The organism is Mesorhizobium sp. B2-4-2 (genome assembly GCF_006442845.1).
Classification (GTDB): domain Bacteria; phylum Pseudomonadota; class Alphaproteobacteria; order Rhizobiales; family Rhizobiaceae; genus Mesorhizobium.
Map to the genome: position 1 here is coordinate 228690 of NZ_VFVM01000008.1, position 53502 is coordinate 282191.

Below are 53502 nucleotides of genomic sequence, written 5' to 3' on the forward strand. Positions count from 1 at the left end.
GCCGTTCATGAACGGTACGACTGTCTATATGAGCAAGAGGCTCGCTGGATAGACCGCAATCGGAGTTCGACAATGGCTGCCAAAATCAGGCTGAAGCAACTGCCCGGGCTGTACGCGATTTCGCGGCTCGAGCCTGGAGCGAGCGTTCCCGGTTGGGCGGACGGGCCAGGCTTCGTCAGCATCACCAGAACCGAGGATGAACTTTCGATCGTCTGTCTGCAGGATCGCGTTCCAGATGGCGTCAAGCGGGATGACGAGTGGGTCGCCTTCAAGCTCCAAGGACCTTTCGCTTTCGATGAAACCGGCATCGTGTTGTCGGTCATCAGGCCACTGTCGGAAAACGAGCTGGGCATTTTCGTGGTGTCGACTTTCGACGGCGATCACCTGCTGGTGAAAGCCGCCGATCGGGTCGCGGCGACACGGCTTCTGGGCGAAGCCGGGCATACTCTGCTTTAACTCGTTCTATTCCAGCTATCGCCCGCCCGGCTGGTTCAACCGCTCGCGGCTCGCTCACCAGTTCGGGGTTGCGTTTGACAGTGCCGGTCGCGCATCGTTATTTCTAGCCAGATATCACGCCGGACGGCTGTGCGGCGCCCCTCAGGAGAAATCATGTCACACAATCAGCAGTTCTACATCGATGGCGCGTGGGTCGATCCTGTCGTGCCCAACACGATCGATGTCATCGATCCGTCGAACGAAGATGCCTTCGCGCAGATTTCGCTGGGCTCCAAGGCCGACGTCGACAAGGCGGTGGCCGCCGCGAAGCGCGCCTTCGGCACATTCGGCTTCACCTCGGTCGAGGAACGGCTCGACATCCTCAACGGCGTCATCGAGGTCTACAAGAAGCGCAGCCCGGACCTGGCGCTCGCCGTGTCGCGCGAGATGGGCGCGCCGCGCCGGATGGCGCTCGACAGCCAGGTCGGCATCGGGCTCGCGCATCTGGCCAAGATGGCGGAAGTGCTGAAGAGCTTCCAGTTCCGGCAGGTCAAGGGCTCCTCGCTGATCGTCAAGGAGCCGATCGGCATCGTCGGCCTGATCACGCCATGGAACTGGCCGCTGAACCAGATCACCTGCAAGGTGGGTCCGGCACTCGCCGCCGGTTGCACCATGGTGCTGAAGCCATCCGAGATCGCGCCGCTCGACGCCATCATCTTCGCCGAGATCTTCGACGAGGCCGGCGTGCCGAAGGGCGTGTTCAACCTCGTCAATGGCGACGGCCCCGGCGTCGGCCAGGCGCTGTCCAGCCATCCCGATATCGACATGATGTCGTTCACCGGCTCCACCCGGGCCGGCATATTGGTGGCCAAGGCCGCCGCCGACACCGTCAAGCGCGTGCACCAGGAACTTGGCGGCAAGTCGGCCAACATCCTGTTCCCGGATGTCGACCTCGCCACCGCCGTGACCAAGGGCGTCGCCGGCTGCTTCAGCAACAGCGGCCAGTCCTGCAACGCGCCAACCCGTATGTTCGTGCCACGCGACCGTCATGACGAGGCGACTTCCTACGCCAAGGCGGCGGCGGAAAAGTTCGTGGTCGGCCCGGCCGACGCTCCCGGCACCAAGCTCGGCCCTGTCGTCAGCCAGGCCCAGTTCGACAAGATCCAGGACATGATCCAGAGCGGCATCGACGAGGGCGCCACGCTGGTCACGGGCGGCCCCGGCCGTCCGGCCGAACTCAACCGTGGCTACTATGTCAGGCCGACCGTGTTCGCCGATGTCACCCACGACATGCGCATCGCGCGCGAGGAGATTTTCGGGCCGGTGCTGGCCATCATGCCCTACGACACGGTCGAGCAGGCGGTCGAGCAGGCCAACGACACCGTCTACGGCCTTGCCTCCTATATCCAGACCAAGGATATCCAGAAGGCGCGCGACGTCGCGGCGCGCATGCGCTCCGGCAACGTCTACATCAACTATCCCCAATGGGACGCCGGCCTGCCCTTCGGCGGCTACAAGCAATCCGGCAACGGCCGCGAATACGCCGAATACGGGCTGGAGGATTTTCTGGAGATCAAGGGTATCGCGGGGTATGAGGCGGCGGAGTAGGCGGACAAGAGCCGCCCTCACAGAACGTGGGTTCCTCGGCCCCGCAAAGCGGGGGAGAGGTGGCGGCGAAGCGGTCGGAGAGGGGGCTGCGGCGCTGGAAGGTTTTCACGGCATATCCACGCCGCGCCATTCCCCCGCTCCGTCTCGGCTTCGCCGAGCCACCTCTCCCCCACCTTTGTGGGGGCGAGGAACCCTGGTCTGTTATGCCGCGCCACCTTTTTAGGTGGCCGCTCTGGTCCTGTTTCCTTGCCAATTGGCAAATACATACTATATGTCTGCCAATAGCGGGAGCAGAAAATGCAGCTTCAGTCCATCGTCACCACGCCGGCCGCGGTCGGCAGCGCCATCTCGGATGAAGAGGCGGGCGCCCTGGCGCGCACCACGGTCAATCTGTTCAAGGCGTGGGGCCTCACCGACCTCGAGGCCTGCATCCTGCTCGGCGGCATGTCGGCGCGCACCTGGGCGCGCTGGAAGGAAGGCGGCATCGGCCGGATCGACCGTGACCTGCGCACCCGCATGGCGCATCTGATGGGCATCCACAAGGGTTTGCGCTATCTCTTCACCGAGCCGGCGCGCGGCTATGCCTGGATCCGCAAGCCCAATGCCACGTTCGGCGGCCAATCGGCGCTCGACCTGATGCTGCGCGGCGAAATCTCCGACCTTGCCGCGATGCGCGAATGGCTCGACGCGGAGCGTGGTGGATGGTGAGTGGGCTCGCGGTCCGGCGCCGCGTCCACTGGCCCCAGACCTTCCGCATCATCCGCTCCATCCATCCGCCTATCGACCTCTTCGAGGACATTGCCGACCCGCGCGATTGGGAAGCGCTGGCCGCCGTCGAGGAGAAGACCAATCCGCGCATCCGGCTGGAACTCGGCGACCTCGGCAAGGTTCCTGCCGAAAGGCGGGTGTCCGGACCCGGCGCAAGTTTCGTGATGGCGCCCTTCGTGCATTGCTCGACCTTGCGGCCCGGGCGGTTTTCCGATGGCAGCTACGGCATCTACTATGCCGGCGACAGCGAGGAGGTGGCGCTGGCCGAAACCATCCACCACCACCAGAATTTTATGCGCGCCACCAAGGAGGAGCCGGGCTGGACCGCGGATTTCCGCGTGCTGATCGGCAGCGTCGATCGCGACCTCGATGACGTCAACGCGGTGCCCGGCGCGCTCGACCCGGACGACTACACCGCCTCGCAGGCCGAAGGCCGCGCCTTGCGTGCGGCCGGCAGCGACGGGCTGGTGTGGAACAGCGTGCGCATGCCAAGCGGGCAGTGCATCGGCATCTTCTGGCCGGATGCAATCACCGTTCCCGTCCAGGGGAGGCACTACAGCTACCACTGGGACGGCCGCCGCGTGGATTTCGTGCGCCAGCACGATACAGGCAAGGTGCTGGCGGTCACTTGAAGGCGGCGGCGCCGGTCAGTGCCGCAGGATCTTGCTCAGGAAGGCGCGGCTGCGATCGGTCCTGGGGTGCGAGAAGAACTCGTCGGGCGTGCCGCTTTCGACGATGGCGCCGGCATCCATGAACACCACGCGCTGGGCGACCTTGCGGGCAAAGCCCATCTCATGCGTCACCACCATCATGGTCATGCCTTCCTCGGCAACCGCGACCATGACGTCGAGCACTTCCGAAATCATCTCGGGGTCGAGCGCGGATGTCGGCTCGTCGAACAGCATGATCTTGGGGCGCATGCCGAGACAGCGGGCGATCGCCACGCGCTGCTGCTGTCCGCCTGAAAGCTGCGCAGGATAGGCGTTGACCTTGTCGGCAAGCCCAACCTTGGCCAGCAGTTCGCGGCCGGCCTGCTCGGCCTCGGCGCGCGGGATCTTGCGGACATGGATCGGCGCCAGCGTGACGTTTTCGAGCGCGGTCTTGTGCGGGTAGAGGTTGAAGGACTGGAAGACGAAGCCGATCTCGGTGCGCAGCTTCGTCATGTTGGTGGCGGGGTCGCCGAGCCGCTGGCCGTCGACGACAAGGTCGCCGTCCTTGATCGTCTCCAGCCCGTTGATGCAGCGGATAAGCGTGCTCTTGCCCGACCCGCTCGGGCCGCAGACGACGACCACTTCGCGCGGCTCGACGCTGAGCGTGATGTCCCTCAGCACGTTGAGCGGGCCGAACCATTTGTTGACGCCGCGAAAATCGATCATGCCCGTTTTGGTCATGTGGTCAGAACCTTTGGGTTCGATGTCATATCTGCACCTCGCCATGGGCGGCACCCATGCGCCGTTCGAGCCGGCGGGCGAGCATGATCAGCGGATAGCAGACGATGAAATAGCCGACGCCGACGAGGAAGAACACCAGCAGGCCGTTCGGCACGCGCTGCACCACCAGCCAGCCGACGCGGGTGAGGTCGGTCAGGCCGATCGCCGACACGACCGAAGAATCCTTGATCAGCAGCACATATTGCCCGACCAGCGGCGGCAGCACGATGCGCATCGCCTGCGGTAGCACCACCTGGCGCATGCGCTGCCAGCGCGACAGGCCGGACGCCAGTGCCGCCTCGACCTGGCCCGTCGGAACCGAACGGATGCCGGCGGCGACGATCTCGCAGATGAAGCAGGCGGCGAGGTTGGTCAGCGCGATGATGCCGGCGGTGAAGGCGTCGAGCTCGATGCCCAGCTCCGGCAAGATGAAGAAGATCAGGAATATCTGCACCAGGAACGGGGTGCCCCGGATGAGGTCTACCCAGGCACCGATCACGCCGGCGATCAACCGGTTGCCGCCAGTCCGCAAGATGCCGAGGCCGAAGCCGAGCAGGGTGCCCAGCACCAGGCTGATCAGCGACAGCACCACGGTCATGCCGAGGCCGCGCAGCGCCAGCGGATAGCTGCCCGCAAGGCTTTGCAACTGTTGCCAGATCATATGCGCGCTCCCGCCGAGCCGAGCCAGCGGCCGGAGAGAACCGCCAGCCCTTTGAGGCCGTAATAGAGCAGGAGGTAGAAGGCGGCGATGGTGAGAAATCCTTCCGCCGGCATGAAACGGTCGGAGGCGAGCAACTGACCGGCGCGCGTCAGCTCGGCAACCGAGATCAGCGACAGGAGCGCCGAATCCTTGACCAGCACGATCGCTTGTCCCAGCAGCGGCGGGATCGTCACCTTGAACGCCTGCGGCAAGACCACCAGGCGCATGCGCTGGACATAGGTCATGCCCGAAGCAACACTGGCCTCAACCTGGCCGCGCGGGATCGACAGGATGCCGGCGCGAATGATTTCAGCGACATAGGCGCCGCTGTTCAGTGACAACGCGAGGATGCCGACGACGAGTTCGGGCAGCACGAAACCGAGGCGCGGCAGGCCGAAATAGAGAAAATAGAGCTGCGCCAGCAAGGGCGTGGCGCGTACGGCGTCGATATAGGCCTTGGCCGGCACCCGAAACAGCCAGCCGCGCTGCAGGTTCATCGCGCACAACAGGATGCCGACCGCGAGCGCGCCGAAAAAGGACAGCGCCGACAGCCACACGGTCGTGACCAGGCCCTGCCCGAACAGGGGCAGGTATTCGACGATGGTGCGGAAGCTGAAATTCTCGAGCATGGCCGTGAATGGTGATTAGGGAGTAGTGAGTAGTGAGCAGTGAGTAGTGAGGCGGATCCGGAATTCCCTATTCACTACTCACTAATTCGCTACTCACTAATCCCTAATTCCCTAATCCCCAATCAGTGATCTTTCTTCCAGTCTTCCGAATTGACCCAGTAGTCGAGGTTCTTCTGCAGGCGGCCGTCGATGGTGACCTGGTTGAGGAACAGGTTCATCCAGATCAGGAGATCCGGCTCGTCATAGCGGGTGGCGAAGGCAAGCGGCTCCTTCGAGAGGAGGTCCGGCATGATTGTGAAGGTCCCGGCCGGATAAGCCGTCGACTGGCCCTTGACCGCCGAGACGTCGTTGACGCCGCAATCGGCCTGGCCGTTGTTGACGGCGTCGAGCAGCAGCGGACCGCCGCCCTTGTAGCTCTTGATGTCGGCATCGGGGAAGGCTGCCTTGGCTTCCTTCTCGCCGGTGGCGCCGAGCAGCACGGCGATCTTGGTGCCCTTGGCCTTGCAGTCGTCGGCGGTCTTGAACTTGCCGTCGGCCTTGGTGAAGACGGTGCTGCCCGTATACATGTAAGGCGTGGTGAAGGCGACCTTCATGCCGCGTGCCAGCGTCGGCGTCATGTCGGCGACCAGAAGGTCGGCCTTGCCCGAAAGCAGCGCCGGGATCAGGCCGTCCCAGTCGAAGTCGAGGAAGGTGATCTTGACGCCCATTTCCTTGGCCATCAGTTCGGCCAATTCCACCGAGCTGCCGGTGCGTTCGCCATTGGCGCCGACCAGCGAGAAGGGCGGTCCCTGCGTCTGCACGGCGACACGCAGTTCGCCGCGCTTGGTGATGTCGTCGAGCGATCCGGCGCTGGCGGCGGCGGTGAGGCCGGCCAGTGCGAGGCCGGCGATGAAAAGCTTGGCAATGTTCATTGGTTTCATTGGGCATTCCTCCTTTTGTCGTCTTGTTGTCCACCCTACAGGGTGCTTTTTGAGCGGCGGCGCCGTTGCCGGCGGCGGCCACCGTTCGAAAATCCGTTTCCTCAGTGCCGGGCCGCCGTTTCGGCGACCGCGATGCCGCGCCTGGGCAACGCGCCGAAGAAAGGCGCGTCCGGCACATGCAGCAGCGGGTTGAGCAGGCCGAGGCCTCCGAGAACCGCTATCCTCATGCCGGCTCCTTGCGAATGCTGTCGTCCGACCAGCAGCCTTCCGGCAGGCTGACCCATTTGTTGCAGGACGCCATGACGACGAAGGTCTCGCTGCGCACGACCTCGCCCGGCTCGCCGGCGCCCGGGATCAACTCGCTGGTGACGCGGTAGAGATCGGCGACGTCGCCGGCCACCGTCACGTCGACGATGATGTCGAAGCGCCCGGTGACGACCGAGGCCGAGTTGACGAAGGGCAGTTCGGAAATGCGCTGCGCCAACTCGCGGGCGCGGCCGCGCCCTTGCGCGTTGATGCCGACGATGGCCGAGATCAGTTCGGGCCGCTCCGTCAGGTTCAAGAGCCCGACGATCTTGAGCAGGTTGCGGTCGAGCAGGTTGCGCAGCCGCGTGCGCACCGTCGGCACCGAGATCGCCAGAATCTCGGCGAGGCGGTTGATGCCCGGCTGTGCGTCCTGCGACAGCTGTTTGACCAGCCGCCGATCGGTCAGATCGAGATGTTCCCGCAAGTCCCCCGTCTTTCATAAAACGAAAAAAGCTAGGCGATTTTTTTGCCTATGTGCAAACAAGCTATTTCATGGATTCCTTAAAGGCAAGGCATGATTCCACGCGAATTCAGCATGTGGCGGCGGCTTCACACCAGCGCGGCCACCAGCAGCTTGGCTTGCGGCGTCAACGTGTCGAAGCGGCGGGCGCAGAGATTGAGCTGGCGGGTTCCCCAGTCGTCCGTCAGCCGCAGGCTGCGCAGGCTGGGCGCCGAGCGGCGCACGATGCTTTCCGGCACGATGGCGACGCCCGCGCCCTGGGCCACCAGCCTGCAGACATTATCGAGGCCGGGCACGCGGATGCGAAAATGCAGATGACCGCCAAGGCGCGCGGCCTGGCGGGAGATGTGCTCCTGCAAGGGATGGCCGGCGCTCAGGCCGACAAAGGTTTCACCGAGAATGTCGGCGAGGCCGGTCGCGCGGCCTTCGAGGCCGGGGCGGTTGCGCGCGGCGATCACCACCAGCCTATCGACGAAGAACGATTTCTGCTCGAGATGCGAAAGGCCGGCCCAGGTCGCGGCAATGCCAAGATCGGCGGCGCCGCTGGCCACCGCCTCGGCGATCTCGTGGCTGGGGCGCTCATCGAGCTCTATGTCGATGCCGGGATGCGCGACCAGAAAGGCCGGCAGCTTGTCGCGCAGAAGCTCGCTGGTGGCGGCCGTGTTGGCGAGCAGGCGGACCCGCGCGCGCAGTCCGGTGGCATAGGCGCCGAGCTCGCCGGCCATCGCCTCGAGCTGGTTCTGCACCGCGCGCGCGTGGTGCAGCAGTGCCTGGCCGGCGGCGGTCGGCACCACGCCGCGCCGGCGGCGCTCCAGCAGCGGCGCGCCGAGCCTGTCCTCCATGCCCTTGATGCGGGCGCTGGCCGAGGCCAGCGCGAGGCCCGCGAGCTCGGCGCCATGGGTGATGCTGCCGCGCTCGGCAACCAGCAGGAACAGTCGGAGATCGACGAGGTCGAAGTGCATTTTTTTCCTCCCGCAAGACAGCCCGGGCGATGGCCGCTATCACGCGATCGATGGCGCAGCGGGCCGACCGGCTTGCGGCACCAGCCTTCGCCTCAGCCGAAGGCTGGTGCCGCGATTTCCACATTGTGGGTGACGGCGAATTTCGTCAAACAGTTTCGGTGGAGGTCCATGATGAGAAAACCAGCATCGAACCGGCAAGGGCTCGGCATCGCTGAAAGCGCGGCGATGCTGCTGGCGGTTGCCGTCGCCCTTCTGGCCGTGGCGCGCTTGGATTCCGGCATGCCAGGATGCGCCATGACATCCGCCCCTGTCAGCAGCGCCGCCGCCGGACCGGGGCCGGCAGCGGGGATCGACGCCGCCGACATGCTGCTCCATGATTGAGCCGCTGAGCGCCGCCGCCGTTGCCTGGATCTGCGCCGTCTTCCTTGCCGCCGGCTTCGTCAAGGGCGTGGTCGGGATGGGCCTGCCGACAGTGGCGATGGGCCTGCTGGCGGTGACCATGGCGCCGGCCGAAGCGGCCACGCTTCTGCTGATCCCGTCGCTGGTTACCAACCTGTGGCAATTGTCCACCGGTCCTTCGTTCGGCGGGCTCGTCAGGCGGCTATGGACGATGATGGCCGGCGTGGTGATCGGCACCGTTACTGGCGCCGGCCTGCTCACCGGCGCGCATACGGCGGCCGCGTCCGGCGCGCTCGGCGTGGCACTGATGCTCTATGCCGTTCTCGGTCTCGCCAAGGCCGGCTTTTCGATGCCGCCACGCCACGAGGCCTTGCTATCGCCGCTGGTCGGGGTGGCAACTGGCCTGGTCACCGGCGCCACCGGCGTCTTCGTCATTCCGGCGGTGCCCTACCTGCAATCGCTGCGGCTGGGCAGGGAAGAGCTGATCCAGGCGCTCGGCCTGTCCTTCACCGTGTCGACGGCGGCGCTGGCCATCGGGCTGTTCAGGGCCGGCGCCCTGGCCTCGCCGACGGCCGGGCTGGCGGGTTCGATCGCGGCGCTGGCGCCTGCGCTCGCCGGCATGGCTGTCGGCCAGGCGCTGCGCCGGCGCATGAGCGTCGAGACTTTTCGCAAAGTGTTCTTCGCCGGGCTCTTGGCGCTGGGATTTTATCTGGTGGCCGAGGCGGCGTTCTGAGTGCCGCTTGCAGAGCGCCGACTGGCCGGACCCGGCCTACCGCACCACCAGGACCGGGATTTCGCTGTAGGATACGACTTCCGCCGTCTGGCTTCCCAGAAGCAGCCTGCCCAATCCGCGGCGGCCGTGCGAGGCCATGACAATCAGGTCGCAGCGTTCGGTCTGCGACAGTTCCAGGATCGCCTCGGCGGGCCTTCTGTCCTCGATGTGCACGACCTTGGCCGACACGCCCAGCCCCTCGGCGGAAGCCTTGCATTTGTCGAGCACTTCCTTGCCGTATTTGCGGGCTTCTTCCTCATAGGCGGCCAGCCCATCGCCCGCGGCGTAGCCGGCCATGGCGCCGCCCCAGGCGAAGATCGGGAATTGTTCCGAGACGGTGACGAAGGTCACGGCGGCGCCGAGGCCCTTTGCCAGCCCGAGGCCGTGGGCAACGCCCTTGTCGGCCAGTTCCGACCCGTCGGTGGCGATGAGCAGATGTTTGTACATGATGATCGTGACCTATCGTGCTTGGTGAACTATGGACCACACATAGTTATGCCCGGCGCCCAGTCATTGTGCCAATGCGGCGGGGATCAGGGCCAGGGAATGTGGTGGGCATCGCGTGGACCGCGCCCAAACGAGCGTTCCACCCCCGGACTTTCGCGCCAGCTGGATTCCCCTTCGCCGCATCGTCCTTTAAGGTGCGGCAACTTCGAAAGGCCCACCATGAGCAGTGCGTTTCCTCAAATCCATCTGGTCCGACATGGCGAGACGGCGTGGAGCCTTTCGGGCCAGCACACCGGCCGCACCGACATGCCGCTGACGGCGGCCGGCGAGGCCGCCGCGCGGGGTGTGGCGGATCGGCTGAAAGGCCTGCCGTTTTCGGCCGTGTGGTCGAGCCCTTCGCAGCGCGCCTACAACACCAGCGTGCTTGCCGGATTCGGGGCGCAAAGCATCAAGATGGACGACCTGCAGGAATGGAACTACGGCGCCTATGAGGGGCGTACCACCAGGGAAATCCTGGCCGAACGGCCGGGCTGGAACGTCTTTCGCGATGGCTGCCCGCAAGGCGAAACGGCGGCCGATGTGGGCGCCCGCGCCGACAGGATCATCGATGGCCTGCGCGAGGCCAACGCCGACACGCTGATCTTTTCCAGCGCGCACTTCCTGCGCGTGCTCACCGCCCGCTGGCTCGGCTTGCCGCCGCAGGACGGCGCGCTGTTCGTGCTCGATACGGCCAGCATCAGCGTGCTCGGCTACGAGCATGACCTCGGCGAGCCGGTGATGCGCAAGTGGAACGGGAAGTAGGCGGCCTAGCTGTCGAACTTCCGGATCGCCTCGGCGGTTACCGGCGTGAAGAAATTCACCAGATTGCAGTCGGGGTCGCGGAACAGCAGCGAGCGGTTGCCCCAAGGCATGGTGGTAGGCTCCTGGACAATTGCGCCCTTGATGGTTTCCGCCAGCCTGGCAAATTCGGCATCGACGTCGCCGACTCGGAATTCGATGATGGCCGTGCGGTTGTCGGCTGGGCGGGCGATGTCGCTGCCGAACAGCATCAGGGTGCGCGTGCTGCCGATCGCCAACGTGCAGGCCGGCGTCGCCAGTTCGGCGAAGTCCTCCGTGTACATCGTCACCGGCATGCCGGTGATCTCGCCATAGAAGCGCAGGAGGCGCTGGACATCGGACGTGATGATGCGGACAGAGACGAAATTCATCGCATTGGCTCCCTGATCGTCGAAGCCGCGGCTGGGCTCCCGGCCTTCTATATGCCGGGGCTCCTGACAGCTTTCCGTCAGGAGACGGAAGTGCCGGTGGGATTTCAGATCTGCCGAGCGACAGTGCCGACCCTGCGCCTATTCATCCCGCCAGCAGCGCCAATTCGTCGGGCGTCAAATGCCTCGCAGTACCCTTGGCGAGGTCGCCGAGCGGCAAGCGGCCAATGGCGACGCGGATCAGGCGCTTGACCTCAATGCCGTGGGCGGCGAGCAGGCGCCGGATGTGGCGGTTGCGGCCCTCGTCGAGCACGATCTCCAGCCAGGCGGTGCGGCCGCCGCTGCGCAGCAGCTCGATCGAGTTGGCGCTCAAGGTCTCGCCGTCGATACGCGCGCCGGCGCGCAACGCTTCCAGCACCGCCGCGTCGGGCACCGTGGCGATCTGAACATGATAGGTCTTGGGCAGGTGCGAGGCCGGGTCCATCAGCCGGTTGGCGAAGCGGGTGTCGTTGGTCATCAGCAGCAGGCCTTCGCTCGCCTTGTCCAGCCGGCCGACCGGCGAGACGAAAGGCAGGTCAAGCCCTTCGAGACAGGCATAGACGGTGTCGCGCTCGAGCGGGTCGTCGCGGGTCGTGACCAGCCCGCGCGGCTTGTTGAGCATGAGATAGACCTTGCGCTCGGCAACGATTTTTTCGCCGTCGACGGCGATGCGGTCGCGATTCATATCGACGCGCAGGGAAGCATCGCGCGCGACCTTGCCACCGACGCGCACGCGGCCCTCGGCGATCAGCCGCTCGGCCTGCGTGCGCGAGCACAGGCCGAGCTTCGACAGCGCGCGGTTGAGGCTGACGCCGGGTCGTGGTGGTCGTGGAGCCATGCTGCTTCGGATCGATCCGTTGTACCGGACCAGATGCCATGGCCGGCGACGGCCGCGCAAGCCGCCGCCGAGGTCGGGACCTTGCCGGACAGCGGTGCCGCCCGGCAAGCGCTAGTCGCGCCGGCTCAGGCCGCTTGCTCGGTCTCGCCCGCGATCCCGTTCAGCACGGCAAGCGCGTCGGCCGGCAGCTCCAGCTCCGCCGCCGCCAGATTCTGCCGCAGATGCGCGACGGACGAGGTGCCGGGGATGAGCAGGATGTTGGGCGCGCGGTGCAGCAGCCAGGCGAGCGCCACCTGCATGGGCGTCGCGCCGAGTTTTTGCGCGACATCGGCCAGCGTGCTGGATTGCAGCGGCGTGAAGCCGCCGAGCGGGAAGAACGGCACATAGGCGATGCCGGCCACGGCAAGCTCGTCGATCAGTGCGTCATCCTCGCGATGCGCGATGTTGTACTGGTTCTGCACGCAGACGATGTCGACGATGCCGCGCCCCTGCGCGATCTGGGTTGATGTGACATTGCTCAAGCCGATATGGCGCACCAGACCCTGACGCTGCAGTTCGGCGAGCGTATTCAGTTGGGGTTCGAGCGAGCCTTCGGCCGGGCCGTGTATGCCGTGCATGGAGCGCAGGTTGACGACCTCGATCGTGTCCAGTCCCAGATTGCGGAGATTGTCGTGCACGGCCTGCGTCAGTTCCTGCGGCGACATTGCGGGAATCCACGATGCATCGGCGCCGCGCCGGGCACTGACCTTGGTGACGATGGTGAGGTTGGCGGGGTAGGGGTGCAGCGCCTCGCGGATGATCAGGTTGGTGACGTGCGGACCGTAGAAATCGCTGGTGTCGATATGGTCGATGCCGCTCGCCACCGCCTCGCGCAGCACGGCGAGTGCACCGTCATGGTCTTTCGGCGGGCCGAACACGCCGGGTCCGGCCAGTTGCATGGCGCCGTAGCCCATGCGCTTCACGGTGCGGTCGCCGAGCTTGAAGGTTCCGGCCTTGCTGATGTCAGTCATGGTCTCAATCTCCTTTGGATCGGCCAGATGTAGACAATGCACGCTTGCGCGATAATATGGCGCAATCGGCACAGGCTGTGCGGAAAGGCGAACAATGGCAGATCTGGGCGACCTCCAGGCATTCATGGCGGTGGCGCGCGCCGGCGGCTTTCGCGAGGCGGCCAGGGTCAGCAGCGTCAGCGCCTCCAGCCTCAGCGAAACGGTGCGGCGGCTGGAGGCGGGGCTCGGCGTGCGGCTCCTCAACCGCACCACGCGCAGCGTCGCTCCGACCGAGGCCGGCGCGCGCCTGCTGGAGCGGCTGGGCCCCGCGCTCGGCGAGGTCGAGGCGGCACTCGATGTCGTCAACGGCTTTCGCGACCGCCCGGCCGGCACACTGCGGCTCAACGTGCCTGTCGTGGCGGCGAAACTGGTGCTGCCGCGCCTTCTGCCGCCCTTTCTTGCCGCCTATCCCGACATCAGGCTGGAGGTGACCGCCGAGGACAGTTTCGTCGACATACTGGCGAGCGGCTGCGATGCCGGCATCCGCTATGACGAGCGGCTGGAGCAGGACATGATCGCCGTACCGATCGGCCCGCGCCGGCAGCGCTTCGCCACCGCTGCCGCAACGGCCTATCTCGACCGGCGTGGCCGGCCCGACCATCCGCGCGACCTCCTCGATCACGCATGCCTGCGCGGCCGCTTCGCCAGCGGCCTGACGCCGCCCTGGGAGTTCGAGCGCGACGGCGAGATAGTGAGCGTCGAGCCGACCGGGCCGCTGCTGGTCAGCACCGGCACCGCTATGGCGCTTGCGCTCGATGTGGCGGTCGCCGGCGGCGGCATCGTCTCGCTGTTCGAGGACTGGCTGCGCCCCTATTTCGACGATGGCCGGCTCGAGCCGGTGCTGGAGCCCTGGTGGCAGGAGTTTTCCGGCCCGTTCCTCTATTACCCCGGCCGCCGCCTCATCCCGGCGCCGCTGCGGGCATTCATCGACTTTGTCGGCGGGATGCGGTGGTGAGGCGCCGCGATGACGGTTTCATGGGACGCATCGTCGGATGCAACCCGCTGCGCATTTCTGGAATGTTCCAGGAACGAGCAGGGATCATCGCGGCGGGTCCAATGACACCTTGGCGCGCTTCGCCAGCTCGCGAATCCGCTCCGCGACCGCGCTGTCGACCGGATTGTAGACGGTCAGGCTCAGATCCGGGCGGCCGTCGACCGCGAATCCCGAATATTCCAGCTCGATGTCGCCGAGCACGGGGTGCTTCAGTCGCTTGGTTCCGTCGCCATGGCTGAGCACGTCGTTCTCGCGCCACAGGGCGGCGAATTCGGGGCTGGCGCTGCACAGTTCGTCGACGAGTTCGCGTACCTCGGACACCGCGCCGGCACGCGCCGCGTCGGCGCGGAAGGCGCCCACCACGAAACGGGCGAGGTTTTCCCAGTCGTGCTGCTTTTCGCGGATGGCCGGGCTGCGGAACATGAAGCGCAAAATGTTGCGCTGGTCTGCGGGCAGGGCGCTGTAATCGGTCAGCACGACCTGGGCGGCGCGGTTCCAGGCAACGACATCCCAGGTAGCGGTCCTGACCAAGGCGGGGCTCGCTTCAAGCGTGTCGAGGAGGCGCTGCAGCCGGGGGCTGATGCCTTCCGCGCCGATATAGCGGACCTCGGGCGGGCGTCCGAGCCCGAGCATGAAAAGGTGCTCGCGCTCGGCCTCGGTCAGCATCAGCCCCTTGGCGATGCGGTTCAGCACATCGGCCGAAGGCGCGCCGCCACGACCCTGCTCCAGCCATGTGTACCAGGTCGGGCTGATGTTGGCACGCTGGGCCACTTCCTCCCGGCGCAGCCCCGGCGTGCGCCGGCGCCCTGAAAATCCGAACGAGGCCGGATCGAGCCGGGTGCGCCGGTCTCTCAGAAACGCCGCGAGCGAACCGGCGGAATTGGTGGGCATCCTGTTAGCCATTATACCACGATAAGATCACTACTTTAATGGAATAATAGACCGGCGATACTGCGCAGGCAATCGTGCAGGAGAATTCGCATGCGTATCTTTTTGACCGGCGCGACCGGTTTCATCGGCTCGGCGCTCGTTGCCGAGCTCATCAAGGCGGGCCATCAGGTGGTCGGCGTCACTCGCTCCGAAGCGGGGGCCGAAGCGCTGGCGGCGGCGGGCGCCGAAGTGCATCGGGGAACGCTCGAGGATCCAGAGGGCCTGCGCGACGGCGCGGCGAAGGCGGAAGCGGTGATCCACACGGCGTTCGACCATGATTTTTCGCGGTTTGCCGAGAATTGCGAGAAGGATAGCCGGGTCATCGCGGCACTTGGCCAGGCATTGGCCGGATCCGACCGGCCGCTGGTGATCACCTCCGGCGTCGGCGTGGGCAGCCCCGGACATGGCGAGCTTGCCAGCGAGGACGTCTTCAACGCCAGCCATCCCAATCCGCGCATCGCCTCGGAGCTCGCCGGCAATGCCTTGCTGGAAGCCGGCGTCAACGTCTCGGTGGTGCGGCTGCCGCAGGTTCACAACCCGGTCAGGCAAGGGCTCATCACGCCGCTCATCGAAATCGTGCGCCAGAAAGGCGTTTCGGCCTATGTCGGCGAGGGCCGTAACCGCTATGCGGCGGGCCATCTCCTGGACGCGGCGCGCCTCTACCGGCTGGCGGTGGAAAAGCGGCAGCCCGGCGCGCGCTATCACGCGGTCGGCGAGGAGGGCGTCGAAGTGCGCGCGATCGCCGAGGTGATCGGGCGGGGCCTCAACGTGCCGGTGGTTTCGATCGCACCGGAACAGGCGGCGGAGCATTTCGGCTGGATGGCGATGTTCGCCCCGATGGATCTGCCGGCCTCCAGCGCGCTGACCCAGGCGCGGCTCGGCTGGCAGCCGACCGGCCCGACGCTGATCGCCGATCTCGAGGCCATGCGGTACGACGCATGATGCGCCGATAAAGCGTCGCCAGCCGACGGCGTAGCGCAAATGGACGAGCCCGTGGGCGAGGGCTTCGCAGCTTTTGAGCGACAGTTGCATCTTGCCCGCGAGGCCGGTTTCGCCGAATTCGACGAAACCCTGGTTCGCCGCCCGCCCATCAAGAGCGGGAGCAACGAGAAGGCTGAGCTCATCGACAAGGCCGGCCGCGAAGAAGGAGCCGTTGATGCCGGCGCCGCCCTCGAGCAGCAGCCGGCGAATGGCGAATTCGCGGTTGAGAACTTCGAGCATCCGGCCGAGATCCATGTCAGCCGTTTCCGCCACGATATAGGACACGCCGTCGGCAGCGAGCTCGGCCAGGTGGCTGTCGGCGACATCGTGCCCAAGCAGCACCACGACATGGTCGCCGCCAATGTCGGGTTTGGAAAAGTGGAGCTTGCCCGATGGATCGAGCGCCACCGCGTAGCTTCCCGTACCGGTTTGCGCGACATGATAGGGTCGGTCGACCTTGCCCGCATCGGCCGGCGGGTGCGCGCCGGCCTTGCTCATCTCGGCCATGGTGACGCGGCCGACGATCCAGCCGTCGCCCGCAAAATCATTATGGATATACTCGTAGAGGCTCGACCATTCGGCCCGGGTTCCGTCCGGGCTGGCCGTGTAGCGGCTCGGGTGGAGACTGCCGTCCAGCGACGCGATCATATGGCAGATGATGTGCGGTTTCATGCGGGTGTCTCCAGGGAATGGGCTCAGGCGCGGTTCAAACTAGGGCCAGCGCCGGAGAATGGAAGCTGGGCACCCGGCTCATCCAAATTCCGACCATTGCCGACTGGGCCTGTTATATCGATGTTGCACAAATGGTTGAGCCTGGGCTAGCATCCGTTTGCTGGTGCCGACGGGAGGCAGTTTTTGCAACGGCGATCAGCTGGAGCGGCATGCGTTAGCAAACGCAAGGAGGATGCTCCAACACTTTGAACCGACGCATGATCCTTCCTGAAACCGTCCCGGTTTCCGGGGCCGTGCGTTCTTGTGGAGGAGGATCCCATGAACAGACGTGAATTCCTGATGACGTCCGTGGCCGCGGGCGCGATGGTGCTTGCCGCGCCCTCGGTATTTGCGCAGGACAAGCTCACCATTCTCGGCTCGGTGCCCAGTCTCGGCTTTCCGTTCTTCGTGCACATGCTGAACGAGATCAAGGCGGAAGCCGCCACGCAAGGCGTCAACCTGACCGAGAGCGATGGCCAGAACTCGGCCACCAAGCAGACCGCCGACATCGAGGCGGCCCTGGTGCAGAAGGTCAACGCCATCGTGATCTCGCCGCTCGACGTCAACGCGCTGGCGCCGGCCATCGAGGAAGCGGTCAAGGCCGGCGTTCCCGTGGTGACGATCGACCGCCGCGTCGACGGCGTCGAGGGCATCCTCGCCCATGTCGGCGCCGACAACGTCAAGGGCGGCGAGGCGGAAGCGCAGGCCGTGGTGGCGGCGTTCCCCAACGGCGCGAAACTGTTCCACCTCCAGGGCCAACCCGGCGCCGGGCCGGCGATCGACCGCAACAAGGGCGTGCACAATGTGCTCGATCCCTTGAAGGACAAGTACCAGATCGTCTTCGAGCAGACCGCCAATTTCGCCCGCGCCGAGGCGCTGTCGGTGACGGAAGCCGGCCTTGCCGCCAACGGCAAGCCGGACGCGATCGTCTGTGCCAATGACGACATGGCGCTGGGCGCGCTCGAAGCCTGCGCGGCGCGCAACTTCACCGACGTCAAGATCTACGGCTTCGATGCGCTGCCGGAAGCGCTGGTCGCGGTCCGCGACGGCAAGCTCGCCGGCACGGTCGAACAGTTCCCCGGCCAGCAGTCGCGCACCGCCGTGCAGATCGCCGTCGCCTACGCCAGGGACAAGACGGAGCCGAAGGAGAAGCTGGTGCTGTTGACGCCGATCGTCATCGGCAAGGACAATCTCGACAAGGCCGAGAGGCTGAACGAGACGAAGTGAGCGCATGGAGAGGTCGGCGGGGCAGCACCCCCCTCTGGCCTGCCGGCGATCTCCCCCTCAAGGGGGGAGATTGGCAGTGTCGATGTCCGCATTCTCATTGCGGCGTTGAAAATTGGCGAATGCGGAACAGACAGCCAATCTCCCCCCTTGCGGGGGAGATGTCCGGCAGGACAGAGGGGGGTGTTCACGCGCCGACGGGTCCGGAAACTGCATCGAGGGAAGCACCCATTCCATGGCTGAAGCCGCACCCGTCCTGCTCGCCGTCGAGGGCGTCACCAAGCATTTCGCCGGCGTCACCGCGCTTCGCGATGTCTCGCTCGACATCAGGCCCGGCGAAATTCTCGGCCTGCTGGGCGAGAACGGCGCCGGCAAGTCGACGCTGCTCAAGATCCTGTCGGGCGTCATGCCGCCGTCGGGCGGGCGCATCAGCTTCGACGGCGCCGACTACCGGCCGTCGAGCCCGCAGGATGCCAAGCGGCTAGGTATCGTCACCATCTACCAGGAGCTCAGCCTGATCCCGACGCTGACGGTGGCGGAGAACATCTTCATCGGCCGCGCCCCGACCGGTCCGCTCGGCCTCGTCTCCTGGCGCAAGATGGAGCAGGACTCCCGCACCATCATCGCCCGCGTCGGCCTCACGATCGATCCGATGACGCCGGTCTCGGCGCTTTCGGTGGCCGAGCAGCAGCTCGTCGAGATTGCACGGGCGCTGTCGCTGAAGAGCCGGCTGATCATCATGGACGAGCCGACATCAGCGCTGACCGAGACAGAGGTGCAGCGGCTGCTGTCGATCATGGACAGGCTGCGCAAGGACCATGTCGCCATCATGTTCGTCACCCATCGGCTGGAGGAGGCCGCCGCCATCTGCGACCGCATGACGGTGCTCCGGGACGGCAGGTTGGCCGGCAATCTCGACCGCGAAGGCGGGCCGATCCGATTGCCGCGCATCATCGAGAAAATGGTCGGCCGCGCGGCGTCCGAGCTCTATGCGCGGCCGGCGCAGCGCACGGTGGCCGGCGACGTCGTGCTGTCGGTGCGCGGGTTGCGCACGGTGCGCGATCCCGAAGCGCCGCACGCCATCGTGCTCGACGGCGTCGATATCGACCTGAAGGCCGGCGAGATCCTGGGTGTCGCCGGCCTCGTCGGCTCGGGTCGCACGGAGCTGGCGCGCGCCATCTTCGGCGCCGACCGGATCGCGGGCGGCACGATCACGCTCGACGGCAGGCCCATCGCGCCGGCCTCGCCGGCGGATGCCATAGCGCTCGGCATCGGCCTGGTGCCTGAGGATCGCAAGCATCAGGCGATCTTCGCCGCGCTCGGCATCCTGCCGAATTTCTCCGTCGCCTCGCTCGGGCGGTTCAGCAATGGCTTCGGCTTCATGGCCGAGCGGCGCGAGCGCGATGCGCTGGCGGGGTTCCGGAAAATGCTATCGATCCGCATGGCGTCGGCCGAGCAGGCGATCGAGGGCCTGTCAGGCGGCAACCAGCAGAAGGTGATCCTGGCGCGCTGGCTGGCGCGCGACCCCAAGGTGCTGATCGTCGACGAGCCGACGCGCGGCGTCGATGTCGGCGCCAAGGCCGAGGTGCACCAGATCCTGGTGCAATTGGCAGCGCGCGGCATAGCGGTGATGATGATTTCGTCCGAGCTGCCCGAAGTGCTGGCTGTGTCCGACCGGATCGTGACCATGCGCAAGGGACGCATCACCGGGCAGATGCCGGGCATCGAGGCAAGCGAGGAAAAACTGATGGAACTGATGGCGCTCGACCAGCCGGGAGCGGTTGAGGAGGAGGCACGATGAGCGTGGCCGAGGAACAGAGCCGGCGTGGCGGCATCAGCATTGCGCGGCTCTTGATGAATTTCGGGCCGCTGCTATTCCTGGCGGCGCTGGTGGTCGTCTTCACCGTGCTGAAGCCGAGCTTCATCGATCCGATCAATCTGTTCAACATCACCCGCCAGATATCGATCACCGGGCTGATCGCGCTCGGCATGACCTTCGTCATCCTCACCGCCGGCATCGATCTTTCGGTCGGCTCGCTGCTCGCCTTCTGCGGCATGGTGGCGGCCGTGGTCGCCAAGGGCGGCACCGCCAACACGCTGTCGCTGTCGACGTCGGGAACGCAGGGCTATGGCTGGTTCGCGGCGCTGCTCGCTGCCGTGGTGGTGGGGGCGGTGGCCGGCGGTGTTCAGGGCTTTGCCATCACCAGGCTGAAAGTGCCGCCCTTCGTCGTCACGCTTGGCGGGCTCACCGTGTTTCGCGGCCTGACGCTGACCATCTCCAATGGCGGCCCGATCTCGGGCTTCGACGCTTCTATGCGCTGGTTCGGCACCGGGCTGATCGGCCCCGTGCCGGTGCCGGCGATCATCTTCGCGGCGGCCGCCATCCTGTGCCACATCGTGCTGCGCTACACGCGCTATGGACGCGCCGTCTACGCCGTCGGCGGCAATGCCGAGGCCGCACGGCTGTCGGGCTTGCGCGTCGACCGCATCCTGGTCTCGGTCTATGTCATCGTCGGCTTCTTCGCCGGGCTCGCCGCCTTCGTGCTGTCGGCCAGGCTGAATTCGTCCGAAGCGGTGGCCGGCATCGGCTACGAGCTGACGGTCATTTCGGCCGTCGTCATCGGCGGTACCTCGCTGTTCGGCGGCATCGGCTCGGTGGGCGGCACCGTGGTGGGCGCCGCCCTGATCGGCGTGCTGCAGAACGGGCTCCAGTTCAACAACGTCTCGTCCTACACGCAAAGCATCGTCATCGGCCTGATCCTGATCCTGGCGGTGGCGTTCGATCGCTGGCTGAAGTCGCGGGTGAGGCGCTAATTCCTTCTCCCTTGTCGTCGGAGAAGGGGAAATCGCCGCTCTGCCATAGGCAGGAGAGCTCGCTACCTTTCTTGCAAAACAACCCCCCTTTGCTAGAAGGATTTCGGGCGGGTGGCATTCTGAGAGAACCTCATGTTTGCCGATATCATCAGACCGATCAGCTTGAGTTTTTCGCTGCTGCGGCGGTTCTGGCCGCAGCTCGTCGTGCTGGTGCTGGCCGGTGTTCTGGCCGGCGATCTCTTGCTGCAACTGGCGGCCAAGGTGGCGCTCGCAAATCATTTCGCCGGGCTCGCCATGCTGACGCTGGTGGCACTGGCGCAACTGGTGGTGACGGTGGCGATGTTCCATGTGCTGCGTCCCGGCTTGCCCCATGTGCTGGCCGCGCAGCGTGGCGCGGAAAAGGCCACGGTCGCCGAGGGGCAGGGAACCGCGGACCGGCGCGGTTCGCGGCTGGTGCGCATGATCACCATCGCGCTGTTACCCTTCTTCGCCTATTACGCGGCCTGGGGGTTCCTCGGCGACATCGTGCGGCAATATTCGCGCGAAACGCTCGACCGGGCCGGCTTCGGCCAGAGCGCCAATGTTCTGGACGTGCTGGATTCGCGCTGGCTGCTGGTCTCGGTGGCGGTGTCCTGGCTGGTGCGCCGGCTGGCCAAGTTCATGCAGGCGAAAACGGGCGCCGCCTCGTTCTGGCAGATCGTGGTGGTGATCTGCGAGACCAACTGGATCTTCGTCGGCCTCTACGTCATCAGCCGCTGGAAGGACAGCGCGCTGCAATGGCTGATGAGCCGCAATTTCTGGTCGGTTCTGCAGGCGTCGGCCGACGGGCTGGCGAGCCCGGTGCCGGCGGCGACGGCCGCGCCGATGGTGCCGGTCGAGATCACCTCGATCGCGCCCTCGACGATCGCCGTCAACCTGTTCTTCTACATGCTCTTGCCGCTGATCTGGCTGGTGATGGCGGCGCTGATCTATGGCTATGATGTGCGCGACGACACGGCACTGATGCGCGTGCACGGCCGGCTGGAACGCGTCGGCAAGCGCTATGCCGGCCTGCCGAAATTCCTGCGCGATTTCGTCGAGCATTTCGTCGCCGGCTACCGCTCGCGCTATCTGCCGATCGCCAATGGCGTGCGGCTGACGGTGAGTTCCAGCCTCGTATTGCTGTGTACGCTGATCGTCGGCTATCGCCTGCTCGACTGGGGCGCGGCCTGGCTGTGGCTCGGCGCGACGCGGCTGATCGGCCCGCACGAGCTCGACGTCTGGCAGATCCTGTCGCATGGCGTGACGCTGTTGTTCGGCAGCCCGTTCCAGGATTCCTCCACCGGCATCCTGGTCGAGCCGCTGCGCATCTGCTTCCTCGCCGCCGTCCTGGAGACGGCGTTCTCGCTATCGAAGGGGGGCGGTCGTTCCCGGTAGCGACGGGAATGACCGTAGCGTATCCTTGTCGCGCCTTGCCATGTACGTGTGATGGGGCGAAAGTGCGATCTTTCCTGGTCTCGTAAACAGACCGCCTGTTTGCACTCGCAAGATCGAAGAGAATGGCATGACTTACTTCTTCCGCCGTCGAAGTGAGGCAATGACCTTCGGCCTGCCTGTGGTCTGCTGCGCGCTGGCGTTGATATTGCAATCGAACATAGAGCCGATCGAAGATCGGACGGCGATTGTGGTGATCGTTGCCGGCATATCGATCATCCTTACCTTGGCAACCGTCTTTGCCGTGGTGCGACATGCGGAGGCGATAGCCCGACGTGTCGGACAGCCGTACGGCACCCTAGTTCTTACCTTGGCTGTAACGACCATCGAAGTGTCGATTATCGTTTCGATGATGCGGCATGGCGCCAACAATCCGACCTTGGCGCGAGAGTCCGTGTTCTCCACGGTCATGATCGTTTGCACCGGCATCGTGGGGCTGTGCCTGACACTTGGCGGGTGGCGGCACCGCCACCAGGACATCCGAAGGCAAGGCACAAGTTCCTTTCTTTCGGTGCTGACCGCGATCACGGTGCTGACGATGGTGCTCCCGAACTATACGCTTGCCACCAGCCCCGGGACATTTTCTCCCACGCAACTGGCTTTCGTCGCGCTGCTGTCGCTCTTGCTCTACGGCAGTTTCGTTTTCGCCCAGAGCTACAGCCAGAAAGAGGACTTCCTGGAGGTGCAGCTGCGTGAAAGCGCTCCGGAAAGCCATTCTCCGCAGGTCCACGGCGTGCCAACGCATTTCGTCTTCCTGCTTCTGGGACTGGTCGGGATCGTCCTGCTGACGGAACGGGTCGCGGCTGGCGTTGAAGATGGCCTTACCTACCTGCAGATCCCGCAATCGGATGCGATCGTCGGCGCGATGATTGCGTTTGTCGTGCTGCTCCCCGAGGCGATCTCCGCCATCAAGGCATCGTGGGGGAATGAGCTCCAGCGCGCATTGAACGTCGCTTTGGGCTCGGCGTGCGCGACCATCGGACTGACGATCCCGGCAGTGGCGGCGGCCAGCCTCATCACCGGAAAGTCGCTCAACCTCGGTCTCGGTCCGAGCGACGTGATTTTGCTGGTTCTGGCCCTTGCGGTGAGTGTCGTAAGTTTCAGTACCGGACGCACGACGGTTCTCACCGGACTTGCTCACCTCGTCGTCTTTGTTGCTTACGTCCTGTTGATCGCCGTGCCGTGACTCCGGACTGCCGGCGCTGTCGCTACTTCGGCGGCCGTTGAAACCGCAGGTACCACGGCCGCCCGCTTCCCAGCCCAATGGCGGGACGGATGGTCTTGATGGCATCCTCCGGCACGATGAAGGTGTCGCCGATGGTGATGACGTCGCCTGTCTTGGCGCCGGAGAAGATCGCCGAGGTGCAGTTCATCACGCCGTCCGGCAGTCTGACGCCCGAAATCATGTCGGGGAGCCAGCGGCGGCCGGCGGCATCGGTCAGCATCAGCCTGCAGCCCAGCCATTGCTTCTGCAAGTCGGGATCGCCGACGGTGACGGAGAAGGTGGCGATGACGGCGAAGGCCTGATCGGGCAAGCGGCCGGCCTTGCCGCCGCGCAGGTCCGCCAGCTTCCAGTCGCTGCCGCCGAAGTGCGCGGACTGGCCAAAGTCGACATCCCTGGCGATGAGGTCTTCGCCGCCCAGCCATTCGCGCAAGCTGTCATGGCTGGTTTCTGCCAGCGCCAGCGGCAGCAGGATGACAAGCGCCGCCAGGCTGCGCCTGCGCCATTTTTTCTCGACCTGCCGCTCGGCGGCCGGCCCCATGTCGGTCGCGACGGCGCTCATGGCTTGCCCTGCGGTGTCTGGCCCGGAGAAGTCTGGCCCGGTGGTGCATCCAGATCGTATTGCGGCAGGATGCCGGCCGGTTCTCCATCGGCGCCGGCAGACAACCCGTCGAAGCTGATGCGGGCCTGCGCGTCGAGCGCGCCGAATTGGCGTTCCGAGACCAGCAGCCTGGCGCCGCCGATCTGGTCGGGCGGTACTTCGAAGACGAACAGGCCGCTTTTTTGCAAGCCGGGATCGACGCCGTGCGGCGGCATGTCCTGGCGATAGCCCAGCCGCTCCGTCTGGCGGTAGCGCAGACCGGTCGGACCTTGCCAGGTGCCGTCCGCGACCGTGATGGAGGCGTCGGTCGCGGTGAGGCTGGTCGTCACCACCGCCCACACGCCGCTCGTCGTCAAAAGCTTTTGCTGCCCGAACTGGTTGGTCTTCAGCGCGCGGGCAAAGACAACCTCGTCAAGCCGCACGTCAAAGCTGCGTGCCCGCACCGTGTCGTGCATGGCGCCGTCGACCGGGATGGGCGCGGTGAGGTCGGCATAATGCGGCTTGGAAAGCTGCATACCGTAGCTCAGCGCCACGGTGGCGGCGAGAATCGCGAGATTGCCGAGGACCCGCATCCTCATGAGCCGGCTCCCGGCGTGTCCGTTGCCGGCATATCGGCGAGCGGCAAGGTCACGGTGCCGAGACGGTAGGGATTGTACCAGCCGGGCGTGCCGTAGAGATTGTCGCGCGGCTTGAAGATCTCCGCGGTGACGCCGAAGGCGAGCGTCGGCGGCACGGCGGCGTCGCCGGCCAGCGGCCAGACATAGGCCAGGCGCTCGGTCATGCCGGGGTGCAGTTCCGGCGCCAGGGTCGAATCGCGTATCAGGGCGATCATCGGCATCGAGTCCGGCAGGGTGATTCCCTCCGGCTTGAAGACAGCGAAGTAGGCCTTGTTGGATTCGGCCGTGCGGTTGGTCATGTCGGCCTCCAGCACCAGTGCCTTCTGGCCCGGTTTCAGCGGCACGCCATGGATGTCGGCATGGCTGACATAGGCACGCACCGGTTTGATGCGCCAGCGGCCGGCATCGATGGCGGCATCGGACGGCAGTTGCGGCGGAGGGTGAGCGGGCAGGGCGCCAAAGGCGCCCATGAGGCCGGCCGCCAACAGCGCGGCGATGGTTCCCGCGCCTGCCGTCATCCAGGCCTGGACTCTTGAACGGGCAGTCTTGAACATTCCCTGATATGCACGTCGAACGATCAGCCACCCGCAGGCAATCTAGGAAGAAAACGCGCGGATGGGAACCCGCAAATGGCGGCATTGCCCAGTCCTTCTCGTGGCTGCGTCTCTCTCGTGGCGCAGTGTGGTCGCCGACGGCTTAGCGAGCCCGCCTATGCCGCCTGCAAGGCCCAAATGCGGTGGCCGTAGCGGCGAAAGAAGCGCGCCAGCAGGCGTTGTTGCCTCGCCCTGGCGAGGTCCGCCAGGCGCCGTTCCTGGCGCCAGCGCGGCATGTTGCGCCAGAAGGAGATGAAGCGGGCGGCGTCCTCGATGGCTTCCTGTGCCGATAGCGCCGGGCCGATCGCCGCCAGGAAAAGTGCTTCCGATTGTTTCAGCGCGTCGACGACCGCCTTGCGCCTGAAATGGCCGAGGCGCGCCTGGCGGATGCCGTGTTCGCGGATTCTCGCGAAAGCCTCGATGAGGGCGTGACTGTCGCCGTCATAGCCGCAGGCATGAGCGAAATCGGCGGCAAGGGCGTCCATCGTCTCTCCCGGGGTGCTGCACGCGCGCCGACTCGGCTTTGCAAGTCATATAGAAGCATAACTCAAAAATTGGCGAAAGAGAAACTTTTGCGGAGCCCTGAAAGATGCGACTCGACTCTCGTTTCAAAACACAGGAATATGCGAACAAACAAGGAACAAAAAGGCGAGCCGCGATGGCATTGACGGGCAAGGGATCAGTGATTGCGGATGTCGTTTCGATATCGGTCGAATGCGCCGATTGCGGCCGCAACAGGTGGTGGAAGCCCGATCAGCTGCGGCGCTTCGGCGTGACTGGCAATACGCCGCTGGCAGCGCTTTCGGGCCGGCTGGTCTGCTCGGCCTGCCGCGCCGACGGGCTGCCGGGCACGGCGATCCAGATCCGGGCGGCGTTTATCAACGAGCGCCAGCGCGTGCGCAGCGAGGCGCTGATGCTGAGCGAGCGCGAGATGCCGCTGGAGGGATCGGGGCGGGCGTGAGGTGGCATCGACGCTGGGTTTTGCCTGCTCTCCTTGTGGGAGGAAGAATTGCCCCGTCGCCCTCAATAGCCCAGCAATTCCTTCAACGGAATGACCCGCCAGACCTGCTTGATGGCGTAGCGGTTGAAGGTCAACGTCTTCGGCGGATTGTACTGTTCGACCACCAGTTCGGCGGCGGTGCGCTTGACCAATTTCTTGATGAAGGCCTTGCCGTTGCGTTCGTTCTCTTCCGGGAAGGTTTCGATCACCACGTGATCGCCCGGGACGGCATCGCGGCCGCCGCAATAGATCAGGTCTCCGGGCTCGTAACGGGGTACCATGGAATCCGAGAGTACATGCAGCGCGAACACCTTGGCCAGGTTGCGGATGCCGGGTGGGCGCTGGACGTAGCCGGCGGGCTCGCCGTTGAAGGTGAAATCGCCGTCGTCGCCGCCAACGGCGGCGCCCAGCACCTGGATGTCCATCGGCCCGGCGGGGGGCGGCCCGGCGTCGGTGACGATCTCGGCGTCGTTGACCGGTCCGGCATCGTCGAGGAAAACCACCTCGCCCTTGCCGAGCGCCACCGGGTCGACACGCAGAAAGGCGGCAGTCTTCAGGAGGTTTTCCGTCTTGGGCAGGTTGCGACCGGTTTCCCAATTGCCGACGGCGGCGACGTCGGTGTCGTTGTGCTCGGCGATGTGGCGCATGACCAGGCCGCGCTGCTTGCGCGCCTGGCGGATTGCCGCCCCGACCTTGATCGACAGTTGCGTTTTCACCATGGCGCCCATGTGACCAACAAGCGCTGCTTTCGTCCATGAAAGAATGGCTTGCATAAGTTTTTGAGTTATGCTTATATCCGTTCATGCAAAAGCTCAACCCCTTCCGAGTCGAAAGCGCCCTCAGGCCAGCTTCACGCGAGCCGGCCAGCGCTCATTCCCTTTCGCCCCGGCTGTCCTCCTCCCCGGCCAGGGCGAAGCGTGAGGCTGATTGCCCCGATGCATCAGCCGCACGTCCGGTCCGCCCGTCACCGGCGGCCGGAACGGCCGGAGCCGCCGCTCCCCGCGGCTCCGGCCCCCAATTCAGCGCGGTGCGGATCCGCTCCCTGATCCGGACCGAGGACGGCACCGTGATCCTGCTCGACAGGCTGACGGGCAGGGCGGTTTTCGCACCCGACCGGGTGACGGCAGAGGCGCGGCTGGCGCGCCTCGCCGCGCTGGGCGGCCGGCCGGGCTGAGGCCGCCAATCCAACGGCCGACAGGCCGGATCCAACCCAACAATGCCCACCGCCTGCGGCGGGCCGACACCGATACTCGCCGGCGGCGTCGCGCGCTGCCGCGGCCGCGCAATGGACGGAGACCAGATATGGCACTTTACGGCGACAAGGAATTGCAGGCGATCGCCGGCTGGCTGACGGACGGACTTTCCGCCTCGCGCATCGCGGCTCGGTTCAGCGCGTCGCGAGGCAGCCCGGTGTCGCGCGACGCCATCATCGGCATCGTTCCCCGTAACGCCATGCTGAGTTCGATCGGTTTTGCCAACAGCAAGCGCATCGCGGCAGCCGAGAGGGCGAATGACAAGGCCGCCGACCGCGCCGCCAAGGCCGGACGCAAGCGCGTGCCGAAGGGTGAAGGTGCGGAACGCCTCGCAGCACGCGAGGCCGGCGTGCTGATGGCGGACGGGCAAGCCTACCGCCTGGAGGTGCCGGTGCCGCAGCGAAGCCCGATCGGCCGCCAGCCGCATGGCGTGGCAATGCGCTTCGTCGACTGCCTGTTCGGCCGCTGCCGCGCTCCGCTCGACCTGGCGCTGGAGCAAAATCCGGAAAACGACGCGCCCGGCGGCCGGCCGGGCGTCCACATGCTGTGCTGCGGCATGCGCACAAGGGCGATGAAAAGCTACTGCACCTATCATCAGGCGCGCTTCCGCCGGCGTGTCTGCGAGGCGGGGTGAGCTTCCTCCCGTTCTGGAGAGAAGCTAACGGCAGGCGGGCGGCGCCGGGTGCAGGATTGGGAACGGCATGAATTCGGGAGGGAGATTGGGTCAGATGCAAGGTATCGAAGCGGTGGCACCGCCCCTCATTGCCCTGCCGGGCATTTCTCCCCGTAAAACGGGGAGAAAGAGACTAGCTGCAACGCTGGCTTTTCTTTTGCAGTGTTGGCGATCTGGCGAGAACGGCGGCCACGCAACGCTTTTATTTTGGCAGATCGTGGCCCTGCTTTGGCATCCGCACGCTTATTGCATCAGGCATCGCTGGCCGGCCGTCATCGCCGGCCAATATACGGGTAACCCGGGCGAAGCCGGTGAACGCTTTCATCGCGTCGGCGTGCGAAATCTGCGCCGCGATGGCTGCGCTGCACGCGTTGAGCGCACTGCGGTAGACATGACCACGCCGTTCAATCGGCCAGCGCTGCAGGAAGTCGGCTGCCTCAGCGACGCCGTCGATCACCTCGACATGCCCGTCCAGGCATACTTTGAGCGGAGATCCTGTTTTCATGGTACCCACGGCGGTTACCTTGGCGTTGCGCGCGGCTCGGAAGCCAGCCCCTATCAACGTGCAAGGCGGCGGCGCGGTTGCATCACGTTTTCAGCCACCTCACGGGCCCGCGGCGGCGTCGAGCCATTCATGGGCGCGGCTACGCGGCTTAGCCACCAGCAGCCCCTGCTGCCCGGCCGCCTTGGTGAAAGCCTCGAAGGCGACGCGCTGGCGGCAGCTGCCGTCGATGGCGAGCCTGACCAGCCTTGCCGCATCCAGATAGGCGGTGGCCGTCTTGTCAGGCCATTGCCGGCGAAGCGCGGTCGCCGCCTGGGCGATGGAGCCCACCAGCATGGTCTTGTTGTCGCAGAAGCGCAAGGTCACCGGCATGAAGGCGGTCATGGGCATACCTCCTGTTGGTTTGGTGCGGCACAACGCCCAGCCTCGCCGCTGGTTCCGGCGCACGCAGCCAATTTCGCCAGGGATCGCTGCCGCGCCAGCCAGCACCTCAATCCACTCCCCACAAGGACGCAGCCATGAGCAAGAAAGCCGCCAGATCAGCCAAACCGCAGACGCCGAAGCTGCCGAAGGGCGAGGCCGAGCAGGTGCGCATCCGCCGCGAGGTCGGCCATGATTTCGCGTTGCGGGACGATGAGTTCGGCCGCAAGCGGCTCGCAACCGGGACATCGGAGGCGCGGCGCGTCTATGAGGTGTCCAATGACGGCCATACCTCCACCGGTGGTATCGTGCGGGTGCGCAGCATCGATCCGCTGCTGGGCATCACCTCGCTGTCGCGCCAGCAGCGCGAAGCCGGTCTGCGCTACCGCGAGGATTTCCGCGCCAGCCAGCAGGCTGATATCAAGCCGATGCGCTGGAGCGAACGCGTCGACGGCGACAGGACAAGCGGCGGCATCACCGACAGCGTGCTCAATGCCGGACGGTCGCACGCCGCCGCGACCCGCGCGCTCGGCCATTGGGAGGTGGTCGACGTGGTCCGGAAGATCGTGTGCCTGGAGCAGTCGGTCAGAGGCGTGGCGGGAGAGATGAGCGAGGGCAGGGACGTGGCGGCAAAGCTGTTGAGAATCGGGCTCGATCTGCTGGCGATGCACTACGGGATGATGATGCGACGATAGGGTTGGGCCCCGAGGAGTTGCGGCGCGCACGACAAGTGCTCCGCTCCAGGGCATGGCGCTGTGCATGACATCCGGCCGGCGCGATGCCGGCCGGATTGGTTGTCAGGTCAACGCCTGCAGACGCGGACTCTCTCGATGACCCGATGGTGATGACGCCAGTGCTTGATCACCTCGGTGTGGCAGCGACGATGACCGTAATAACGCGGACGGTAGCTCTCGTCATACATGCTGTAGCGGCGATAGTAGCCGTCATCGTCGGAATAATCGCGATAGTGGTGACGATATCTGGGAACATAATAATCGTCGTCATAGCCGTTGCCGATGCCAAGCGTGATGCTGGCGGCATTTGCCGGGGCGATCACGGCCACCGCCGAAGCGACGGCAATCACGGATGCGAGCAAGAGTTTCTTCATGGCAACCTCCTCTTTAAGGCTCATCTAATAAACGCTGCCCTCGCGGCCCTGTTCCCATAAAGCCGGTAAACCAATGTTTCGTGCCCGCGCGCGCTGTGAGGGGGCGGCGCCTTGGCAGCGCGCCTTTGAAGAAGGGACGTTAACCCCTTCTAAAACAGCGCCTTCTCCAGCGGCTTCTCCAGCGTCTCGGCGAAAGCGGTCGCCAGATGGTGGCGGTCGCGGAAGGCGATCTTGCCGCCGATGAAGACATGGCAGGTGGTCTGGTTGCAGAACTGGTCGGTCATATCGACATAGCGGGCGTTCGGAATGCTGCGCACGACGTCGCGCTCCACCGCGGCCATGGCGTCGTTGGCGGCATAGGCGCGCGTCTGATCACAGAGCGAGGGCGTGTCGCCGCGCCACAGCGCACGCGCCACGCAGGTGTCGACCTGCTCGTCGTTGAAGGGCACGTCGCGGATGAAGGCGACTTTCAGCCCGGCCTTGCTGAACGTCTCCAGCGTCGAACGCAGGCCAGCCTTCCACTCCGCGTCCTGACTGTCGGGCTCATCCTTGCCGGCGGCCATCTTGCGCGAACTGGTCAGGGCGATTTCCGAGATCACCACCAGGGCCGGCCTCAGCGCCAGGATCTCCTTGATCGACTGCTCGCGCCACTGGTCGCATTCGGCGTAGTCGCGCTTCAGCTTGCTCGACCATGTCGACAGCCGGGACGCCCGGCACGAGGATTTGAGCCAGGTAACCACCCGGTAATCGCGCTTTTCGGCCGCCTGGATCAGCGGCGTCGACCAGTGGTCGGCATGTGAATCGCCAAACAAGGCGATCGTGCCTTTCACATTCTTGGCGCCAAACACGCAGGGCTTCGGGGTGATGGTCTCGTAGTCGAGCACGCAGCCGCCCCTGGCGCGCGCGGTGGATGGACGCGCCGCACTTTGGGCGATGACGCGCTGCTCCGGATCGAGTTCGTGAACGGCAAACTTGGCATTGGCGTAGGCCGCGACCACGCCGGCGCCGGTCAGCAGCGCCGCGGGCACGAGCGCGCGGGCGGCGCTTGCCATCAGCCAGCCGTTGCGGCGCACGGGGTTTTCGATGACGTGATAGGTGAAGATGGAGAGCATCAGCGTCAGTGCCAGGCAGGCAAACCTGTCCAGCCCGGAAAGCTCCGCGGTGACCATTCCCGCATAGACGATGACCGGCCAGTGCCAGAGATAGAGCGAGTAGGAGAGCTTGCCGATCCATTGCATGGGCGGCAGCGACAGGAGAGCCGCGGGGCCGCCGGCCAGCTTGCCATCCGCTTGGCGCTCGCCTGCCCCGCTGACCAGCAGCAGCACCGTGCCGACGACCGGCAGCAGCGCCAGCAGGCCGGGGAAGGGCAGCGCCTCGTCCAGCAGCAGATAGGCGGGCACGATCAGCACCAGGCCGAGCCAGCCTTGCGCGGCGCGCAGCCGCGGGTGGCACCGGAGAAAACTTGCCGGCACCATCGTGGCAAGCCCGCCGGCGGCGAACTCCCAGGCCCTCAGCGGCGAGAAATAGAAAGCCCAGGGCGGCGAAACGCTGGTCAGCCAGGCGCAGGCCACGAACGACACCAGGCCGGTGACACCGATGACCACGATGGCCGCGCGCCGTCCCGGCCGCAGCCATGCGGCGAGAACGAGCAGCGCCGGCCATGCGAGGTAGAACTGCTCCTCCACCGACAGCGACCAGAAATGGATGAACGGGTTGTTGGCGGCATCGGAGGCGAAATAGTCGAACGACCAGCGGATCAGCCACAGATTGATCATATAGGCCGACGCAAACATCGCGCCCTTCGAATAGAGCGCCTGTTCCTCCGGCGACAGGATGAAGGCGCCGGCCAGCAGCGTGGCGAGGATGACGAACAGCGAGGCCGGCAGCAACCGCCGAGCGCGGCGGGCATAGAAGCGCCACAGGTTCAGCCGACCGCTCTCGCCGATCTCCTGCAAAAGGTGTCTTGTGATGAGATAGCCGGAGATGACGAAGAAGATGTCGACGCCGGCAAAGCCGCCGGGCAGGGCTGTGAGGCCGAAATGATAGGCGACGACACCTGCTACCGCCAGTGCGCGCATTCCCTCGATATCGGGTCGGAACGATGCTGCCACGATAAATCCTTCGTGCAAGCCCAACCCGCGGCCATTGTCGGCCGGGGCGGATCGTATCGCAATGCAACAAATCTTTCGCAACGCAACATGGCAGGAAAAAGGAAAAACGGCACAAACAGCCTGACGGCGAGGCGGGCATGGATAGCGCCTGCACCGGAAGCATCACAACCTGTGTTTTCGCAAATGATATCCGCCCTATTTACGACTAACATGTTAGCGTGATAGCACTACCTGCGAACTGCTCTTTTGGAGACTCGCTGGTGACATCGCGTTTTGGTCTTTCGGTTGCCCTGGCCACGCCTTTCGATGCGTCGGGGCAAATCCTCATTCCACCCATGGTGACGTTGGCCCGGAGCTGCCTGGCGCAGGGCTGCACCAGCGTGACGCTTTTCGGCACCACCGGGGAGGGCGCTTCGGTCGGCACCGAGGAGCGGCGGGCCGTCACCGAGGCGATGCTGGCGGCCGGCATCGCGCCGCATCAGCTTGTCGCAGGCGTGCTGGTCGACGCGGCCGAGGATGCAGCCGAGCAGGCTCGGCATGCCTTGCAGCGCGGCGCCCGCAACATCCTCCTTGCCCCTCCCAGCTATTTCAAGAATATCGGCGACGATGGGCTTTTCGGCTGGTTTTCCGCTGTCTTTGCCGCTCTCGGTCCGCTGGCCCGCGGCGTGCTGCTCTACAACATCCCCTCGGTCACCACGGTGCAGCTTTCGCTGGGGCTGATCGGCCGGCTGCGCCAGGCGTTTCCGGACGTGGTCGCCGGCGTCAAGGATTCCGGCGGCGACTGGGCCTATAGCGAGGCGCTGCTCGGCGCCCATGGCGATCTGGTGATCCTGATCGGCGACGAGCGGCATCTGGCGCGGGCGGTCAGGATCGGTGGCCAGGGCGCGATTTCGGGCATGGCCAATTTCGCCGCTGGCGAGGTCCTCGCCATGGCCGAGAAAGGGCACGACGACGTGCGCGTCGAGCGTTTCGTGCTCGAGTTGCTCAAGCACCCGGTCCTTCCGGCGGTCAAGGTGATGGTGGCGCGCAAGACCGGCGACGAGCGCTGGCTGGCGGTGCGGCCGCCGCTCGAGCCGATCGCGGCGCCGGAGCGCCAGCAGCTTGGCGCTGCCTACGACACTCTTTTCGCGGCCGCGGCGGCCTGACGGGGAAGGAAGCACTGAAATGGCCAATGGCGGCGACCAGACAAATCTGCGGGAGCAGGCCTATGCCAGCTTCACGCGGCATTTGCTGGCCCGCGACCTCAAGCCGGGCCAGTTCGTGTCGCAGCGCGAACTCGTCGCGTTCACCGGCCTGCCGCTCGGCGCCATCCGCGAGATCGTGCCGCGCCTGGAAGCCGAGGGGTTGTTGACGACGATCCCGCAGCGCGGCATGCAGATTGCGCATATCGACATCAGCCTGATCCGCGAGGCCTTCCAGTTCCGCCTGTTCATGGAGCGCGAGGCGGTGGCGCTGTTCACCGTCAGCGCCTCCGACGACGAACTCGCGCGCTTGCGCCGCGAGCATGAGGACATGCTGGCGCAGGCGCTGGCGCAGACCCCGACGCCGGAGATGGAGGCCAGGGCTCAGACCATCGACTGGGCCATGCACGATACTTTCATCGATGCGCTCGGCAACGAGATCATTGCCAAGGCCTATCTGGTCAATTCGGTGAAGATCCGCCTGATCCACCAGGAACGGTTCCGCATCGACGGGCGCGTGGTGCCGGTGATGCGCGAGCATCTGAGCGTGATCGAAGCCCTCGAAAGCCGCAATCCACAAAAGGCGGTCGAGGCGATCAGCCAGCATATCGACAATGCGCGCCGGCTGGCGCTCCATATCTGAGGAAGCAGGCCGCGCCGTGCCTGTCGCGGCGCAATCGACAACGACAGCAACCGGGAGGAAGAAATGCCGTCCAATCCATTCAGCCCAACCAGAAGGCAGCTCCTTGCGGGCGCCGCCATGCTCGCCGGCGCCGGCTTTGCCGGTATCCGCCCGAGCCTTGCCGCCGGCGTCGAGTGGAAGCGCTTCGCGGGCACGACGCTCGATGTCAATCTGGTGAAAAGCCCGCGCAGCGACACGCTGATCAAATATCTCGCCGAGTTCGAGGATCTGACGGGCATCAAGGTCAATGCCGAGGCGACGCCCGAGCAGCAGCAGCGCCAGAAGACGGTGATCGAGCTCAGCTCCGGCAAACCCAGCTTCGACGTCGTGCATCTGAGCTACCATGTGCAGAAGCGGCAGTTCGAGAAGGGCGGCTGGCTGGCCGACATATCGGGCTACCTTGCCGACCCGACGCTGACCGATCCGAGCCTGGTCGAAAAGGACTTTGCCGATGCCGGCATGCTGTTCGCCAAGGACGGCCAGGGCGTGCTGCGCTCGCTGCCGTTCTCGGTCGACTACTGGATAATCTACTGGAACAAGGAGCTGTTCGAGGCCAAGGGCCTCAAATACCCCGAAACCTTCGATCAGCTCGTTTCAGCCGCGGAGGCTCTGACCGACCCGTCGACCAACACCTACGGTTTCGTCGCGCGCGGCCTCAAGAACGCCAACACGCCGGTCTGGACCTCGCTGATGCTCGGCTACGACATGACGCCGCTCGACGACAAGGGCAAGCTGCGCACCACCGCGCCCGAGGCGGTGGAGGCGGCCGCCCTCTACCAGCGGCTGATGACCAAATCCGCGCCGCCCGGCGTCACCGGATTCAACTGGGCCGAAGCGCAATCCGCCTTCCTGCAAGGCAAGATCGGCATGTGGTTCGACGGCGTCGGTTTCGCGCCGCCGATGGAAAATCCGGAGAAGTCGAGGGTGGTCGGCAAGGTCGGCTACGGCGTCATGCCCAAGGGCCCCAAGGCGCATGCCTCGGGTACGTTCGGCGACGGGCTCGGCGTGACAACGGCCAGCGAGAAGAAGGAAGCCGCCTATCTCTTTTGCCAATGGGCGGTGTCGGCCGGCATGGGCGCGCGGCTGCTGCAGGCAGGTGCCGGCGTGCCGTTCCGCAAATCGGTGCTGGAAGACCCCAAGGTGCGCGAAGGCGTGACCATGCCGGCGAGTTGGCTCGATGCCGTGGTCGGCTCCGGCAATGTCAGCCGGCTGGCGCTGCCGGTCATCATCCCGGTCACCGAATTCCGCGACATCTATGGCGTGGCGCTCAGCAACCTGCTCGCCGGGGCCGACCCGGCGGAGGAACTGAAGAAGGCGACGGAACAGTTCCAGCCGGTCCTCGACAGGAGCGAGCAAGGCTGATGTCCGCAACTGCCCCAGAGCGCGCCGAGGCGACGACGAGTCGCGCCGGGGCGACGACGGATCGCGCCGGGGCGACGACGGATCGTACCGGGGTGATGAAACAGGCAAGCGAAGGGGGCCGGCCCGTCAAGCTGGCTCCCAGCTACTGGCCCTTCGTCGTCCCCGCGCTGGTCGTCGTCGGCGCCGTCATCGTCTTTCCCTGGGCCTTCACGCTGTGGATGAGCGTCAACCGCTGGACGCTTGGCCAGTCGCGAAGCTTCGCGGGGATGGAGAACTATCTGCGACTGGTCGGCGATGGGCGGTTCTGGGAATCGCTCGCGCACACTTTGTCCTACACTTTCCTCTCGGTGGCCGCGCCGATGCTGCTCGGCACGGTCGCGGCGCTGATCTTCGATGCCCGGTTCCCGCTGCGCGGCGTGCTGCGCGGCATTTTCGTGATGCCGATGATGGCCACGCCCGTCGCCGTGGCGCTGGTCTGGACGATGATGTTCCATCCGCAACTCGGCGTGCTCAACTACCTTCTGTCGCTGGTCGGCATTCCGGCGCAGGAATGGATATTCAATGCCAGGACGGTCATCCCCTCGCTGGTTGCGGTCGAGACCTGGCAGTGGACGCCGCTGGTGATGCTGATCGTGCTGGGCGGGCTGGCCTCGGTGCCGCGCGAACCCTTCGAGAGCGCCGAGATCGACGGCGCCAATGCCTGGCAGCAGTTCCGTTACCTGACCTTGCCGATGATCGCGCCGTTCCTGATGATCGCGGTGATCATCCGCACGATCGACGCACTGAAGAGCTTCGACATCATCTATGCGATGACGCAGGGTGGGCCGGGCACGGCCTCCGAGACCATCAACATCTATCTCTACAACATCGCCTTCTCTTATTACGACGTCGGCTACGGCTCGGCCATGGCGGTGGTGTTCTTCGTTCTTATCGTAGCGCTGTCCTTCGTCCTGCTGATGCTGCGCCAGCGCAGCCGCTGGACCGACGCGGAGGGCAAATAGATGCGTTCGCGACTGCTCAACCGGATCGGCCTGTTCTTCGCCGCCCTGGTCTTCGTCTCGCCGGCGATCCTGTTTTTCCTCTGGATGCTCTCGCTGTCCCTGAAATTCGAGATCGACAACGGCGCCTCGCCGCCGGTCTTCATCCCCGAGCACGTGGCCTGGTCGAACTATGCCAAGGTGTTCGAGGAGAACAATTTCCTGCTCTACTTCTGGAACTCGGTGCTGGTGACCGGCACGGCGACGCTCTTGGCGCTGCTGATCGGCGTGCCTGCCGGCTACGGCATAGCGCGGCTCAAGGCCGAACGGTCGGCGGTCGTCATCATGATCGCGCGCATGACGCCGGGGCTGTCCTATCTCATCCCGCTGTTCCTGCTGTTCCAGTGGGCGGGCATATTGGGCACGCTGTGGCCGCAGATCATCATCCATCTCGTGGTCACGGTGCCGATCGTGGTCTGGGTGATGATCGGCTATTTCGAAACCACGCCGATGGAGCTGGAGGAGGCCGCCAGCATGGACGGCGCCTCCTCATGGCAGGTGTTCCGGCTGGTCGCGTTGCCCATCGCCAGGCCAGGCATCGTGGTGGCCTTCATCCTGTCCATCATCTTCTCCTGGAACAATTTCGTCTTTGGCGTGGTGCTGGCCAGCCGCGAGACGCGGACCTTGCCGGTCGCGGTCTACAACATGCTCTCCTACGAGCAGGTGAGCTGGGGGCCGCTGGCCGCCGCCGCACTGGTGGTGACGCTGCCGGTGCTGGTGCTGACCATGTTCGCGCAAAGGCAGATCGTCACCGGGCTGACCGCCGGCGCGGTCAAGGGCGGCTGAAGCCGACGACACTCTTTCCAGGTGAGGACATGAAATGGCAGCGGTGACCATCAACAATGTGCAGAAGGCATTCGGAGCGACCAGGATCATTCACGACGTCAGCGTCGACATCGCCGATGGCGAGTTCGTGATCCTGGTCGGACCTTCGGGCTGCGGAAAGTCGACGCTGCTGCGCATGATCGCGGGGCTGGAGACGATCTCGGCCGGCAGGATCGCCATCGGCGAGCGGGTCGTCAACGATCTCAGGGCGCGAGACCGCAACATCGCCATGGTGTTCCAGAACTACGCGCTCTACCCGCATATGACGGTGGCCGACAATATGGGTTTCGCGCTCAAGATCAAGAAAGCCGATCCGGCCGATACCGCCGGCCGCGTCAACAGGGCGGCGAGTATCCTCGGCCTGGAAAAGCTGCTCGACCGCTTCCCGCGCCAGCTTTCGGGCGGCCAGCGCCAGCGTGTCGCCATGGGGCGCGCCATCGTGCGCGACCCGCAAGTCTTCCTGTTCGACGAACCGCTCTCCAACCTGGACGCCAAGCTGCGCGTGCAGATGCGAGGCGAGATCAAGGCGCTGCACCAGCGGCTGGGCACCACCACCATCTATGTCACGCATGACCAGATCGAGGCCATGACCATGGCCGACAAGATCGTGGTGCTGCATGACGGCCTGGTCGAGCAGGTCGGCGCGCCGCTCGACCTCTACGACCAGCCGGCCAATCTCTTCGTCGCCGGCTTCATCGGTTCGCCCGCCATGAATTTCATTCGCGGCCGCATCGAGGAAGGCGTCTTCCGCAGCGCAGGCGGGCTGACCTTGCCGCTGCCGGCGCCGCTTCATCCGGCACAGGTCCTGGGCGGGGAGCTGGTCTACGGCATCCGCCCCGAACACATCCGCGCCAGCAGCCAAGGCATACCCGGCAGCGTCACGCTGCTGGAAGCCACCGGCTCGGAGATCTTCGCCAAGGTGGATTGCGGCGGCGAGGAGATAGACTGCCTTTTCCGCGAGCGGCTGGCGCTCAAGCAGGGCCAGCTGGTGCGCATCGAGGTCGACCGCGCCTGCGCGCATCTGTTCGACGCCGAAACCGGCCGGCGCGTCGGCGCATGACAACAGCCCCGCGGGACGGGGCTGTCTTCAGGGTGCGGGCTATAAAAGCCTGCTCTTTGCCGGTCTATTTGCTGCCGCCATTCGCCTTGACGCTGCTGCAGAACTCCGGATGGCTGTTGGCGGCGTTGGCGTCCTTGGCCTCATCGTCGCAGGCCGTCATCATCATCTTCTGGTCTTCCGGAGTGAGCGCTTTCCACGCCTTCGTGAACTCGTCGCTGCTGCGCATCTTCTTCATGCTGGAGTCGGTGTAGAAGGGCTGCATCTTGGCCGGGTCGTCGAGTGCCGACGTGCCCTTGTTCGCGGCGGCGAGGGCCGAGCCCGCGAGCATCGAAAGCGTCATCGCGCCGACGCAGATCATCTTGATGTTCATGATAGGATCCTTCCCTGTTGCTCTTCGACCGTCGAAGCAACGATCTTCAAAGAAACGGAAGGTTTGGAGGAAAGTTCCGGTTCGCCATGCCAGCTGAGGCCCGGTCTGAACAAATATATTGTTCAGCGGCGGCGAAACTTCCGCTTTTTTCTTCGTTTGGCTGCCTCGTTAGATTTGCAGCCGGGGCGCATCGCGCGGGATAGCGCCTTCCTCTTCACCCTAGCGCGGCTGGACCAGAGTCCGCGCCGCCTCCGCTCCCGCCGTCAGCATGCGATCGGACAATTTAGTTCCCTCCACCGCGCGGGACAGTTGAAGGGCGCCGATGAGCGCCGCGAAAACGCCCAATGCAACGCCCTCCGGATCAGGGATTCCAGGCGGCAACTGCGCCGACACCTGGCGCACCAGAGTCATTAATCGTTCGGTGTAGAGCGCGCGGGTCTCGGATGGCTGACGCGCGATTTCGGGCAATAGCGCCGCCGAAGCACAGCCGGTCTCCGGATGATCCCGGTGCTCGGGCGACAAATACATCGCGAGGGCCAGATCCAGCCCTCCCGAGGCCAACGCCTCCTGCAATTGCTGCGACTGAGCCTCCAGTGCCGCGACCATGCTCTCGCGGACGAGTTCGGCCTTGGATTGAAAGTGTGGATAGAAGGCGCCGTTCGTCATGCCGGCGTCGCTCATGATGCTTGCCAGTCCGGACGCGGCGATGCCGTCACCGCGAAACCGTTCGGCGGCGACCTCCATGATCCGGCTGCGTGATGCGTCCTTCCGGCCTTTTTCGTAGCGCATGGCGCTCCTTCCGCTTCCCTATTGCATTACACTCGTAATGTGATATTACGATTATAATTCAATCATCGCCGAGAGGCAAGACCTCTCGAGTTCGGAGTCACCAGATGAACCGGAATTCAGGAAAGACGGCGATCGTGACCGGCGCCTCCTCGGGCATCGGCCGCGCCAGCGCGGAGGCTTTGGCGCGGGCGGGTTTCACCGTCTTCGGCACCAGCCGCAAAATATCAGGCCAGGGTTCGAGCGAAATATCGATGCTGGTTTGTGACGTGACCGATGACGCATCGGTCGCCTCTGTGGTTTCGGATGTCGTCGCCAAGACCGGCCGGATAGACCTTCTGGTCAACAATGCCGGCATCGGGCTGCTGGGAGGCGCGGAGGAATCCTCGGTTTCCCAGTCCAAGGCCCTGTTCGATGTCAATCTGTTCGGCGTCATGCGGATGATCAACGCGGTGCTGCCGTCGATGCGGCGGCGCGGCGAGGGGCGCATCGTCAATATCGGCTCGATCCTGGGATTGGTCCCCGCGCCGTACTCGGCCCACTATTCCGCCGTCAAGCACGCGCTCGAAGGCTATTCGGAATCGCTCGATCACGAGGTTCGCGCTTTCAACATCCGGGTTTCGGTCATCGAACCTGCCTTCGTGCGCACCGTGTTCGACCAGAACGGGCTCGAGCCCGATTCCGTCATGAAGGAATACGATCAGGCCCGCGCCGGTATCGACGCATTGCTTCGCGACGTGATGCCGAAAGCAGACCCGCCGGAAGCGGTGGCGAATGTGGTACTCAGGGCCGCCACCGACAAGCGTCAGCGCCGACGCTACACCGCCGGCAAGACAGCCCGGCTGGTCAGCACGCTGCGGCGGTTCGCGCCCGCCGCGACGTTCGACAAGACCTTGCGCAAGCAGTTCCGCCTGCCTGCCTGAACGGAGCGTGCCAAGTCAGTGCCCGCACAAGCAGTTTCGCTGCCCCGAAAGCCCGGCCTGTCCGATATCGGGACCCATTTCAAGAAAGCGAATATGATGAAAGCCTTTGTCGTCGACAAATATCAGAAGAAGGGCGCCCTGCGGCTTGCAGAGATGCCTGAGCCGGAACCGCGCGACAACGATGTCCTGATCGAGGTCCACGCCGCTGGCGTAAACCTTCTCGATTCCAAGCTCCGGGATGGCGAGTTCAAACTCATATTGCCTTACCGCCCGCCATTCATCCTTGGCCATGACGTGGCCGGCATCGTCGTTAGCGTCGGGTCGAAAGTACGCAAATTCAAGATCGGCGACGAAGTCTATGCGCGGGCGCGCGACGGACGGATCGGGACATTCGCCGAATTCATCGCCATCGAAGAAGCCGACGTGGCCCTGAAGCCCGACAGTCTCAGCATGGAGGAGGCGGCCTCCATTCCGCTGGTCGGCCTGACCGCCTGGCAGGTGCTCGTCGACAGGGCAGGGCTGAAGAAAGGGCAGAAGGTGTTCATCCAGGCCGGCTCCGGCGGTGTGGGGACATTCGCCATCCAACTGGCAAAGCATCTCGGCGCCACCGTTGCGACGACGGCCAGCGCCGCGAGCGCCGATCTGGTGAGACGTCTCGGAGCCGATGTCGTCGTCGACTACAGGAAGGAGGACTTCGGGAAGGTCCTGCATGGCTACGACGTCGTCCTGAACAGCCAGGACGCCAAGACGCTCGAGAAATCCCTGCATGTGCTGAAGCCGGGCGGAAAGCTCATCTCCATCTCCGGTCCACCGGATCCCGAATTTGCCAGGGACAAAGGCCTCAACATTGTCCTGAAACTGGTCCTGCGCCTGCTGAGCCGCGGCATACGCCGCAAGGCCAGACGCGCCGGGGCCGGATATTCGTTCCTGTTCATGTGGGCGCAGGGCGATCAGCTGAGCAGGATCACGTCGCTCATCCAATCCGGCGTCATACGCCCTGTCATGGATCAGGTATTCCCATTCGAAAAGACCAACGAGGCGCTGGCCTATGTCGAGACGGGGCGCGCCAAGGGCAAGGTGGTCGTGAAGGTGAGATAGAAGGCGCCGGCGCCGCTCGGCCTGTTATCAGTCTTGCGCCTTTTAGCCAGGGCGGTCTCCGCCGCTCTCGATCTCCTGGAGATAGAACGCCTTGCTGGGCTGCAAATGGTCGACGCAGAGCTGCGCCAGCACCCAATTGTCCCGGCGCTTCAGCGCCTCGATCATCATCGCGTGGTGCTGGCGCGAGATGTCGAGCTTTTCCCTGTCGGCCAGCGAGTTAGCCCGCACCGGCAGGCTGAGGCGCATGTAATGCTCGATCGAGGCCACCAGATAGGCATTGCCGCAGGCCGAGAACATGGTGAGATGGAAACGATCATTGGCCTCGTGGATGCCGCGCAGGTAGCCGCTCTCGACATGGTCGTTATAGATGCGGAGGATCTGCGTCAGCTCTTCGATCAGCGCATCGCTCGCCGGCAGGCGGATCATCAGCGCCGCCTGGCGCTGCAGCATCTCGCGCACCTCGTAGATCTGCCGTACCTCGTCGGGCGACAGCCGCCGCACCATGGCGCCCTTGTTGCGCTCGCGCGTGACGACGCCTAGCCTTTCGAGCTGATAGAGCGCCTGTCGAATGGTATGGCGCGACACCGGGAAGCGGGCGAGCAGCACGTCCTCGACCAGGCGCGCGCCGGGCGCCAGCCTGCCGAAGATGATGTCTTCCTCCAGCGCGTGGACGATATCGGCTTCCTTGCCGCCATAATCGATCGTGTTGAGCATCGCGCTCCGTCGCGTTTTCGACAGCCTCATGGCGAGGGCCGCTCTTGCCGCCTTGCCATGGCGAAAAAAGAGAACCGGACCGCTTGGCCGGCCGGACCGATTGGCCTTGAGCCCGCCAGCTGCGCCATTACCGCCGACGGTCCCTGCCGCTTGCCGAGCCCCCAGATGGGCCGGGCGAGGGTCGTCGCTGGCCATGCTTTTGTCAAGCGACGCGAGGGACGTCGCCGCCCTGTCAGTTCCTGTCCACCGGCTTTGAGCGCATGCGCGAGACCGTTTCGCGCTCGGCGCGCTTGGAGCGCAGCGGCGGCAGGCCGCGGTCGATCAGGTCCATGTCCTCCAGCACCATGTCGCCCATGCGCTTGAAGGCGATGTCAAGCGCGCCGGCGCGGTGGGCCGAGCGCAGGAAGCCAGGCAAGGCGCGCACCGGGTGGTCCCACGCCAGCGGCTCCTCGGGGAAGACGTCGCTGGCGGCGAGGATGTGGCCGCCCTTCACCGCCGCCATCAAAGCGGGGAAGTCGACCACGCCGGCGCGGCTGAGCAGGATGAAGGCCGCGCCTTTGCGCATCCTGGCGAAGGCGTCGGCGCCGAGGAAGCCCTGGTTCTCGCTGGTCACCGAGGCGACGACGAAGACGAAGTCGCTGGCGGACAGCACCTCGTCCATCGAGGCCGGCTCGACGCCATTGTCGATCAGGATCGACGGCGGCAGCCAGGGATCGAAGACTTTTGTCCTGGTGCGGAAACCCGACAGCAGCCGGTTCAGCGCGCGGCCGAGATCGCCGAAGCCGATGATGCCGACATCGGCGCCTGACAACAGCCGCGCCGTCCGGTTGCCGTCGCCGCCCCACAATTCCTCGCCCTTGCGGAAGGCAAGGTCGGCATCGACGATGCCGCGGGCGAGGTTGAGCGCCATGGCAAGGCCGAGCTCGGCCACCGGCTCGGCGAAGACCAGGCCCGTTGTGACGACATGGATGCCGCGCGCGAACAGCGTTTCATAGGGCATGTTGTCGATGAGGTTGCTCTCGACATTGAAGACGCAGCGCAGCGCCTTCATCTTCTCCAGCGTCTCGGCCGCGATCGGCGGCTGGCCGACGATGTAGCGGGCCTCGGCCAGCACATCGGCCGGCAGTTTCGCCACGCCGTCCGGCGTCGTCTCGACGATGCGATATTTCGCCTTGAAGCGCGCCAGCTGCGGCGGCGTGAAGATGAGGTCGAGCGTGCGCGGTTCGGGCGCGCTGATGACCAGCGGCAGGGCGCTGTCGGACATGGCGAATTCCTCCCGGCGCGATCGTTTTGGCGCCCTTCTGGATGCAATCTATCCCGGATTAAACGACTTACAACATGCATACGGAGGAGGAAAATTTCGCGACAAGAAAGGCGGGATTGCGGCTGGGGCGAGGGGCCGTTCTTGCACAAGGGCCCAAAAAAGGGAAAGGGAATGCGCTTCTGGCGCCGCAACCAACCACCGCTCCATACGTTGATCCATGCCGGACCGATTCCGGCTTACTCCAGAGCCTCACCCCGCCGGCCATGACTGGCGGGGGCTTTTTGCGGGAGGGCCGTATCGACCTTATGCGCAGGCCGTCGTCAGCGCCCGCCGCTCGTTTGCTTCCAGCGCGGCGCGATCGCGGAACCGTCGATGAATTCAAGGCCGCCCGCCTCGTTGAGCGTGTGCAGCTTGCGCCCGCTCCATAACGCGCCAGGCGTCAAGATGGTCTCGACAACCTGGCTCATGCCGTCCAAGTCCAGGTGAACAATGCTTGCGATGCCGAGCGCCGCGCCATAGCTCCTGCGGCAGTCCTGCACGGGGCGCAGCAATTGGCCCTCCCGTTCTACCATGCGGCCCGCCGGTCGCGCCGAGGCGATGTCGATCAGGACGGGGTTTTTGGGGTGCGGCGTCCACGGTCCGCGAAAGTCCGGCGCCGACCACAGATGCAGCGCGTCGGAAAAGGCGCCGCCGCCGTCCCTGACGGTGGCGAACAGCCACCATCGTCCGCCATGCTCGACCAGGGTGGCGTCGCTGGCGACGATGTCTGACAGCAGCGTCGCTTCCTTGACCCAGCCGCCAGGGAAGGCGGTGGCGCGGTAGAGGTCGACCGTGCGGTTGGCGCAGCTCTCCGGCACCATCCAGACTTCGCCGTCGCGCTCGAAGACGAACGGATAGGACAGGTGATAGGGCAGGTCGAGCACCGGTTCCGGGCGGCCGATCGGCCCCGACGGGCCGAACGGCACGGCGGAGATGATGGCCCGGCCCAAACGGTGGATATAGTCCTCGACGAACAGGGTCACCTTGCCCTGATGCAGGATCGGGAACGGGTCGGCGTAGAAGCGGCTGCCGTCGTCGGGCAGCACCTGCCAGCCCGTTGCCGGATGCGCCCGCAGGTCGAGCAGGTCCTGCCCCTGCGTTTGCCGCCAGCCGACCTTCCAGTGCGGGGCGTTGTAGCAGAGATGGTAGATCTTCTGGACGACGCGCCGCGCCAGCGCCTTGCCAGCCCTGACGCCAAGCTTGGCGGCGGACGGCATGGCGGGCGCGGCATTGCCGTGCGCCGGCTCCGGCAGGACGGGGAGAGCGTGCCGCGCCGCGCCGGTCATCGCCGCCAGGATCAGGCTCGCGGTGCGCGCCAGCATATCCTGGAACGAGGCAAGCGCGATGCCGCCATATTCGGTGCCCAAGCGGCCTTCGGCGAGGTACGTACCGTTTTCCTCTATACGGCCAATCGGCGTTCGCCCATCGAGGATCAGCGCCAGCAGGGCAGCTTCGCCCGCGGCGCCATCATAGGTCACGCGCCAGACGCGGGTTCCTTCGCGCTGCACGTCGCCGCAGAGGTCGATCACCAGATCGGGCGCTGCCGGCGGCCGCGCTTGATAGGGCGCCAGCGCCGAAAGCGGCAGGCGTTTCGCCAGCCCGTTCGCGGACAGGCCATGGATGGCCGTTTCCAGCTGAAACAGCGCCGCGGCGCTGGGTGGTATGCCGCCCTCGGCCGGCCCGAGATCGACAGAGACCTCGACATGCGCCAGCGCCGCCAGGCGCTCCAGCAGCGTCAGGTGAAAGGCACGCGGGCATTCGCTGTCCAGGCGCAGGCTCACCTGCATGTCGCATCCTCATCGTTGTGATGTTCGGTATTGGGCCGGTGTTTGGACGCGGGAAACGGCCGGACGGATGAAGTGTTGCCCCATTCCATGTCATTCCCCCGTTGCCCGCGCCGTATCAACACTCGCGCCTCTTCTAGGCAAACTCCGTGCCAAAATTCACAAGAGCTCTCAATATAATTAACAGTGTTTTAACAGTTGGAAGCATAGCTAAGACAAAGCCGCAATTTGATCTTTGCAGGCGCATGGAGTGTTGTCGGAGCGACCCTTGCAATCATCCCTGCTCTCGTTGCCGCAACAATACGCTCCGGAGGCGATGCAATACGCGCCCGGAGCGGTGCCGTCGGCGCCCTCCTACCCGGCCTCGACCGTCGAGCTGGGCGACGTGAAGCGCATACTGGTGCGCCGCCGTTTCCTCATCTTTGCCATCACCGCGCTGCTGACCCTCGGCGCATTGCTCTATGGGCTTATGACGCCGGCGCTCTACAGCTCGGCGGCGGAAATCATCATCGACCCGCAAGACCTGCAGGTGGTCAGCAACGACGTCAATCCGAGCCAGGTGCCGCCCGACGGCGGCATAACCCGTGTGGAAAGCCAGGTCAGCGTCGTCCAGTCGACGGGGGTGCTGCTCAGGGCCATCAAGGCGACCAACCTGACCGAGGATCCTGAATTCAACGGGCAGGGCATGCTGGGACGTTTACTCGGCGGATTGCTGGGTTCGGGGTCAGGCGAAGCCGACAAGACGGCCAAGACGCTCGATGCGTTGCGCGCACGCCTGGCGGTGCGGCGAGCGGACAAAGTGCTGGTCATCGAGGTGATCATCACCACCAAGAACGCCGAGAAGTCGGCGATGCTGGCCAATGCGATCGCGCAGGCCTATCTGGCGGATCAGGCGAGCTCACGCGCGCGGATGGCCAAGGACGCTTCGGACGCCATCGCCGCGCGACTGGATGAGCAGCGCAAGCGCGTCCAGCAGGCCGAGAATGCCGTCGAGGCCTACAGGTCCGCCAACAACATGGTGATGGCGGCAGGCAATCTGGTCAGCGACCAGGAACTGACCGAGCTGAATACGCAGCTTTCGGCAGCGCAAAGCCGCACTGCGGCGCTGAAGGCGCAGGTCGACCAGTTGCGCAGGTCGGGCGGGGCGCCGGACGCGACCTCGGAAGCGATGCGCTCCTCGGTGATTTCGAGCCTCAGGGCGCAGGAGGCGACGCTTGTCGACAAGGTATCGCAGTTCGGCACGGAACTTGGGCCACGCCATCCCTCGATGATCGCGGCGCAGCAGCAGCTGCGCGACACGCGTGCGCTGATCGGGCGCGAGCTCGGCCGCATCGGGGCGGCTGCCGAGACCGACTACGAGCGAGCGCTGGCCAACCAGCAGGCGCTGGAGGCCAAGGTCGCCGGCATGAAGACCAAGTCGCTCGATACGGACCAGGCTTCGGTCAAGCTGCGCGAGTTGCAGCGCGATCTCGAGGCCGTTCGCTCCGTCTATGCCAACTATCTGCAGCGTGTGCAGGAGACGCGCGAGCAGATCAACGTCGACAGCACCAATGCGCGGATCATCTCCAGCGCCATGCCGGCCCTGAAGAAGAGCTGGCCGCCGCTGTCGCTGCTTGTCCTGGGCGCGCTCTTCGGCGGCCTGGGGCTCGGCACCGGCCTGGCGCTGATCGCGGAATATTCCTCGCCCACGGTGCTTTCCAGCGCGCAGATGCAATCGGCCATCGACGCGCCGGTGCTTGGCGTGGTGCCGGCAAAGTCGGGCAACACCCGTCGCTGGTGGCCTTTCGGCGGCACGGCCGCCGCGGCGAGCCAGAAGACGGACGCGGTTGTGGGGCTGGCGCTGAGGCGCATGTTCTCGTCGGGCCGGCGCCCGCCGGACTGGCCGCTGGTGCCGTCCATACTGGTGACGTCGCCGCCCGAGGACGCCGCGCATCGCGGCAGGGTGGCGCGCTTGCTGGCCAATGCCGCGGCCGCCCGGGGCGGCCGTATCCTGTTCATCGATACCAATGCCGGCGGCGGCCAGAAAGATCAGCAGCCGGGCGTGCTCGATGTGCTTCGCGGTGAGTACGGCATCGAGGCGTTGAGCCAGTATACGCCCGGCAGCAATGTCGCGCTTTTGGGGAGGGGCCGGTCAAAGGCCGTATTCCAGGAAGCGCAGGGCGTCTATTTTGCCCAGCAGATGTTGGCCCAGGCGGGCCGCAACTTCGAACTCGTCGTCATCGATGGCGGCGCGCTGGCCGACAACCTCAATGCCTCGCCGCTGGTAGCGATGGCCGACGAAATCCTGCTCGTCGCCACGCTGAACTCGACGCCGATGCGCGATGTCGCGGCGGCGTCGCAGGCCATTTCCGTCATGGGGCGGTTGCCGACCGGCGCCTTGCTGGTCGACGAGGCGGCCTGACATGGCCGCCGTCCGGCCCGCCAGCCCGGCAGCCGGCTGGGCCGCGCCGGGTCAAGCCGCCGCCGCATCCCGCGCCGGCAATTCCATCGACTGGGTGACCCGCTTCGGCCTGGTCGTCACGGTGGCGGTGCTGTTCGCCGTTTCCGGCGGCATGCTATGGCTGGTGGGCTACAATTACGACGGCCTGCTCGGCAGTCCGGCCACCAAGATCCATCCGTCGACCTATCTCCTGGTGCTGGTGTTTGCCTGGCGTTCATGCACGTTCGGCAATCCGGTCGGCTATATGGCTGCCGTTGCCGACCGGCGGCCGGCCAGCGCGCTGATGGCGGTCATCTCGGTCGTGCTCCTGGTGGTGGTCGTCGTCAGGCATCGCCCGGGCATGGCGGGCATGGTCGATACGTTCGTGACGGCGGCGCTGCTGGTGCTGATGCTGGCCGAGGACGACGACCGGACCTTCGCGCGGCTGCAGACGGTCGTTCACGCGGTGATGTCGGCGAATGCGGTGCTGGCGCTGTTCGAGTTCGCGACCAAGACGCTGGTGTTTCCCTACCGGCTCGACGGCGAGGTGTTCACGGACCTGCGCTCGACCGCGCTTCAGGGCCATCCGCTGGCCAATGCCACGATCACCGCGGTCTATGTGCTGGCGCTGCTCTCCGGCTCACGGTCGCTGTCGATGCCGCTGCGGCTTTCGCTGATCGGCCTGCAAACCGCGGCGCTGGTCGCGTTCGGCGGACGTTCGGCGATGGTGATCACGCTCGCGCTCGGCGGCATCTATCTGCTTTTCAGGGGCGTGGCCTATCTGCGGCATGGACGCGTCAGCCTGCTGGGCGCGGCCCTTGCGGTCCTGCTCGCCACGCTGCTGCCGGTGGCGGTCGCCCTTCTCTTTTCCTACGGCTTCTTCGACGCGCTGCTGGAACGCTTCGTGTCCGACAGCGGCAGCGCCAATGCCCGCGTCGAAATGTTCGACCTCTTCAAGAATCTGGGGCTGGGCGACCTGATCGTGGGGCCTGATATCGATCTGATCGAAAGCATGCGCCGCATCAACGGCCTGGAACAAGGCATCGAGAACCCGATCATACGCATGGTGCTCTATCAGGGCGCTTTCTTTACCCTGCTGATGCTGTTCGGCTTCGTGCTGTTCATGCATGAGGTGGCACGCCGCTGCCATCCCGGCATCTGGCTGCCCATGCTGGGTTGGCTGATCCTGCTCAACACCTCCGAGACCCTCGCCTCCAAGACGACGCTGTTGACCAAATTCGTGGTGCTGGCGCTGGTGCTGTACCGGCCGGCGCGGGCGGTGGCGCGGCAAAAGACGCAAGCAGCGCGCGTAACTGGAGACGACCCCCGAAGAGGGCTGCCTCTCCACCGCTAGCGGCAGGTTCCCCCGCGTTTCGCCAAGACGTCGGCATGTGACATGGGGCTCAGCCAGGACGCCGGGAAAGTGCTTCAAGGCTTTCCACGCCCGAAAGCGGGTGCGGTCGTCACCTGCCAATATAGGCGGCCAGTTCGTCGGGCGTCCCGTTTGGGAAGGCCTGTTTTAGAAAGTCCATGAACGCCGACACTCGCGCGCTGAGCAGCCGTCGAGAGGGGTAGAGCGTCCATAGAGCGATCTCGGGGCCGTCGATCTCCCCCCAACTTACCAGTGTGCCGTCAGCCAGGTCGTGGCTCACCAACGAAATGGGAAGACGTGCCGCACCGACGCCGGCCCGCACCGCGTCCCGGACCATGATGAGCGTCGACAAGGCGACGACCGGCTCGATCGTGATCGTTGACCGGCCGCCTTGTGTCTTCACGTGCAATGTCTGCAGATCGCCTGCCCCGCGCGCAACGCCAGGAGCGGCGAGTCCACCGGTCGGGCGAGGAAGGTCGGGGCGAGCCACCACGACCAGGCGATCGCGCAGAAACGCCCGTCCGACCAGGCTTTCGTCGGGATCCGGATTGACCCGGATCACCAGGTCGTAGCCTTCCTCGATCATGTCCACGGCCCGGTCCTCGGTCGTGACCTCCAGCCTCACCTCCGGATATTTGAGGGCGAAACCCGCAGCGATCCTTCCCATTGCGGTCTGAGAAAAATGCAAAGGCGCGCTGATCCGCAGCTTCCCCTTCGGTCTCTGACCGCCCGAGGCAATCGCCGAAGCGGTCTCGTCGAGTTCGGCGAGCAACGCTCCCGTCCGCTCGAAGAGCGCCCGTCCTTCTTCGGTGAGCTTGAGGTTACGCGCACCCCGTTCAAACAGGCGCAGATCAAGACTGCTTTCCAGTTCGCCAACGCGCCGGGACAGGGTTGCCTTGGGCCGGCCGGTGGCCCTTGCCGCTTTGCCGAAGCCGCCATGACGGGCAACGAGATTGAAATCGGCGAGGGCAAGGAGGTCCATGTGTGTTCCACCAGTGAGACGACGTGTCTAAAATTTCCGCCTGTTGGGCTGCTAGTGAGCCACACATATTGGAGGTGTCAAGCAATCCAACAGGAGAAATATCATGACCATTCTCGTTACCGGCGCCACGGGCAACATTGGCCGCCAAGTCGTCGAACATCTCGTCAAGCGCGACGCAGATGTGCGTGCTCTCGTCCGCGATCCGTCGAAAGCCAACTTCCCGGCAGGCGTCTCCGTCGTGCAAGGCGACTTTCTCGATGTCGATTCGCTGCGGAAAGCCATGTCCGGAGTCTCTACTCTGTTCCTCTTGAACGCCGTGGTACCGGACGAATTCACCCAAGCTTTGGTCGCGCTCAACGTTGCCCGATCTGCCGGCATCGAGCGGATCGTCTATCTGTCGGTGGTCCACGCTGACGTCTATGTGAACGTACCCCATTTCGCGGGCAAGTTCGGCGTCGAGCGCATGATCGAGGAGATGGACTTCAAGGCTACGATCTTGCGCCCGGCCTACTTCATCCAGAATGATCTGATGATCGAAGACGTCATCACCGGCTACGGCACCTACCCAATGCCGATCGGCGCCAAGGGGCTCGCCATGATCGACGTGCGTGATATCGCCGAGATCGCCGCCCTCGAGTTGCTGCGCCGCGAACAGTCTTCCGAGCCGCTTGCGCTCGACCGAATCAACCTCGTCGGCCCGGAGACACTGACCGGGACGGATATCGCCGCAATCTGGTCAGAGGTGCTTGGCCGCCCGATCAACTACGGCGGCGACAATACCGAAGGCTTCGAGCAAAATCTCAAGCAGCTCTTGCCCGCCTGGATGGCCTACGACATGCGCCTGATGGGCGAGCGATTCTTGACCGACGGGATGCTGCCTGAGGCCGGCGACGTCGAGCGCCTGACTGCCTTGCTCGGACGCCCACTGCGCCCATATCGCGACTTCGCCTCGGCAATCGCTGCCTCCGCTTGACGGAAGCAAGGACAAGCAACGGGGATAGGCCGTCTAGCCCGGCATCTCCAGCCCAAGCGCCTCGATCATCGCCGGGTCCAGAGCGCGCGTGGTGTCGTCCATCATGCCCATGCCGTCGAAGAGGGCCCAAAAGGCCCAGGCAAAGCCGAACGACTCGGCGCTTTGCCTGACGTCGGCGATGTAGCGGGCGCGGTCGGGATCGGGCGCGGCGACATAGCGGGCGTCGGTGCGCAGCGCGCCGAACTCACCCATGACAATGCGTTCGGGCGCGATGCCGTGGCTATCGGCCCAATCGCGCGCCTGGCTAAGATATTTGTCGATGAACCAGCGGCCGGGCTGGGCGTCAAAATAGACCTTCAGCACGCGCTCGGTTTCCGCGTAGGCGGCTTTCTTGTCCGCTTCGGAGGTTTCGGTGTCCTCGGCCATGCGCGCCCGCACCGAAGTCAGCGTCGCCTCGAGCGAACCGGCCGAGGCGGGCCACGGCACGTTGTTGAGCGAGCGGTAGACCGGCTCGCTCATCCACGGCGCGCCCTGGTGGCTGAACAGGTAGGGCTCGTAGAAGTGGAAGGTGAACAGGATCGGTTCGAAGGGCGAGAGCGGCGCCGGATCGAGCGCGGTCAGCCCGCTCACCATGGAGCCGCAGCCACCGGTCACGACCAGCGGCAGGGTAACGGACGATGCCCTGGCTTCGGTCAGGAGCGCGAACTGGACCTGCGACCAGACGTTGGACTCGCAGGATTGCTGCGGCTCGTTGACCGGCTCCAGCGCGACCTTGCCCGATGGAAACCGCGCCAGCCGGCCGGCAAGCTCGCCGATCAGCGTCCGATAGAGATCGAAGGCGGGCGCGGCAGTGCTGGAGACCATGCGGTGCGGATTCCAATAGTGGGTCGCGCTATTGGCCTGCACGTTGACGATGATGCCGAGGTCGGCGTCGAGGGCGGCGGTGACGGCCCGATCGAGCATCGCCAGCAAACGGCCGCGCGTGCCGGCATCGCCGGCCAGGAACGGGCCGGGATCGACCGGCAGGCGGATGAAATCGAGACCCGTCGCGCGCAGCCTGCGCAGATCGGCCGCCGTCGGGACCGGCCGCTGCTGGAATGGAGGCCAGTCGTAGTCGGTACGGGGTGCGGGGAATTCGCGCGTCAGCGAAAACCAGGGGAAGGCGTTGACGCCGCGCCGGAAGCGCCATTCGCCGGTGGCGGCCAGGCTGGACGACACGGGAGAAAGCGGCGCGAACAACGCCGCCGTGGACAGCGCCGCTCCGAGAACCCGCCGGCGCGACCACGTCGTCATGCGTGCGAGGGATGGTCGACCGGAACGGCCTCGCCGGCGACGACGCCGAGCAGCCGGAAGGCTTCATTCTCATAGGCCAGCAGCACGTCTTCCCAGCGGAAGGCTTCGCGGGCGCGCGCCCTGGCGGCCTCACCGCAACTCTCGACCAGGGCGTCGTCTTCGATGGCCCGATCGATCCGGCCGGCGCAAGTGCCGGTATCGGTGAAATAGAGGGCGGCGGCGCCCGCGGTCCACCTGTTGTAGGGATTGTCGTGGGCGATCACCATGTTGCCGGCCGCCAGCGCCTCGACCAATGACGGGTTGGTGCCGCCGACCGTGTGGCCATGCATATAGGCGCGCGCGTGGTACCGCAGCGCCTTCACGGTCGCCTGGTCATAGATGGCCCCGGGCAGGACCACCGAGCCATTCGCGGCCTTGCGGATGGCGGCGTGATAGGGGATTTCATCCGAGAGCGTTCCAAGCACCACCAGCTTCATGTCGCGCTTTTTGCTGCAAAAGGCCTCGACGATCGGCAGGATGTTGTTGTCGGGCTCGATGCGTGCGATCGAGATCAGGTACTTTCCAGGTTCGAGCCCGAGCGCCCTGACCGGTGCCTCCGGCGCCGTCGTCACCGGATCGCCGCCATAGGGGATGGTGACGATCGCGCTGCGCGGCCGGCGTGTCGCCAAATGATCGGCGATGACAGGATGATCGGCGACGAGGCGATGCGAGGTCCAGGCGCCGATCCATTCGTTGAGCCAGAACCAGCTTCGCGCCGACAGGCCCCATTTGGGGCGGCGCCATTCGATGCCGTCCATGTTGGTCATGATCTTGCGCCGCATCAGCCTGAGCCAGGTCAGGAAAAGCGCGCCATTGTAACCCAGCACGAGGCACACGCCGGGCCGCCGCACGGCATCGCGCACGCATTGCCAGTCGAATTCCAGCGTCGCGCGCGGACCTTTCGAGGCGACCTGGATGTGGATGAGTTCGATGCCGCGCCAGGTTTCGCTGCGCACCCTGTGCTCGACACGCTCGACTTCGTCCTGGCAGTAAACGCCGACCCTCCAGCCGCGTCCGGCGAGGAAAAGCGCCAGCTTCTCGGCGAAGGTTTCAAAACCGCCGTGGGCCGCGGGTATGCCGCGCGTTCCCAGGATCAGGATGGAGG

General features: G+C 65.4%; 59 protein-coding genes and 1 pseudogene (2 of these 60 running past the window's edge). 30 read left to right on the forward strand and 30 right to left on the reverse strand.

All coding sequences use genetic code 11. The features are described from left to right. The 5 genes from FJ942_RS19420 to FJ942_RS19440 all read left to right on the forward strand — a co-directional run. Window positions 1–52: the 3' end of a GNAT family N-acetyltransferase gene (locus FJ942_RS19420; RefSeq protein ID WP_140499176.1), read on the forward strand. 416 nt of this gene lie to the left of the window's left edge; 52 of the gene's 468 nt are visible here — the last part of the coding sequence; the start codon falls outside the window, past its left edge; the stop codon is at window positions 50–52. 20 nt (window positions 53–72) lie between these two features. Further along, window positions 73–456 carry an ACT domain-containing protein gene (locus FJ942_RS19425; protein ID WP_140516236.1) on the forward strand — a complete coding sequence of 128 codons (384 nt, stop codon included), beginning with the start codon at window positions 73–75 and terminating at the stop codon, window positions 454–456. Window positions 457–609: 153 nt separating this feature from the next. Next, a complete protein-coding gene (locus FJ942_RS19430) occupies window positions 610–2043 on the forward strand; it encodes an aldehyde dehydrogenase family protein (protein WP_140898644.1) in 1434 nt (477 codons plus the stop codon). Window positions 2044–2340: 297 nt separating this feature from the next. Next, window positions 2341–2751, forward strand: a complete 411-nt coding sequence (locus FJ942_RS19435) for an MbcA/ParS/Xre antitoxin family protein (RefSeq protein WP_140559857.1) — start codon at window positions 2341–2343, stop codon at window positions 2749–2751. Beyond that, complete coding sequence (locus tag FJ942_RS19440; protein WP_140516231.1) at window positions 2745–3443, forward strand: RES family NAD+ phosphorylase; 699 nt, start codon at window positions 2745–2747, stop codon at window positions 3441–3443. Before FJ942_RS19435 ends, FJ942_RS19440 begins: the two co-directional genes overlap by 7 nt. Before the next feature lie 15 nt (window positions 3444–3458). Here FJ942_RS19440 and FJ942_RS19445 read toward each other — a convergent pair whose 3' ends face one another. The 7 genes from FJ942_RS19445 to FJ942_RS19470 form a co-directional block, all read right to left on the reverse strand. Next, a complete protein-coding gene (locus tag FJ942_RS19445) occupies window positions 3459–4202 on the reverse strand; it encodes an amino acid ABC transporter ATP-binding protein (RefSeq protein ID WP_140499166.1) in 744 nt (247 codons plus the stop codon). A gap of 25 nt (window positions 4203–4227) precedes the next feature. Next, window positions 4228–4902: an amino acid ABC transporter permease gene (locus FJ942_RS19450; protein WP_140499164.1), complete on the reverse strand. Its 675-nt coding sequence runs from the start codon at window positions 4900–4902 to the stop codon at window positions 4228–4230. Next, on the reverse strand, window positions 4899–5570 hold the full coding sequence (locus FJ942_RS19455; RefSeq protein WP_140521400.1) for an amino acid ABC transporter permease: 672 nt from the start codon (window positions 5568–5570) through the stop codon (window positions 4899–4901). The genes FJ942_RS19450 and FJ942_RS19455 overlap by 4 nt, the downstream gene beginning before the upstream one ends. Window positions 5571–5692: 122 nt before the next feature. Then, entirely contained in the window at window positions 5693–6481 is a 789-nt protein-coding gene (locus FJ942_RS19460) for an ABC transporter substrate-binding protein (RefSeq protein ID WP_140516312.1), read from the reverse strand. A gap of 110 nt (window positions 6482–6591) precedes the next feature. After that, window positions 6592–6717, reverse strand: coding sequence for a hypothetical protein (locus FJ942_RS29050; protein ID WP_263483102.1), 126 nt, complete (start codon window positions 6715–6717; stop codon window positions 6592–6594). Next, window positions 6714–7220 (reverse strand): Lrp/AsnC family transcriptional regulator, encoded by a 507-nt coding sequence (locus FJ942_RS19465; RefSeq protein WP_140499160.1) that lies wholly within the window; start codon window positions 7218–7220, stop codon window positions 6714–6716. Before FJ942_RS19465 ends, FJ942_RS29050 begins: the two co-directional genes overlap by 4 nt. A gap of 125 nt (window positions 7221–7345) precedes the next feature. Beyond that, entirely contained in the window at window positions 7346–8218 is an 873-nt protein-coding gene (locus FJ942_RS19470; protein ID WP_140565451.1) for a LysR substrate-binding domain-containing protein, read from the reverse strand. Between the two features lie 171 nt (window positions 8219–8389). Between FJ942_RS19470 and FJ942_RS19475 the strand changes: the two genes are divergently transcribed. Further along, window positions 8390–8599, forward strand: a complete 210-nt coding sequence (locus tag FJ942_RS19475; protein WP_140565448.1) for a hypothetical protein — start codon at window positions 8390–8392, stop codon at window positions 8597–8599. Beyond that, window positions 8592–9350, forward strand: coding sequence for a sulfite exporter TauE/SafE family protein (locus tag FJ942_RS19480; RefSeq protein ID WP_140898646.1), 759 nt, complete (start codon window positions 8592–8594; stop codon window positions 9348–9350). The genes FJ942_RS19475 and FJ942_RS19480 overlap by 8 nt, the downstream gene beginning before the upstream one ends. Window positions 9351–9386: 36 nt before the next feature. On the opposite strand, the gene FJ942_RS19485 is transcribed toward FJ942_RS19480, so the two are convergent. Further along, window positions 9387–9836, reverse strand: a complete 450-nt coding sequence (locus tag FJ942_RS19485; protein ID WP_140898648.1) for a universal stress protein — start codon at window positions 9834–9836, stop codon at window positions 9387–9389. 219 nt (window positions 9837–10055) lie between these two features. Here FJ942_RS19485 and FJ942_RS19490 point away from each other — a divergent pair, with 219 nt between their 5' ends. Then, window positions 10056–10637, forward strand: coding sequence for a histidine phosphatase family protein (locus FJ942_RS19490; RefSeq protein WP_140898651.1), 582 nt, complete (start codon window positions 10056–10058; stop codon window positions 10635–10637). 5 nt (window positions 10638–10642) lie between these two features. Here the strand turns inward: FJ942_RS19490 and FJ942_RS19495 are convergent, their stop codons facing one another. The 3 genes from FJ942_RS19495 to FJ942_RS19505 form a co-directional block, all read right to left on the reverse strand. Next, window positions 10643–11044, reverse strand: coding sequence for a VOC family protein (locus FJ942_RS19495; RefSeq protein ID WP_140898654.1), 402 nt, complete (start codon window positions 11042–11044; stop codon window positions 10643–10645). A gap of 142 nt (window positions 11045–11186) precedes the next feature. Further along, a complete protein-coding gene (locus FJ942_RS19500) occupies window positions 11187–11918 on the reverse strand; it encodes a pseudouridine synthase (protein ID WP_140516215.1) in 732 nt (243 codons plus the stop codon). Between the two features lie 125 nt (window positions 11919–12043). Beyond that, complete coding sequence (locus FJ942_RS19505; RefSeq protein WP_140898657.1) at window positions 12044–12928, reverse strand: aldo/keto reductase family oxidoreductase; 885 nt, start codon at window positions 12926–12928, stop codon at window positions 12044–12046. Window positions 12929–13022: 94 nt separating this feature from the next. Between FJ942_RS19505 and FJ942_RS19510 the strand changes: the two genes are divergently transcribed. Continuing rightward, window positions 13023–13922 carry a LysR family transcriptional regulator gene (locus tag FJ942_RS19510; RefSeq protein ID WP_140898659.1) on the forward strand — a complete coding sequence of 300 codons (900 nt, stop codon included), beginning with the start codon at window positions 13023–13025 and terminating at the stop codon, window positions 13920–13922. Window positions 13923–14006: 84 nt separating this feature from the next. On the opposite strand, the gene FJ942_RS19515 is transcribed toward FJ942_RS19510, so the two are convergent. Then, the gene (locus FJ942_RS19515) at window positions 14007–14852 is read right to left on the reverse strand and encodes a helix-turn-helix transcriptional regulator (RefSeq protein ID WP_181165261.1); all 846 of its coding nucleotides are present in this window, start codon (window positions 14850–14852) and stop codon (window positions 14007–14009) included. A gap of 90 nt (window positions 14853–14942) precedes the next feature. On the opposite strand from FJ942_RS19515, the gene FJ942_RS19520 reads away from it, so the two are divergent. Then, complete coding sequence (locus FJ942_RS19520) at window positions 14943–15833, forward strand: SDR family oxidoreductase (RefSeq protein WP_140898661.1); 891 nt, start codon at window positions 14943–14945, stop codon at window positions 15831–15833. A 24-nt stretch (window positions 15834–15857) separates the two neighbouring features. Here FJ942_RS19520 and FJ942_RS19525 read toward each other — a convergent pair. Beyond that, window positions 15858–16544 (reverse strand): annotated as a pseudogene (locus FJ942_RS19525) (RibD family protein); the annotation flags it as partial. Window positions 16545–16862: 318 nt separating this feature from the next. Here FJ942_RS19525 and FJ942_RS19530 point away from each other — a divergent pair. From FJ942_RS19530 to FJ942_RS19555, 5 genes are all read left to right on the forward strand, one after another. Then, window positions 16863–17810 (forward strand): substrate-binding domain-containing protein, encoded by a 948-nt coding sequence (locus tag FJ942_RS19530; RefSeq protein WP_140499137.1) that lies wholly within the window; start codon window positions 16863–16865, stop codon window positions 17808–17810. 232 nt (window positions 17811–18042) lie between these two features. After that, window positions 18043–19608, forward strand: coding sequence for a sugar ABC transporter ATP-binding protein (locus FJ942_RS19540; protein ID WP_140516201.1), 1566 nt, complete (start codon window positions 18043–18045; stop codon window positions 19606–19608). Next, a complete protein-coding gene (locus tag FJ942_RS19545) occupies window positions 19605–20621 on the forward strand; it encodes an ABC transporter permease (RefSeq protein WP_140516199.1) in 1017 nt (338 codons plus the stop codon). Before FJ942_RS19540 ends, FJ942_RS19545 begins: the two co-directional genes overlap by 4 nt. A 132-nt stretch (window positions 20622–20753) precedes the next feature. Beyond that, window positions 20754–22037 (forward strand): hypothetical protein, encoded by a 1284-nt coding sequence (locus FJ942_RS19550; protein WP_140499131.1) that lies wholly within the window; start codon window positions 20754–20756, stop codon window positions 22035–22037. A gap of 127 nt (window positions 22038–22164) precedes the next feature. After that, a complete protein-coding gene (locus tag FJ942_RS19555; RefSeq protein ID WP_140521414.1) occupies window positions 22165–23280 on the forward strand; it encodes an ionic transporter in 1116 nt (371 codons plus the stop codon). Window positions 23281–23302: 22 nt separating this feature from the next. Here the strand turns inward: FJ942_RS19555 and FJ942_RS19560 are convergent, their stop codons facing one another. The 4 genes from FJ942_RS19560 to FJ942_RS19575 all read right to left on the reverse strand — a co-directional run bounded on the left by FJ942_RS19560 (window position 23303) and on the right by FJ942_RS19575 (window position 25612). Further along, a complete protein-coding gene (locus tag FJ942_RS19560; protein WP_140898664.1) occupies window positions 23303–23878 on the reverse strand; it encodes a hypothetical protein in 576 nt (191 codons plus the stop codon). Beyond that, window positions 23875–24495 carry a hypothetical protein gene (locus FJ942_RS19565; RefSeq protein WP_140898666.1) on the reverse strand — a complete coding sequence of 207 codons (621 nt, stop codon included), beginning with the start codon at window positions 24493–24495 and terminating at the stop codon, window positions 23875–23877. Before FJ942_RS19565 ends, FJ942_RS19560 begins: the two co-directional genes overlap by 4 nt. Then, window positions 24492–25052 (reverse strand): hypothetical protein, encoded by a 561-nt coding sequence (locus tag FJ942_RS19570; protein ID WP_224519033.1) that lies wholly within the window; start codon window positions 25050–25052, stop codon window positions 24492–24494. Before FJ942_RS19570 ends, FJ942_RS19565 begins: the two co-directional genes overlap by 4 nt. Before the next feature lie 191 nt (window positions 25053–25243). Next, window positions 25244–25612: a hypothetical protein gene (locus FJ942_RS19575; protein WP_140565410.1), complete on the reverse strand. Its 369-nt coding sequence runs from the start codon at window positions 25610–25612 to the stop codon at window positions 25244–25246. A 173-nt stretch (window positions 25613–25785) separates the two neighbouring features. Between FJ942_RS19575 and FJ942_RS19580 the strand changes: the two genes are divergently transcribed. Next, the gene (locus FJ942_RS19580) at window positions 25786–26088 is read left to right on the forward strand and encodes a hypothetical protein (protein ID WP_140556357.1); all 303 of its coding nucleotides are present in this window, start codon (window positions 25786–25788) and stop codon (window positions 26086–26088) included. Between the two features lie 62 nt (window positions 26089–26150). Here FJ942_RS19580 and FJ942_RS19585 read toward each other — a convergent pair whose 3' ends face one another. Continuing rightward, window positions 26151–26855 (reverse strand): helix-turn-helix transcriptional regulator, encoded by a 705-nt coding sequence (locus FJ942_RS19585; RefSeq protein ID WP_140499435.1) that lies wholly within the window; start codon window positions 26853–26855, stop codon window positions 26151–26153. Between the two features lie 299 nt (window positions 26856–27154). Here FJ942_RS19585 and FJ942_RS28905 point away from each other — a divergent pair, with 299 nt between their 5' ends. Continuing rightward, complete coding sequence (locus tag FJ942_RS28905) at window positions 27155–27301, forward strand: hypothetical protein (RefSeq protein ID WP_224618688.1); 147 nt, start codon at window positions 27155–27157, stop codon at window positions 27299–27301. 128 nt (window positions 27302–27429) lie between these two features. Beyond that, window positions 27430–28014 carry a GcrA cell cycle regulator gene (locus FJ942_RS19595; RefSeq protein ID WP_140898670.1) on the forward strand — a complete coding sequence of 195 codons (585 nt, stop codon included), beginning with the start codon at window positions 27430–27432 and terminating at the stop codon, window positions 28012–28014. 241 nt (window positions 28015–28255) lie between these two features. Here the strand turns inward: FJ942_RS19595 and FJ942_RS19600 are convergent, their stop codons facing one another. Further along, the gene (locus FJ942_RS19600; RefSeq protein ID WP_140559951.1) at window positions 28256–28558 is read right to left on the reverse strand and encodes a DUF982 domain-containing protein; all 303 of its coding nucleotides are present in this window, start codon (window positions 28556–28558) and stop codon (window positions 28256–28258) included. A 99-nt stretch (window positions 28559–28657) separates the two neighbouring features. Beyond that, complete coding sequence (locus FJ942_RS19605) at window positions 28658–28939, reverse strand: DUF982 domain-containing protein (protein WP_140499114.1); 282 nt, start codon at window positions 28937–28939, stop codon at window positions 28658–28660. Window positions 28940–29073: 134 nt separating this feature from the next. On the opposite strand from FJ942_RS19605, the gene FJ942_RS19610 reads away from it, so the two are divergent. Next, a complete protein-coding gene (locus FJ942_RS19610; RefSeq protein WP_140521422.1) occupies window positions 29074–29670 on the forward strand; it encodes a DUF6456 domain-containing protein in 597 nt (198 codons plus the stop codon). Window positions 29671–29777: 107 nt separating this feature from the next. On the opposite strand, the gene FJ942_RS19615 is transcribed toward FJ942_RS19610, so the two are convergent. Both FJ942_RS19615 and FJ942_RS19620 read right to left on the reverse strand, forming a co-directional pair. Next, window positions 29778–30083 (reverse strand): hypothetical protein, encoded by a 306-nt coding sequence (locus tag FJ942_RS19615; RefSeq protein WP_140499110.1) that lies wholly within the window; start codon window positions 30081–30083, stop codon window positions 29778–29780. Between the two features lie 149 nt (window positions 30084–30232). Further along, on the reverse strand, window positions 30233–32194 hold the full coding sequence (locus FJ942_RS19620) for an acyltransferase family protein (protein ID WP_140898673.1): 1962 nt from the start codon (window positions 32192–32194) through the stop codon (window positions 30233–30235). Between the two features lie 260 nt (window positions 32195–32454). On the opposite strand from FJ942_RS19620, the gene FJ942_RS19625 reads away from it, so the two are divergent. From FJ942_RS19625 to ugpC, 6 genes are all read left to right on the forward strand, one after another. After that, a complete protein-coding gene (locus FJ942_RS19625) occupies window positions 32455–33339 on the forward strand; it encodes a dihydrodipicolinate synthase family protein (protein WP_140898675.1) in 885 nt (294 codons plus the stop codon). A 19-nt stretch (window positions 33340–33358) separates the two neighbouring features. Beyond that, window positions 33359–34018, forward strand: a complete 660-nt coding sequence (locus FJ942_RS19630) for a GntR family transcriptional regulator (protein WP_140499104.1) — start codon at window positions 33359–33361, stop codon at window positions 34016–34018. 63 nt (window positions 34019–34081) lie between these two features. Next, window positions 34082–35419: a sugar ABC transporter substrate-binding protein gene (locus FJ942_RS19635; protein ID WP_140898677.1), complete on the forward strand. Its 1338-nt coding sequence runs from the start codon at window positions 34082–34084 to the stop codon at window positions 35417–35419. 95 nt (window positions 35420–35514) lie between these two features. Then, window positions 35515–36420, forward strand: a complete 906-nt coding sequence (locus FJ942_RS19640) for a sugar ABC transporter permease (protein ID WP_140521586.1) — start codon at window positions 35515–35517, stop codon at window positions 36418–36420. Beyond that, window positions 36421–37242 carry a carbohydrate ABC transporter permease gene (locus tag FJ942_RS19645; protein ID WP_140898679.1) on the forward strand — a complete coding sequence of 274 codons (822 nt, stop codon included), beginning with the start codon at window positions 36421–36423 and terminating at the stop codon, window positions 37240–37242. A 34-nt stretch (window positions 37243–37276) separates the two neighbouring features. Continuing rightward, window positions 37277–38341 carry a sn-glycerol-3-phosphate ABC transporter ATP-binding protein UgpC gene (gene ugpC, locus FJ942_RS19650; protein WP_140898681.1) on the forward strand — a complete coding sequence of 355 codons (1065 nt, stop codon included), beginning with the start codon at window positions 37277–37279 and terminating at the stop codon, window positions 38339–38341. 64 nt (window positions 38342–38405) lie between these two features. On the opposite strand, the gene FJ942_RS19655 is transcribed toward ugpC, so the two are convergent. Both FJ942_RS19655 and FJ942_RS19660 read right to left on the reverse strand, forming a co-directional pair. Then, a complete protein-coding gene (locus FJ942_RS19655; protein ID WP_140499097.1) occupies window positions 38406–38711 on the reverse strand; it encodes a hypothetical protein in 306 nt (101 codons plus the stop codon). Window positions 38712–38930: 219 nt separating this feature from the next. After that, a complete protein-coding gene (locus tag FJ942_RS19660; RefSeq protein WP_140898683.1) occupies window positions 38931–39500 on the reverse strand; it encodes a TetR/AcrR family transcriptional regulator in 570 nt (189 codons plus the stop codon). 104 nt (window positions 39501–39604) lie between these two features. Here FJ942_RS19660 and FJ942_RS19665 point away from each other — a divergent pair, with 104 nt between their 5' ends. Beyond that, window positions 39605–40420, forward strand: coding sequence for an oxidoreductase (locus FJ942_RS19665; RefSeq protein WP_140898685.1), 816 nt, complete (start codon window positions 39605–39607; stop codon window positions 40418–40420). A 96-nt stretch (window positions 40421–40516) separates the two neighbouring features. Then, window positions 40517–41518 (forward strand): NADP-dependent oxidoreductase, encoded by a 1002-nt coding sequence (locus FJ942_RS19670; protein ID WP_140898739.1) that lies wholly within the window; start codon window positions 40517–40519, stop codon window positions 41516–41518. A 42-nt stretch (window positions 41519–41560) separates the two neighbouring features. Here the strand turns inward: FJ942_RS19670 and FJ942_RS19675 are convergent, their stop codons facing one another. The 3 genes from FJ942_RS19675 to FJ942_RS19685 all read right to left on the reverse strand — a co-directional run bounded on the left by FJ942_RS19675 (window position 41561) and on the right by FJ942_RS19685 (window position 45322). After that, the gene (locus FJ942_RS19675) at window positions 41561–42232 is read right to left on the reverse strand and encodes a GntR family transcriptional regulator (RefSeq protein WP_140898687.1); all 672 of its coding nucleotides are present in this window, start codon (window positions 42230–42232) and stop codon (window positions 41561–41563) included. Window positions 42233–42464: 232 nt separating this feature from the next. Next, window positions 42465–43496 (reverse strand): hydroxyacid dehydrogenase, encoded by a 1032-nt coding sequence (locus tag FJ942_RS19680; protein ID WP_140898689.1) that lies wholly within the window; start codon window positions 43494–43496, stop codon window positions 42465–42467. A 320-nt stretch (window positions 43497–43816) separates the two neighbouring features. Further along, window positions 43817–45322 carry a formyl transferase gene (locus FJ942_RS19685; protein ID WP_140898691.1) on the reverse strand — a complete coding sequence of 502 codons (1506 nt, stop codon included), beginning with the start codon at window positions 45320–45322 and terminating at the stop codon, window positions 43817–43819. Between the two features lie 265 nt (window positions 45323–45587). Here FJ942_RS19685 and FJ942_RS19690 point away from each other — a divergent pair, with 265 nt between their 5' ends. Next, window positions 45588–47720: an exopolysaccharide transport family protein gene (locus tag FJ942_RS19690; protein WP_140559834.1), complete on the forward strand. Its 2133-nt coding sequence runs from the start codon at window positions 45588–45590 to the stop codon at window positions 47718–47720. Between the two features lies 1 nt (window position 47721). Beyond that, window positions 47722–49092 (forward strand): VpsF family polysaccharide biosynthesis protein, encoded by a 1371-nt coding sequence (locus tag FJ942_RS19695; protein ID WP_140685664.1) that lies wholly within the window; start codon window positions 47722–47724, stop codon window positions 49090–49092. 109 nt (window positions 49093–49201) lie between these two features. Here FJ942_RS19695 and FJ942_RS19700 read toward each other — a convergent pair whose 3' ends face one another. Further along, window positions 49202–50092, reverse strand: coding sequence for a LysR family transcriptional regulator (locus FJ942_RS19700; protein ID WP_140516161.1), 891 nt, complete (start codon window positions 50090–50092; stop codon window positions 49202–49204). 103 nt (window positions 50093–50195) lie between these two features. Between FJ942_RS19700 and FJ942_RS19705 the strand changes: the two genes are divergently transcribed. After that, the gene (locus FJ942_RS19705) at window positions 50196–51065 is read left to right on the forward strand and encodes an NmrA/HSCARG family protein (protein ID WP_140898694.1); all 870 of its coding nucleotides are present in this window, start codon (window positions 50196–50198) and stop codon (window positions 51063–51065) included. Between the two features lie 33 nt (window positions 51066–51098). On the opposite strand, the gene FJ942_RS19710 is transcribed toward FJ942_RS19705, so the two are convergent. Continuing rightward, window positions 51099–52358, reverse strand: a complete 1260-nt coding sequence (locus FJ942_RS19710) for a cellulase family glycosylhydrolase (RefSeq protein ID WP_140898696.1) — start codon at window positions 52356–52358, stop codon at window positions 51099–51101. Then, a protein-coding gene (locus FJ942_RS19715) for a DUF1972 domain-containing protein (protein ID WP_140556373.1) crosses the window boundary here: on the reverse strand, window positions 52355–53502 show its 3' portion. It continues 13 nt past the right edge of the window; 1148 of the gene's 1161 nt are visible here — the last part of the coding sequence; its start codon lies off the right edge, out of view — the gene reads right to left on this strand; its stop codon occupies window positions 52355–52357. The genes FJ942_RS19710 and FJ942_RS19715 overlap by 4 nt, the downstream gene beginning before the upstream one ends.

What these genes read in the sequence shown, in the direction of transcription:
- FJ942_RS19455 (WP_140521400.1), bottom strand. Translation starts at nt 5,570, where the DNA reads ATGCTCGAGAATTTCAGCTTCCGCACCATCGTCGAATACCTGCCCCTG.
- FJ942_RS19480 (WP_140898646.1), top strand. Translation starts at nt 8,592, where the DNA reads ATGATTGAGCCGCTGAGCGCCGCCGCCGTTGCCTGGATCTGCGCCGTC.
- FJ942_RS19460 (WP_140516312.1), bottom strand. Translation starts at nt 6,481, where the DNA reads ATGAACATTGCCAAGCTTTTCATCGCCGGCCTCGCACTGGCCGGCCTC.
- FJ942_RS19580 (WP_140556357.1), top strand. Translation starts at nt 25,786, where the DNA reads ATGGCATTGACGGGCAAGGGATCAGTGATTGCGGATGTCGTTTCGATA.
- FJ942_RS19520 (WP_140898661.1), top strand. Translation starts at nt 14,943, where the DNA reads ATGCGTATCTTTTTGACCGGCGCGACCGGTTTCATCGGCTCGGCGCTC.
- FJ942_RS19495 (WP_140898654.1), bottom strand. Translation starts at nt 11,044, where the DNA reads ATGAATTTCGTCTCTGTCCGCATCATCACGTCCGATGTCCAGCGCCTC.
- FJ942_RS19560 (WP_140898664.1), bottom strand. Translation starts at nt 23,878, where the DNA reads ATGAGCGCCGTCGCGACCGACATGGGGCCGGCCGCCGAGCGGCAGGTC.
- FJ942_RS19555 (WP_140521414.1), top strand. Translation starts at nt 22,165, where the DNA reads ATGACTTACTTCTTCCGCCGTCGAAGTGAGGCAATGACCTTCGGCCTG.
- FJ942_RS19655 (WP_140499097.1), bottom strand. Translation starts at nt 38,711, where the DNA reads ATGAACATCAAGATGATCTGCGTCGGCGCGATGACGCTTTCGATGCTC.
- FJ942_RS19570 (WP_224519033.1), bottom strand. Translation starts at nt 25,052, where the DNA reads ATGACGGCAGGCGCGGGAACCATCGCCGCGCTGTTGGCGGCCGGCCTC.
- FJ942_RS19540 (WP_140516201.1), top strand. Translation starts at nt 18,043, where the DNA reads ATGGCTGAAGCCGCACCCGTCCTGCTCGCCGTCGAGGGCGTCACCAAG.
- FJ942_RS19550 (WP_140499131.1), top strand. Translation starts at nt 20,754, where the DNA reads ATGTTTGCCGATATCATCAGACCGATCAGCTTGAGTTTTTCGCTGCTG.
- FJ942_RS19695 (WP_140685664.1), top strand. Translation starts at nt 47,722, where the DNA reads ATGGCCGCCGTCCGGCCCGCCAGCCCGGCAGCCGGCTGGGCCGCGCCG.
- FJ942_RS19440 (WP_140516231.1), top strand. Translation starts at nt 2,745, where the DNA reads ATGGTGAGTGGGCTCGCGGTCCGGCGCCGCGTCCACTGGCCCCAGACC.
- FJ942_RS19470 (WP_140565451.1), bottom strand. Translation starts at nt 8,218, where the DNA reads ATGCACTTCGACCTCGTCGATCTCCGACTGTTCCTGCTGGTTGCCGAG.
- FJ942_RS19575 (WP_140565410.1), bottom strand. Translation starts at nt 25,612, where the DNA reads ATGGACGCCCTTGCCGCCGATTTCGCTCATGCCTGCGGCTATGACGGC.
- FJ942_RS19565 (WP_140898666.1), bottom strand. Translation starts at nt 24,495, where the DNA reads ATGAGGATGCGGGTCCTCGGCAATCTCGCGATTCTCGCCGCCACCGTG.
- FJ942_RS19505 (WP_140898657.1), bottom strand. Translation starts at nt 12,928, where the DNA reads ATGACTGACATCAGCAAGGCCGGAACCTTCAAGCTCGGCGACCGCACC.
- FJ942_RS19450 (WP_140499164.1), bottom strand. Translation starts at nt 4,902, where the DNA reads ATGATCTGGCAACAGTTGCAAAGCCTTGCGGGCAGCTATCCGCTGGCG.
- FJ942_RS19700 (WP_140516161.1), bottom strand. Translation starts at nt 50,092, where the DNA reads ATGGACCTCCTTGCCCTCGCCGATTTCAATCTCGTTGCCCGTCATGGC.
- FJ942_RS19615 (WP_140499110.1), bottom strand. Translation starts at nt 30,083, where the DNA reads ATGAAGAAACTCTTGCTCGCATCCGTGATTGCCGTCGCTTCGGCGGTG.
- FJ942_RS19430 (WP_140898644.1), top strand. Translation starts at nt 610, where the DNA reads ATGTCACACAATCAGCAGTTCTACATCGATGGCGCGTGGGTCGATCCT.
- FJ942_RS19600 (WP_140559951.1), bottom strand. Translation starts at nt 28,558, where the DNA reads ATGAAAACAGGATCTCCGCTCAAAGTATGCCTGGACGGGCATGTCGAG.
- FJ942_RS19645 (WP_140898679.1), top strand. Translation starts at nt 36,421, where the DNA reads ATGCGTTCGCGACTGCTCAACCGGATCGGCCTGTTCTTCGCCGCCCTG.
- FJ942_RS19710 (WP_140898696.1), bottom strand. Translation starts at nt 52,358, where the DNA reads ATGACGACGTGGTCGCGCCGGCGGGTTCTCGGAGCGGCGCTGTCCACG.
- FJ942_RS19490 (WP_140898651.1), top strand. Translation starts at nt 10,056, where the DNA reads ATGAGCAGTGCGTTTCCTCAAATCCATCTGGTCCGACATGGCGAGACG.
- FJ942_RS19605 (WP_140499114.1), bottom strand. Translation starts at nt 28,939, where the DNA reads ATGACCGCCTTCATGCCGGTGACCTTGCGCTTCTGCGACAACAAGACC.
- FJ942_RS29050 (WP_263483102.1), bottom strand. Translation starts at nt 6,717, where the DNA reads ATGAGGATAGCGGTTCTCGGAGGCCTCGGCCTGCTCAACCCGCTGCTG.
- FJ942_RS19685 (WP_140898691.1), bottom strand. Translation starts at nt 45,322, where the DNA reads ATGCAGGTGAGCCTGCGCCTGGACAGCGAATGCCCGCGTGCCTTTCAC.
- FJ942_RS19610 (WP_140521422.1), top strand. Translation starts at nt 29,074, where the DNA reads ATGAGCAAGAAAGCCGCCAGATCAGCCAAACCGCAGACGCCGAAGCTG.
- FJ942_RS19675 (WP_140898687.1), bottom strand. Translation starts at nt 42,232, where the DNA reads ATGCTCAACACGATCGATTATGGCGGCAAGGAAGCCGATATCGTCCAC.
- FJ942_RS19510 (WP_140898659.1), top strand. Translation starts at nt 13,023, where the DNA reads ATGGCAGATCTGGGCGACCTCCAGGCATTCATGGCGGTGGCGCGCGCC.
- FJ942_RS19500 (WP_140516215.1), bottom strand. Translation starts at nt 11,918, where the DNA reads ATGGCTCCACGACCACCACGACCCGGCGTCAGCCTCAACCGCGCGCTG.
- FJ942_RS19595 (WP_140898670.1), top strand. Translation starts at nt 27,430, where the DNA reads ATGGCACTTTACGGCGACAAGGAATTGCAGGCGATCGCCGGCTGGCTG.
- FJ942_RS19660 (WP_140898683.1), bottom strand. Translation starts at nt 39,500, where the DNA reads ATGCGCTACGAAAAAGGCCGGAAGGACGCATCACGCAGCCGGATCATG.
- FJ942_RS19485 (WP_140898648.1), bottom strand. Translation starts at nt 9,836, where the DNA reads ATGTACAAACATCTGCTCATCGCCACCGACGGGTCGGAACTGGCCGAC.
- FJ942_RS19445 (WP_140499166.1), bottom strand. Translation starts at nt 4,202, where the DNA reads ATGACCAAAACGGGCATGATCGATTTTCGCGGCGTCAACAAATGGTTC.
- FJ942_RS19630 (WP_140499104.1), top strand. Translation starts at nt 33,359, where the DNA reads ATGGCCAATGGCGGCGACCAGACAAATCTGCGGGAGCAGGCCTATGCC.
- FJ942_RS19545 (WP_140516199.1), top strand. Translation starts at nt 19,605, where the DNA reads ATGAGCGTGGCCGAGGAACAGAGCCGGCGTGGCGGCATCAGCATTGCG.
- FJ942_RS19635 (WP_140898677.1), top strand. Translation starts at nt 34,082, where the DNA reads ATGCCGTCCAATCCATTCAGCCCAACCAGAAGGCAGCTCCTTGCGGGC.
- FJ942_RS19670 (WP_140898739.1), top strand. Translation starts at nt 40,517, where the DNA reads ATGAAAGCCTTTGTCGTCGACAAATATCAGAAGAAGGGCGCCCTGCGG.
- FJ942_RS19515 (WP_181165261.1), bottom strand. Translation starts at nt 14,852, where the DNA reads ATGCCCACCAATTCCGCCGGTTCGCTCGCGGCGTTTCTGAGAGACCGG.
- FJ942_RS19705 (WP_140898694.1), top strand. Translation starts at nt 50,196, where the DNA reads ATGACCATTCTCGTTACCGGCGCCACGGGCAACATTGGCCGCCAAGTC.
- FJ942_RS19530 (WP_140499137.1), top strand. Translation starts at nt 16,863, where the DNA reads ATGAACAGACGTGAATTCCTGATGACGTCCGTGGCCGCGGGCGCGATG.
- FJ942_RS19475 (WP_140565448.1), top strand. Translation starts at nt 8,390, where the DNA reads ATGAGAAAACCAGCATCGAACCGGCAAGGGCTCGGCATCGCTGAAAGC.
- FJ942_RS19435 (WP_140559857.1), top strand. Translation starts at nt 2,341, where the DNA reads ATGCAGCTTCAGTCCATCGTCACCACGCCGGCCGCGGTCGGCAGCGCC.
- ugpC (WP_140898681.1), top strand. Translation starts at nt 37,277, where the DNA reads ATGGCAGCGGTGACCATCAACAATGTGCAGAAGGCATTCGGAGCGACC.
- FJ942_RS19585 (WP_140499435.1), bottom strand. Translation starts at nt 26,855, where the DNA reads ATGGGCGCCATGGTGAAAACGCAACTGTCGATCAAGGTCGGGGCGGCA.
- FJ942_RS19665 (WP_140898685.1), top strand. Translation starts at nt 39,605, where the DNA reads ATGAACCGGAATTCAGGAAAGACGGCGATCGTGACCGGCGCCTCCTCG.
- FJ942_RS19425 (WP_140516236.1), top strand. Translation starts at nt 73, where the DNA reads ATGGCTGCCAAAATCAGGCTGAAGCAACTGCCCGGGCTGTACGCGATT.
- FJ942_RS19640 (WP_140521586.1), top strand. Translation starts at nt 35,515, where the DNA reads ATGAAACAGGCAAGCGAAGGGGGCCGGCCCGTCAAGCTGGCTCCCAGC.
- FJ942_RS19680 (WP_140898689.1), bottom strand. Translation starts at nt 43,496, where the DNA reads ATGTCCGACAGCGCCCTGCCGCTGGTCATCAGCGCGCCCGAACCGCGC.